Here is a 57,671-nt window from a genome sequence, read left to right on the forward strand (position 1 = left end):
CCCGGCCCAACTGGTTGGGCTCACCCACCTGCTCCCACACCGGCCGCACGATGTGCACCATCTTCCAGTGGGCCACCCACTTGCCACTGGCCCCGGCGGCCTGCTCCCGCTGCGCCCCCGCCACCGCCTTCTGCATACTGGCCTCAACGCCAGCTTCGGAGCCGACCGGAATGTTGGGTTCCATCCCGCCCTGCCATAAGGCATAATTCCCGTTGCGATCCGGCGTGTTGACCGCCCGCCGAACCCGGTCTTCGTAGTTGCGCATGTAGCCGTAGGTCATCGTAATGGCCTCGATGTTGGGATTGACGAAGCTTTTGTCCCAAGCCATCGCATCCGAGACGCTGTTGATGTAATCCCAGCGACCGGTGTTGTCGCCCACGAAATGCCGCCCCAGCACCGCCCGGATTTCCATCAGCTGGTGGGTGGCTTCCAGTTGCTCGACCAGCACGTAGACCTTAATGGTGCCGACCGGTAAACCCAGGTGGGTTTCCAGCGCCGTCAGCAGCTGATTCCAGACGCCAGCTTCCTCGGCGGTCTGGATTTTGGGTAGGTACAAGACGATGGAGGAACCGGCTTGTTGCAGGGCCTGGTAGTTGTTGACCACGTACAGGGTGGTATCGACAATGGAAGCGGCCAGGGCCACGCCGTCGGCATCGCGGATATGGCGGTCATCCAGGTGCAGTCCCCGGGCGCGAAAGATTTTGGTGGTAAAAGCCAGCTGTTGTTCCCAGTCGGTGATGATGGTCCGGCCCAGAAAACCGTCGGCCCAGCGGTTCATTTCCTGCGCCACCTGCCGGGCGGTGTTGAGAAAAACCGGGTCTTTGTGGATGGCCAGTTTGAGGTTTCGCTGGTTGTCGAGCGACATGGTGGTGATTTGTCCCAGGGCGTCTTCACCGTCGAACATCCAGCCATCGGCGCCCGAGAGCAGGGCGTAGGCCACGTTGCGAAGGCTGGATTCGAGGGGGGCGTTGGGTTTGGCGGCTGGTCCGGTACCCTGAATCCACTGGCGTTGCAGATCGGCGGGGATGGGCGATCCCTCAAAGTGGCCCTCGCGGGCATCCTGGACGCGGATGGGGGTGCCGGGAATGGTTGACTGAGGATCCAGGAACTGGATGCGGGTGTGGGTTTGCCCGCGGTGGGCGCGTCGTTTCAGACGGGCCTCCATGACGGTTTTGATGCGTTGGTTCAAGGGGGCCAGGGCAGTTAAGGCGGCCAGGGCTTGGGGCGTATACACATCCGAATAAATTTCCTGTAGGTTGTCGCGAATGACAAGGGTCATGGTTTGAAATAAATAGGTTGTGATCAAGCGTTTTAAAAAGCCGATTTAAAATCGGCTACAGAATCGGGCGGGTTTTCAAAACCCGCACAGCACACTATGCCAAAATAAACACCGTCATGGTGATCGGGCCGTGCGCCCCCAGCACCAGCGCCTGCTCGATATCCGCCGTTTTGGAAGGACCGCCGATGAAACCGCCAAAACCGTAGTCGCCGATCCCGATCCGCTCGTAGGCTTCGTGCAGGGTCGGCACCAGGTTGGCGGCTTCGACCACCACCGCCAGATGCTGGCAGATGTACGGCACGATCCGCTGCCCCATCTGCTGTTCGGGCAGCCAGACCGCGCCATTCTCGGCAACGGCCAGTTTCGTTTCGATCACGGCCAGTTCCACATCGTCGAAGCTGTGCGGATCGACCGTTTCCGACAGCCGTTCGAACGAGTCGCCCAGTACCGGTAAGGTGGTAATCACGCGTTGGGTCGCTGCAAAATTCGCCCGAATCCAGGCGGCTACTTCCGTCAGGCTTTCTACAATCAGGGCGGTTCCGCCAATGCTGTTAAAAACAGCCTGGTAGTTCGAAACGATGTTCTGGGGATTGCCCTTAAAAACCGAGATATCCGGTAACGGGCTGGCGGGCGGCTGGTTTTTCAGAACGGCGGCTAAAATACTTTCTCGGGTACTCATGCGGTTTTGGGGTTACAGGCGGTCGTTCAAACTTTTTCGGAACCGGTTTCAGACTGATTTTTGGCATACCACTCGGCGAATGATTCTTTGGGCCCTTCCGGCATGTCCCGCTGCCTGTACCAGGGGTTTAACTTGTTGTTTACCGCAAACGGAATATTGTTCAATACCCAGCGACCGGCCCGGCCCAGACGGGTATATGAATCCGGCGACGAGAGTGTCCAGGCCATGGCTTTCATCCCCAGCACTTTCGTGTTGGCCGCATAGCCTTCCCGGACAATCACCTGCCGCCACTGATACAGCTGGTCATGGATGTCGATTTTGACGGGACACACGTTGGAACAGGAACCGCAGAGCGTCGAGGCAAACGGCAGATCCGCGTGCCGTTTCATGTCCAGATTCGGGGCCAGAATCGCGCCGATGGGGCCGGTAATGGTGTTGTGGTAACTCAAACCGCCACTTTTCCGGTACACCGGGCAGGTATTCATACACGCACCGCACTTGATGCACTTCAGCGAATTCCGGAAATCCGGGCGGCCCAACTGGCGGGTTCGTCCCATATCGACCAGAATTAGGTGCATTTCCTGACCGGGGCGCGGTTTTCGGAAGTGGCTGGAATAAATCGTGATCGGCTGGCCGGTGGCACTGCGGGCCAGCAGCCGCAGGAAAACGCCGAGGTGTTTCTTTTTGGGAATGATTTTTTCGAGGCCCATGGAGGCAATCTGAACGTCCGACAAATGGGCGCCCATATCGGCATTCCCTTCGTTCGTGCAGACCACGTATTCGCCGGTTTCGGCCACCGCGAAGTTGACGCCGGTCAGAGCGGCCCGCCGGGTGATGAACGCATTGCGCAGGTGCCGCCGGGCAAACCGGGTGAGGGTGGTCGGGTCCGAAACGCCCTTCTCGGTCCCGAGGTGTTCATGAAAAATTTCCCCGATCTCCTCTTTCCGTTTGTGAATACAGGGCAGCACAATGTGGCTGGGCGGTTCGTTGTCCAGTTGCTGAATGTATTCGCCCAGATCGGAATTGATGACGTCGATGCCGCGTTCGGCCAGGTATTCGTTCAGGTGACATTCTTCGGTGAGCATCGATTTGCTCTTGATCATCTCCCTGATTTCCTTCGCTTTCAGGATGGAATAGACAATGCGGTTGTGTTCTTCCGCATCCGCAGCCCAGTGGACTGTAATGCCGTTTTTGGTCAGATTGGCTTCAAACTCCAGTAAATAATCGTGCAGATTCGACAGCACGTGGTTTTTGATCTGCGAAGCCGTTTCCCGCAAATCCTCCCATTCCGGAATCTGTTTGGAGGCCAAATCGCGTTTTTGCCGAATCCACCAGAGGGCACCATCGTGCCAGTTGACGTGTTCTTCGTCTTTTTTGATAAAGGCTTCGGCGAGGGCGGCATGATCTTTCGTTGCTTTTTCCATCACAGGTTCGCGTTTAGAATTTCGGCAATGTGAACCGTTTTCACGGCGCTTTTATTCCGGTGTAAAATGCCTTCGAGGTGCATCAGGCAGGAAAGGTCCACGGAAGTGATGTATTCGGCACCGTTCTTCACGTGATCGGTTACCCGGTCTTTCCCCATTTTGACCGAAACGGCCTCTTCGGCGATGCAGAACGTCCCGCCAAAACCGCAGCATTCGTCCGGGCGGTCCAGGGCTACCAACTCCAGCCCTTCCACCTGGCTGAGCAACTGAACCGGTTTGGAATACGGCGACGCGTTGAGTTCGCTCATTTGCGCCAGATACAACCCCCGCAGGCCGTGGCAGCTCTGGTGAATCCCGACTTTGTGGGGAAACCGGGCTTTCAGGGTATCGATTTGTAGCACATCGGTCAGAAATTCGACCAACTCATACACGCGCGATCGGATGCTTTCGGCTTTGGCCGGGTCGTCGGCCGCGTGCAGGTGTTGCTTCACGTGCAGCACGCAACTGGCCGACGGGGCCACGATGTAGTCGAAACCGCTGAAATTCGCCAGAAAAAGATCGTTGCATTCCTGCGTAAGGTGCTCAAAACCGGAATTGGCCATCGGTTGTCCGCAGCAGGTTTGCCGGGGCGGATACACCACATTGACCCCAAGTTTTTGCAGCAACTGCAGGGTTGCTATGGCCGCCTGAGGGTAAAACTGGTTAACATAACAGGGGATAAAAAGTCCGACAGTCATAGGGCGGGGTTGCTTGGGCGCTTTTTTCTTCTAAAGCGTTCAGGAAGATCGATTTACTACGTGAGTGCGCGGTGTTTTTACGAATGTGCCTGAATTGATGAGCCTGGTTTTCGTGCTAAAAAATCTATAGAAAAGCCAGAAGCCGTATTTTGCCGTTTTTATTCGCCGGTCAGGTCGGTCGAATGGGCTGGGAAATTATGGGTGGAAACCGTCCGGCAATTGGTCAGCCTGAACAAAAACCGCTGACCACAGTCAATAAACCGCGGGATAGGGGGACGGGATGACCCAACGGGGAGAGACCGCCCAAAACCGGCTGCTTCGGCAGAGTTCAGACAGTAAATCGTTTCATTTTTTACTTTATGAACTAACTGGCTGGATAAAAGGCCGGTAAAGTAGTGAAGTTAGTCCTATTCCCGTAAATTGAACGATGAGCCGGGCTGGGAGCCAATACCGTTGCTGCCTGATCCAGATTTTCCTAAAACCCTTAACATGTGCATTATCCATGAAGTGGACCCAGGTTATTGATCCGTTTAACGCTATAGCCTTGTCCGTGCTGGTCGCGGCAGTGCCCATTCTGTTCATTTTCTGGGCCCTGATCATTCGGAAAATGAAAGGCTACCAGGCCAGTCTCATCGCGACGGTGATGGCCGCTTTCATTGCCCTGCTGGTGTACGGAATGCCGGTGAAACTGGCGGTTTTATCGTTCGCCCACGGGGCACTGTACGGGTTGTTTCCCATTTGCTGGCTGGTTATCATGGCCGTATTCCTCTTCAACCTGACGGTCAAAAGCGGGCAATTCGAAATCATTAAACACTTCATGGCGTCCATCACGGCCGACCGGCGGCTACAGGCGCTGTTGATTGCGTTTTCGTTTGGCTCCTTTCTGGAAGGAACCGCCGGTTTTGGAGCACCAGTCGCCATTACGGCGGCCATGCTGGTCGGGCTGGGCTTCAATCCGCTCTATGCGTCGGGGATTTGTCTGATTGCCAATACCGCCCCGGTGGCGTTTGGCTCCATCGGCATTCCGATTACGGTGGCTTCGCAGGTGTCGGGCATTCCCGAATTACCGATTTCCCAGATGGTGGGCCGCACGCTGCCCATTCTGTCGATCATCCTGCCGTTTTACCTTGTAACGATCGTGGCCGGTTTTAAAAAAGCCCGGGAGGTGTTACCGGCGGTTCTGGTGTCGGGCGTTTCGTTCGCTGTTCTGCAATGGTTTTCGTCGAATTACCTGGGGCCTGCGCTGCCCGACGTTATTGCCGGACTGGGGTCGATTATCTGCATGATGGTTTTCCTGCGGTTCTGGAAGCCCAAAACCGTCTGGCGTTTTGCCAACGAACCAGCCCCGACTTTTCAGACCGACCGTTCGTACACGGGTGGGCAGATGCTGCGGGCGTGGTCGCCGTTCCTGGTGCTGACCATCATGGTGATTGCCTGGGGAATGCCGCCGATCAAGGAGGTGCTCAATGCGGTCGGACAGGTGCAGTTTGAAGTGCCGGGCCTGCACAACGCCATTCTGAGCGAAGAAGGTGTCGCCTTACCGAAGGTGTTTAAATTCAATTTCTTATCGGCGGCCGGAACGGCTATCCTGATTGCGAACCTGGTCGTCATTCCGCTGATTGGGTTGACGTACCGCGAGGGGCTGAAAATCTTTGGTGCGACGCTGAACCAGCTTAAATTCCCGGTTCTGACCATCGCGGCCGTGCTGGGTTTTGCCTACATCGCCAACGATTCCGGGATTACGCTGACCCTGGCCGCTGCGCTGGCCAACACGGGTTTTCTATTTCCATTTTTCGCGCCGGTGCTGGGCTGGCTGGGCGTGTTCATCACCGGTTCCGATACCTCGGCCAACGCCCTGTTCAGTAAATTGCAATTCGCTACGGCTCAGTCCATTGGTGTTGATCCGGTGGTAACGGTGGCCGCTAATGTGTCCGGGGGCGTGGTAGGTAAAATGATTTCGCCCCAATCCATTGCCGTGGCCGCAGCGGCCGGCGATCTGGTCGGCAAGGAATCACAGTTGTTCCGCTTTACGGTCAAACACAGCTTCATTATGCTGGGGGTCATTTGCCTCATTACTCTGACACAAGCCTATGTTTTTCAGTGGGTTATTCCGACGTATGAACTGCTGATCGCCCAAAAAACGGCACCCGTTACGGATCTGTCGCAGGGTTATGTCTACCTGCTGGCGCTGGCGGTTTTGTTAATTGCCCTGGCCTCAACGATTCGGTTCGTTTCGAACCGGCGTGCCCAAAAGCCAACACTGGTGAATTAAGGGGTTGGCACGCGCTATTATTGCTCCAGGTGCTGAAACCGCCCGTTCGTGATAACGTGAGAAACGGTCAGGGTTTCAGTCAGTACCACCAGATTGGCTATAAAACCGGGTTGAATTTTTCCTAACGTATCGCCCGCACCGATGATTTCGGCCGGAACCGTCGACGCCATCCGGAAGGCTTCGGCCGGCGACAGACCCACGTGTCGAATGCAATTCCGAACGGCATCCAGCAACGTGATGGACGAACCGGCCAGTTTGCCTTCATGGTTTGTAAACCGGCCCTCGTTATAATAAAGGGTGAAATCCTCAAAGGCATGCGTCAGTTTGGACGGATTGGCCAGAATGGCGTCCGAAATCAGAAACAGACGTTCGCCCAGGAGTTTTCGGGCTATTCGAACGGTAGCCCAGTCGCAGTGAAAACCGTCGGCAACGATGCTGGCGCAAACCGCTGGATGGTCAAAAACCGCCCCCACCACACCCGGTTCGCGGCTTTCAAACGGCCGCATGGCGTTGTACAGATGTGTGGCTAACGTAATTCCCTGCTCAAAGGCGGAGGTTGCCTGGTGATACGTAGCGTTACTATGCCCTACTGAAAGGCGGATATGGGCTTTTGCGGAACGTTCCAGCAGGCTGGCTAGGTGTTCCGGCAAGAAAATTTCGGGCGCAATCGTCAGGAGCCGGATTATACCGTGGCCTTTATTAAGTAACTCATCCAGTTCAGCTTCAACCGGTTGCCGAAGGGAGGCCAGACTGTGAACGCCCCGTTTTTCGGGGTTGATATACGGGCCTTCCACGTGCAGGCCCAGCACCCCGTTCGGATGGGTTTGGCGGGCTTCCCGCACGGCTTCGATGGCCGTAAGAATAACATCGGGTGAGGTCGAATAGAGCGTGGGCAGGAGCGACGTTGTTCCGTTTTTCAGGTGCGTCTGGTATAAGTGATCGACGGTTTGGACCGTGGGGGATTCGTTCAGAAACGCATCAGAGCCGCCGTATACCTGCAGATCCACCAAACCGGGAAGCAGCCATTGTCCTTGTACGTCAATGGCTTCCGGCTTGTTGACGACCCCATTGGTAACTTCCTGAATCAATCCGTTCGCAATCCGGACGGAAGCACCCGGCAACACTTCGGTGCCGGTGAAAACCGTCGCGTTGGTGAGGGCGAAGTCCTGCATGGCCGGATCAGTTATGACTTTATTGATTCCAGATTTCCCAGGCTTTTTCGGCCTGCAAATGCAGCATTGGCAAACCGTTATGGGTGGCGGCTCCCTGTTCGCGGCCCTTTTGCAAAAACCGTGTTTCAGCCGGGTTGTAAACCAGATCGTACAGCAAATGCCGCCTGGTTAGCATACCGTACGGAATGGCCGGGCTGGCGTCAATGTTCGGGTACGTACCCACGGGCGAGGTGTTGATAATCAGCCGGTATTCGTCCAGAATCTCCGGCGTCAGGGCCTCGTACGACAGGGCTTCGGCGGTTTGCTGGCGGGAGATCAACCGGTACCGGATTTGTAGATCGTTCAGGGCTGCGACGACGGCCCGGGCCGCCCCGCCATTCCCAAGAACCAGGGCGTGAAGGGTTGCCGGGCCAATCTCCTGGGCGCGCAGCCAGTCTTCCAGCGACGAGCGAAAACCGTAATAATCCGTATTGTAGCCAATTTTGCGGCCATCGGGCAGAATCCGAATCGTGTTGACAGCCCCGATTCGTCCCGCCGAAGCCGGGTCGAGTTCGTCCAGAAACGGAATGATGGCCTGTTTGTGCGGAATCGTGACGTTCAGCCCCACCAGATCGGGGGTCGACGCGAGCAGTTGGGGAAAAGCCGCCGGATCGGGCAGTTCGAATAAATCGTAACGGCTATCCGGAATGCCTTCTTTTTCAAACTTTTCGGTAAAATATTTCTGGGAAAACGAGTGGGTCAGGGGAAACCCAATCAGTCCATAACGACGCATAAACGGGCTTTTATCGGTTGCCCAAAGCTACAACCAAAACCCAAAAACCGGATAAAAAGCAAGATTAAATTGCGCCGTTGACCACTACCGAAAAAATGGCATCGCGAATCCGGATGGTGTCGGGCTGCGACCGGCCGGGCGAATCGCTGTCGGGATCGATCACAAACGTTGCGTTCAGGTGCCCTTCGATTTCGCGGCTGGTGGGATTGTACGCGTCGATGGTCACTTCGTTCTTTTCCGTTGCTGCGGAGTACAGATTGTACCGGTCGCCGGTGGCATTGTCGCCGATCCGCGTATACACCCAGGCCGATAGCGGGGTGCCTTTCAGGTCATCCCAGCGGGTGGGCCGGAGGGTATAGGTGCCGGTTTTTGTGGGTAACTGATTGATACTAAGCCATTGTACTTCGCCCTGGGAGCGGAACGTGCCGCATTCTTCGACCATGATGTTGATGCTGTCCCGGTTAAAAAACGTGGCCGTTGAGGCTGCCGACCATTCCTGCTGGTTCTTTAGCGCCATGAAATTGCCGCAGTTGGGAAGTTGGGGTACGCCTATCTTTTTATTGTCACAGTTCAGCAAAAAACCAATCAAGGACAGTAAAAGGAGGTTTTTCATAAATGGTATGGGTGGGAATATTGGTCTTGTGTACTATGACCATTTAGACGCCCGAAAGGTTTAAAAGACACCGTAAAAAATTAAAATTTTTGCTAAAAGCCGGACTGTCACTTTACCGATTAAACTCGGATATTTGCAATTCGACTGTCAAACAGTGTATGCACAACCTGATTTTATTTGACGATCCGACGATCCGCACGGCCTTGTTGCCCCTGACGTTTACCCGGCCGGTGAGCGAGATCCGGACTGGCATCTGCACCATCACCGAAAAATGGGCCCGGCGGCTCAAGACCATTCCGTCGTTTCTCACGGACCCGTATCTGCAAATAAAGTATCCCTGCCGGGAAAGTCACGACAGCTTTTTCGTAAACGGTGCCGTTTGCCCGTCAAAACCGCTGATTGAGGCCTTGAACGGGTTGTCGCCCGAAACCGCCCTGGTCAGGCCGGACGGTTTTCTGCTGGCCCTGCGGACGGCAAAACCGCTCAGGGCGACGCCGACGGTAGCCGATGCTGAACGGACCCTGACCTTTGCAAAACCGCTGACGATCATCCGAAATCTGCCGGAGATCTTTGCCCACAATGCCGATCAGATTCGCGCCGATTTTGAACTCCTGACGGCGGGCCGGCTCTCGCAACCGATCACCGATCCGCACACGCGTTGTTATGCACCCGAAAATATCTTTTTGGAGGAAGGGGCCCGAATTCGCGCGGCCGTGCTCAATGCCGAAAACGGCCCGATTTATATCGGGAAAAACGCGCTGATTCAGGAGGGAACGGTGATGACAGGCCCGTTTGCCCTCTGCGACCACGCCACGGTCAACTGGGGCGGCAAAATGCGCAGCAACACCACCATCGGTCCGTACGGCAAAGTAGGCGGGGAGGTGAGCAACTCGGTTTTTCTGGGTTACAGCAACAAAGGACACGACGGTTTTCTGGGGAATTCGGTGATCGGCGAATGGTGCAACCTGGGGGCCAATACCAACAATTCCAACCTGAAAAACGACTATACGAACGTAAGCCTGTACAGTTACGCAACGGGGCGGCTCGAAAAAACCGACCGCCTGTTCTGCGGCCTGATCATGGGCGATTATACGAAAGCCGGAATCAGCACCATGTTCAATACGGCGACGGTGGTGGGGGTTAACGTCAACGTTTTTGGCGCCGGTTTTCAGCCCAAATACATTCCGTCGTTTTCGTGGGGCGGGGGCGCGGAAGGGTTCGCCGATTACCGGTTTGAAAAAGCCCTGCAGGTGATTCGCGAAACCGTCAGCCGCCGGGGACTGGTATTTAGCAAGGCCGACGAAAAGATCCTGCGGGAAGTTTATCGGATGGAGGAAAAGAATAAAGAACGATTGACGTAAACGGGTATTTAAAACGAGGGAAGTGGGAAGGAAGCCAGTATTCCGGTTTCTCTCCTGCCTTCCTCCTTCAGGTATGCAATTCAGCGAAATCATCGGACATGACGAAACAAAGCGGGCACTGATCCGGGCGGTTCAGACCAATCACCTGGCCCACGCCCAGCTTTTCGATGGCCCGCCCGGGAGTGCTAACCTGGCGCTGGCGCTGGCGTTTGCGACGTACATCAATTGCGAAAACCGGCAGGAATTGCCGGATGGGCAGGGGGATTCGTGCGGCCGGTGTCCGTCCTGTACCAAAATGCAGAAATTGGTGCACCCGGATCTGTCGATTGTTTTTCCGGTCGCGGGCAGCAAGGTAACCAGCGAAACCCTCCTGGCCGACTGGCGTAAGTTTGTGCTGGGGCATCCCTACCGGGTGCTGGACGAATGGCTGGCGGCTGCGAACCTCAAGCAGGGCAATATTCCCGTCGAGGAAGCGCGGGAACTGATGGGCAAACTGTCGCTGAAGGCCTACGAAGGCGAATACAAGATCGTGCTGATCTGGTGCGCCGAGAACCTGCATACGGCCACGGCCAATGCCCTGCTGAAACTGCTGGAAGAACCGCCCGCCCGCACGCTTTTTCTGCTGGTGACCAACCAGGCCGATAAACTGCTGATTACCATTCTGTCGCGGACGCAGCGCGTGGCGGTTCGGGCTTTTACCGACGACGAAGTAGCGATGCATCTGCGACAGCATTTGAATCTGCCCGAAAAACGGGCCCGCCAGCTGGCCTACCTGGCCGACGGGAACCTGTCGGAGGCCCTTCGGATGGCGCAGGAAGAACCGGAAAAAGCCGACGCTGAACCGGGTAACGATCGGCACGCGTGGTTTGCCGAATGGATGCGGTTTTGCTACCGGCAGGATTTGATTGCCCTCGTCAAACAGGCCGACCAGTTCGATGCGCTGGGCAAGGAAAAACAGCGCGGTTTGCTCGATTACAGCCTGAACCTCTGCCGGGATTTATTTTTGTGGAAGCATGGCGTCACGGCGTTGTTGCGACTCCCGGACGAGGAACGTACGTTTGTGGAAAACTTTGGCAAAGTGCTTGAATCCCATCACCTCGAAAACATGGTCGGCGGGTTGAACGAAGCGGTTTTTCACATTGAACGAAATGTCCGCGCCAAAATGGTGATGATGGATTTGTCGCTTACCTTCAGCAGTTTGATCCGCAACGGAAAATGAAACGCCCGACAAAGCCGGTGGCTGGCGAACCCCTCAAACAGGTAATCGGTTTTGCTGACCGGCTGGATTTTCCGGACCTGGGCTGGACCGACGTCGAGACGAAAATCGATACCGGTGCGTATACCTCGGCGCTGCATTGTACGGATGTCCGGCTGGTGCCCCACGGCGATGGCTTCCGACTGCGGTTTGCGCTGGTGACCGGGCGGGGGAAAAAGAAAAAACACTTTACAACCGATCTGTTTCAGTACAAAACCGTTAAAAATTCGTTTGGTCAATCCGAAAAGCGATTTATCATTAAAACCCGTGTCCTGATCATGGGGCGGCTTATCCGGGCCGAATTCTCGCTGGCAAACCGCGGAACGATGCGGTTTCCGGTTTTGCTGGGCCGTAAACTATTGCGCAACAAATTTGTTGTTGACGTATCACTGCAAAATGTTTCGTACCAAATGAAACAACAGAGCCCGGCTTCCTGACGTTGTCACCCATCCGGGGTTTTTCTCCCCCATTTTTCCATCAACGACTTTCTACCAAAACGTATATGCGTATTGCGATTTTGTCGACCAATCCCGAACTGTATTCCACGCGACGGTTGGTCAAGGCAGCCCAGGAGCACGGCCACGAACCCCTGGTGATCGACCACCTGCGGTGTCAGGTTATGATCGAAGGCGGCAAACCGGAAGTGCTTTATAAAGGGCAGCCGCTGGAGCAAATCGACGCCATTGTGCCCCGGATTGGCGCTTCCGTCACCGATTACGGCTGTGCCGTGGTCCGGCAGTTTGAAATGAAAAAGGTATTTACAACGGCTCGTTCTCAGGCTATTACGCGTTCCCGGAATAAATTGCGGAGTTTGCAGGTGTTGTCGAAAGCGGGCGTGGGGTTGCCCAAAACCGTCTTTGCCAAACACCCCAAGGACGTCGATAACCTGATCACGCTGGTGGGCGGCCCCCCGGTGGTGATCAAACTGCTGGAAGGAACGCAGGGGTTGGGCGTAGTGCTGGCCGAAACGGCCAAAACCGCCAAGTCGGCAATCGAGGCTTTTTACGGACTGAAAGCAAATGTGCTGATTCAGGAGTATATTGCCGAAGCAAAAGGGGCCGATGTCCGGGCGTTCGTGGTCGGAAACCGGGTAGTCGGTGCCATGAAGCGGCAGGGTAAGGAAGGCGATTTTCGTTCGAACCTGCACCGGGGCGGCACCAGCCAGGCGGTTTTGCTGACCCCCGACGAGGAATGGACGGCGGTGAATGCTGCCAAGGCGCTGGGTTTACGGGTAGCGGGTGTCGATCTGCTGCAATCCAACCGGGGGCCGCTGGTGCTGGAAGTCAACTCATCACCCGGGCTCGAAGGCATCGAAAAAGCCACCGGCATCGACATCGCCGGCCAGATTGTCGACTATATTGAAGAAAAAATTCCGACCGACGAAATTGATACCGTCGGCGTTTAAAACACGGAATTAAGAGTGATGCATGAAGAGGGATGAGTTGGCTGACGCTTTTATCACTCATTATTCATCACTCTTAACTCACTTTTCATTTATGAAGATAAAAATTGGAACCCGGAGCAGTCGGTTGGCGCTCTGGCAGGCCTACCACATTCAGGCCTTGCTGAAAACCGCCGACGTTGATTCGGAACTGGTGCTGATTGAAACCAAAGGCGATCAGATTCTGGATCGTTCCCTGTCAAAAATTGGCAGTAAAGGGGTGTTTACGCAGGAACTGGAAGACCAGCTTCGGGCTGGCACCATCGATATTGCGGTGCATAGTGCCAAAGATTTGCAGTCGTCCCTGCCCGACGATTTATCCATCATCGCCTTCACGGAACGGGAGCGGGTCAACGATGTGCTGGTGAGCCACGACAAAAGTTTGTCGCTGACGAGTGGCCGCGAATTTGTGGTCGGAACGTCTTCCACGCGCCGGGTGGCGATGCTGAAGCATTTTTGCCCGCACATCAAAACCGTCGATATGCGGGGCAATCTCCAGACGCGCCTGCGGAAAATGGAAGAAGGCCAGTGTGATGCGCTGCTGCTGGCCTTTGCGGGTGTTCACCGGATGGAATACGACGAGCTGATTGCCGAATACCTGCCCACGCAGGATTTTACCCCCGCCGTGGGGCAGGGCAGTGTGGCCGTCGAAGCCGCCAGTACCTTATCACTGGAGAAACTGGAACTCATTCGCCGACTGACCAACCACGAGCCGACGGAGGCCTGTCTGAAAGCCGAACGCGCGTTTTTGCGTCGGCTGGAAGGCGGGTGCAGTATCCCGGTTTTTGGCCTGGCGACCTTGCAGGGCGAGGAACTGACCCTGACCGGCGGGATTGTCAGTCTGGACGGGAGTGAACTGCTGCGCGAGCAGTTTAGCGGACCGCTGGCGGAAGCCGGGGCAATCGGTCACGACCTGGCCGAAAGCATTTTAGCAAAAGGTGGGGGCGAAATTTTGCGGGCTGTGCGCCAAAACTTGTAACTTGGCCCGCGAAAGTCCCACCTGATCCCACAATGGTTAAAATTGCCCAAACGGAAGCCGACGTTCGCCGGTGCCTGCCCGCGATGGTAGCGTTACGCTCGCAGCTGACCGAAACCCAGGCGCTGGAACATATTTTGTCGTTACAGGAAACGGACCGGTATCTCATTGCCTACATTGATAATACCGTGGAGCAACCGGCGGAAACCGTGGCGCCGGCCGTGATTGGGTACCGCTACATGAATTTGCTTTTCAGCGGCAAAACCCTCTATATTGACGATTTGTCGACGCTGCCCGACCAGCGCGGCAAAGGCTATGCGGGCCGGTTGCTCGACTTTGTGATCGACGAAGCGCGCAAAGCCGGTTGTACGGCCGTGACGCTCGATTCGGGGCAGAATCCGCAGCGGTATGATGCGCACCGGTTGTACCTGAACAAGCGGTTCAACATCGTCAGCCACCATTTTGCGTTGAAGTTGTAGTTCGAACCAAAGAAAAGAGAGAAAAGACGAAAGCGACCCTCTTCCCCTATATTCCTTATGCGGCTATCCGTATTGCTTCTTACCTTGTTCCTGATTAGTCCGGCCTGGGCTAAAAAACCGCCCAAAAAGAAAGATTATCTGGTGACGATCAACACGGATTTGGGTTCGATGCGATTGATTCTGTACGATCAGACCCCGAAGCACAAGGCGAATTTTATCAAGCTGACCCAGGAAAAGTTTTACGACGGGCTGTTGTTCCACCGGATTATCCAGAATTTCATGATTCAGGGGGGAGACCCGGAATCGCGCAACGCCAAACCGGAGCAGATGCTGGGCAACGGCGACGTTGGCTACCTGATTCCGGCCGAATTTGTGCCCGAACGGTTTCATAAAAAAGGAGCGCTGGCGGCTGCCCGCAACAACAACCCCGAAAAGGCGTCGAGCGGTTGCCAGTTTTACGTGGTACAGGGCCGGGTGTGGGACGATGAGAGTTTCCGGGCCCAAACCGAGCGCATTGCCCAGTTGAAAGGTCGTCAGCCGACCGATGCGCAGAAACAGGTCTACCAAACGCTGGGCGGTACCCCGCACCTGGACGGAAACTATACGGTTTTTGGGGAGGTGATCGACGGGCTGGCCGTTGTGGACAGCATTGCCCGCCAACCCGCCAATCCGCTCAACCGGCCGTTGAAAGACCTGAAAATGACGGTTTCGGGCGAGTGGATGAAGAAGAAAAAAATTACCAAACAATACGGGTACGTTTACCAAAAATAACGAAATCCCGGTTTTAAACTTTTTATGAAAAAACGCATTCTGATTACCGGTTCCAACGGTCTGCTGGGCCAGAAACTGGTCGATTTGCTGACGAAGCAGCCTGCTGTCGAGCTGATTGCCACCGCCCGTGGGGCCAATCGCTTACCCGCTTCGGAAGGCTACACTTTTCAGTCGATGGACATTACCAACCGGGAGGAAGTGCTGGCGGTGGTTGGTCAGACCAAACCGGATGTCATTATTCATACGGCGGCCATGACCAACGTAGACCAGTGCGAATCGGAGAAAACCGCCTGCTGGGCGCAGAATGTGTCGGCGGTCGAGTACCTGATCGAAGCCTGCCGGATCCATGATGTATTTCTGGAACACGTTTCAACCGACTTCATTTTCGACGGTTCGGCGGGGCCCTACGACGAGGAAGCGGAGGCTAATCCGATCAGTTTCTACGGCTGGAGCAAATATGCCGCCGAGAAAGCCGTTATTCATTCGGGGATCCAATGGGCCATTGCCCGGACGGTTCTGGTCTACGGCATCGCGCACGATATGAGCCGGACCAACATTATCCTGTGGGTAAAAAAGTCGCTGGAAGACGGCAAAACCATCAAGGTGGTAACGGACCAGTGGCGGACGCCCACGCTGGCCGAGGACCTGGCGCTGGGCTGCTGGCTGATTGCCGACCAGAAAGCCGAAGGGATTTTCAACATTTCGGGGAAAGACTTTCTGACGCCGTATGAAATGGCCATCAAAACCGCCGATTATTTCCAGCTCGATAAGTCCCTGATTACGCAGGCCGACTCGACTACCTTTACCCAGCCGGCCCGGCGCCCACCACGCACCGGATTCATTCTGGACAAACCGCGTCGCGTCCTGGGCTACGAACCGAGAAGCTTTGAAGAAGGCATTGCGGTTTTAGCCGGACAGATTGCCTGACTGGTTTACGGTATACAGTTTACGGTTTTCGGTAGCTGACGCTCAAAGAAGAGTAGGCGTCAGTCCCGGCGGAGAACCGACCCGCAAACTGTATACCGAATACTGAAAACTGTATACCGAAAACCGTAAACCGCTATGAAATGGATTTTCTTTTTGGCACTTATCAGTGTTTCGCTTCAAAGTGTGGCCCAGTTACCGGCATCCGGCAAGAAAGTAACCGGGCCGATTACGACGAAACGGGGGATTGCTCTGAAAATCGGGGATACGGTCCGGTTTGGTGAAGGCGGTTTGGCAGACGGAAGCTATCAGCACATTTACGTGTCGTTTGACAAATTTGGTCAGAAAACCGCCCATCTGGAAGAAGGGTACGGTTACAAGTACGCCGTGATCAAGGAGTTTCGGGAAGTAGATTCGGGCAACGACAAACGATACGTCGCCCTGGTTCGGCCCAAAGGTGGTATCAGCGTGAACTTCCGCGCCGTTGATCTGGAACCGGCGATGGAATCCAAGGAAATTATTTCCGTCAACGGCACGGCGATCAGCAAGTTGATTAGCCGGAAACAGATTTAGAGTTTCGCCGAAAACCGTCGCTACTGACTGAGTTTGCTCAAAACCGTGTAGCCTTTCAGTTTTCCGTTTTTGTTGTAGGTTTCGGTTTTGATATCGAACAGCACCTGGCTGGCCCGGTAGCTGGTCGAGCGGAACGTGGCCCGAATCGGGATGCCCATCGCCCGGTTGGTCATGTTGATCTCCGAATTGATTTTGGATACGCTGAACTGTCCGGCGGGCGTGGTCAGGTTTTCCTGGCCTTCTACGGCCCGGTTGACCACCTGAAAATCCATATCCATCATTTTGGTGCCTTTGCTGTAGAGTTCAGCCGCCATGTTCCCATCGGGTAATTTACTGCCAGTGCCCAGTTCTTTGGGGTAAATCAGCTGGTTGGCTTTCACCTTCACTTCCATGTCCTTCAGGCCATCGTTAGTGGCTAGCAGCAGGCCCGATAAGTCCGCAATGAGTTCGTTGCCGTTGCAGGTATACCGAACGGCCATTTCCGGGGACGGTTTATCTTTTTCGTCGAACGATTGCATCGTGACGTCGATGAGGGTCGAACCGCCTTCACTTTTCACCTCTTTGATCGTGTACACCATCCGGCCGATGATTTTGTCTTTGGGACTGTACGATAGCATTTCGTAGCTGGAACCGGCCTTGAATTTCATACCCAGACAGTCCTGAGCCGATGTTTTAACGAGGGTGAACGCCAGGGCGAAAAAAAGAACGAGGAATTTCATACAATCGGGTTTATGGGATACGGCCCGAAAATACGCAGTTCTTCGATTCTGGCAACAAAGGATTGAGGGAACGGGTGTTAGACCCAGGCCATGCTCACCACGCCGATCAGCATGATCAGTTTGCAAAGTGAACTCAGGTAGGAGAAATCCCGCTTGGTATCGGCCCGGACCAGCCGGTAAACGAGCCAGGCAATCGGCACCAGCAAAATGACAAAAATCCAGAACAACTGCGGATTCTGGAGCGAATGGGCGATGACGAACAGGGAAACGATAAAGACCGCAATGATGCCATACAGAACCTGCTTGGTTCGGCGCAATCCCCAGATGATCGGCAGGGTGCGGCAACCGAAGCGGGCGTCGCCTTTGACGTCTTCCATGTCCTTGATGATCTCCCGGACGAGCGTGATAACGAAGGAGAAAAGGGCGTAAATGAGCAGTAAATCAACCTGTTGCCGGTAATAAACCGCCAGCACGATCAGGGCCAGGGCGGTCAGGAAAGCCACGATAAAGTTGCCGATGAACGGCTGGCGTTTGAAGGTCGAGGAGTAAAACCACAGCAGCGTGACCGACAGCACATTGACGACAAAAATCCATTTGCTGAGATAAAACCCGATGACCACGCCGAGAAAATTGAGCGCCTGATGGGCGCCCATCGCAAGCTGTCGTTTCAGATACCGCCCGATAATGACCCGTTCCGGTTTGTTGACGATATCGATCTTGACGTCAAAATAATCGTTGATGATGTACCCGGCAGCCGCAACGCAAACCGTGGAGAGTGAAAGCAAAAAGAGTTTGGTGTCGAGCAAAAGGCTGGGCCAGTTGTCGCGCGGGCCGATGAGCGTTACCCGGGCGAAGTACTGCGTACCCACAATAATGAGAAGATTCTGCACCCGAATCAGCCGCAGAAAACCCAGGACAAACACATAAAAGGGCGGATTACCCGTGCGGGCCGCTTTGCTCCGAACTTTGGGGTTCATAACCAGAAACAAAATTCAGTCAAAGATACGGTTTCCGGGCCGAATCCCCGGCGACATTAAAATCTTTCTCCATTGACGCGAATCCGTGAACACAATTAGCCGCAATTGATGTTATGGAAAGTGATTGACGATCGGATGGTATCCTTGCTTGCTTTGACATCCATTGATGCTATTGCGATCCCTCAGTCCCTCAATCACTTATCTGATTTTATGAAAATTGGCATCGTATGTTACCCGACGTTCGGGGGAAGTGGGGTTGTTGCGACTGAACTAGGCAAAGCGCTGGCAAAAGCCGGGCATAAGATTCACTTTATCACCTACCAGCAGCCGCCCCGGCTCGATTTTTTCAACGAGAACGTTTTTTACCACGAAGTTAATATACCGACTTATCCGCTGTTTCAGTTTCCGCCCTACGAATCCGCGCTTTCCAGTGCGATGGTGAACGTGGTGCAGTACGAAAACCTGGATTTGCTGCACGTGCATTACGCCATTCCGCACGCATCGGCGGCTTACATGGCCAAGATGATTCTGCGTTCGCAGGGGCGGCATATACCGTTTGTAACTACTTTGCACGGAACGGATATTACGCTGGTTGGGAAAGATGCCTCCTACGAACCGGTGGTGACGTTCGGCATCAATGAGTCGGACGGGGTAACGGCGGTTTCGAACCAGTTGCGGCAGGAAACGCTCGACCAGTTCGCGATTCGGCGCGAAATTGAGGTAATTCCGAATTTCATTGATCTGGAACGGTTCAAGCGCCAGAAAAAAGAACATTTCAAAACCGCCATTTGCCCGAACGGCGAGAAGCTCATCGTGCATACCTCAAACTTCCGGCGAGTGAAGCGCATCGACGATGTCGTCCAGGTTTTTAATAAGATTAATAAGCAGATTCCCAGTAAGTTGCTATTGTCGGGCGACGGGCCGGAACGCGTTCGGATCGAGAAGTTATGCCGCGACATGGGCATTTACGAGGATGTCCGGTTTCTGGGAAAACTCGATGCGGTGGAGGAAGTCTTGTCGGTGGCCGATCTGTTTCTGATGCCTTCGGAAAACGAGAGCTTCGGACTGGCGGCCCTGGAAGCACTGGCGTGCGAAGTACCGCTGATTACGTCCAACGCGGGCGGTTTGCCCGAACTCAACGTGCAGGGCATGACCGGTTTTCTGAGCAATGTGGGCGATGTTGACGATATGGTGAAAAACGCCCTGTACGTGCTCAATGACGATAACCTGCCGACCTTCAAGCATAACGCGCTGGAGCGGGCGAAAGAATTCGAGATTTCGCGGATTCTGCCCTTGTACGAGAACTACTACGAAAAAGTAGTGATGGAAAGCCGGGCGCTGGTTTGAAACCGCATTTTTTCAAGACTTTCTGGCCGATAAGTGTTAACTTTGTAGCTTAATCAACGAACGTATGAAATTCGGTGTAGTAGTTTTTCCCGGTTCCAATTGCGACGACGACGCGGTCCATGCCCTGCGCGACCAACTGAAGCAGGACGTTGTGAAACTCTGGCACAAAGACCACGACCTGCAGGGCTGTGATTTCATCATTTTGCCCGGCGGTTTTTCGTACGGCGATTATTTGCGTACGGGAGCCGTGGCCCGGTTTTCGCCCATCATGAATGAGGTGATCAAACACGCCGAACGGGGCGGTTACCTGATGGGTATCTGCAACGGTTTTCAGATTCTGGCCGAAGCGCGGCTGGTGCCGGGGGTGTTGCTGCGGAATACCAACCAGAAATATGTTTGCAAGAATATCTACCTGCGTCCGCAGTCGAAAAGTGTGCTGCTGACGGCGGATCTGGAAGATAAAGCCTATAAAATTCCCATTGCGCACGGCGAAGGCCGGTATTTTGTCGATGCCGATACCCTGAACGAGCTGAACGATAACGATCAGATCATTTTCCGTTATTGCGACGAAACCGGTAACATCACCGATGCGGCCAATCCGAACGGCAGTCTGGACAACATTGCGGGGGTTGCCAACGAACGCAAGAATGTGTTCGGCATGATGCCTCACCCCGAACGGGCCGCCGATCCGCTGCTGGGCAATACGGATGGCCGGTTGATTCTGGAACAATTGCTGAACGCCGTCCTGGTATAGAACAGGCGTCCCTTTTGCGAAACACAAACTCCCCGAACGATTGCCGTTCGGGGAGTTTGTGTTTTATCACTGCTCCAGTTTCTTCACCACCCATTCGCCTACTTTTAAGCCTTGATTCCGGCCGTTATCAATCGCGTCCATGAAGTGAATGCCGCCGTAAAACCGGGACAGGCCGGCTTCAATGGCGGCCTCCCGGAACGAACGGAAAGTGCGGGCTTTCAGACCGTAGCGCTCCTCGACGGTATCGGTGTAGTTGAAGTTGTCACCGAAAAAATGGGTGAGAATAACTTCCGTAGCCGACGAAACCGTGGAATGGCCGCTGAGGTACTCCGGAAACGGGGGCGTTTGCAGAAACGGTTTCCAGGACGGGTCCATCAATTGGCGAATGGCGCTTTCGGGCCGGATGCGGTCGCTCCGGTATTTTTCGTCCCAGCAGGCCAGAAAACCGTCCATCAACCCGATCGACACCGCCGTGTGGATTTTCAGCGTTTCGGCAAAGCTCTTTTTCGCCTGGGCGCAGGCAATGCCGGTAATGCCGAGCCAGTGGGCACCCGGTGAGATTTTTTTTAGCCCCACCATCAGGTGACCATTGTTTTCGAGCGCAAATGGATTGCAGTCCCAGAAAGCCGCAATCTGCCGGTGTTCGTCCGATAAGGTTGTGCTACCCGCCCTGTGATTCTCTTCGAGCAGGCGGTAAAAAGCCGATTTCCTGTCTTTGGAAAAGGCCACGGGCGGAACCGGCTTAAACTGCGCGGCCGAATCCAGCGTAAACGGCCGGACAGTGTTGAAATAGGGCTCGACCGGCGCAAAATAGCCCGGCGGTGTCGGGTACCAGTGCCCCTCTTTTTCGGAAGGGGTGTAACGCGGGTAGTTGCTGATTTTATTGTACCGGTCGGCCTTCGCGTATTTCAGAATCTGCGCGCTGATCTGGGTGGCATACGCCGTGGAGCGTTCAATGACCTCGTCTGAAAAACCGACCGTGCGGCAGGAATCCAGCAGTTGCTTTTCCAGCGTTGCCAGCCGCGAGCCCGACGGCTGCATTTTCTGGGCGGTTTTCATCATGGCTAACAAGGCGCTCAGGTCGGTGGAATACCCGCTGACATCCTGCGGTTTCGAAAGGGAAGGATAGTCGTTCAAAACCCCGTGCATACTCCGAAATGCCTGGTCGTTCTGCGCCACCACTTCGTAGCCCGCCAGACAGGCGTAGCTGAAAAACCGGGCGGCCAGGGGTGGGTTGGTTACGTCGTGGATCATCACCTCCGTCATCTCGTCGATGACCTTGCTGACCTCGCGGTGACTGAGTTCCGGGGTCTTCTTTGTCTGGCAACTGCTGAGGATGAGGAAGAATAATAAGATTTTTTTCATTGAACTGGAAGGAATTGTTACACAGAGTTGATCAGGGGAAATCAGGGGTAATCGGAGAAATACTTTGATAACGCTGATACCCTCTGATTAACTCTGTGTTATAACTTATTTAAACCGATACGCTTTGATACCTACCTGATTAATCCCGAATAAAACCGTGTTGCCGACCGGCAGCATACTCCGCACATCGCCTTTGAGCTGGAAACCGGACTGCCGCTGCGGAACGTATGCAAACTGGCCGTTGCCGTTGCCTTTCAGCAGGATGCCGTAGTTGGCGTCGGACTTGCCAAACCTAAGGCGAGCCCGGTTGACGTTGCCGCCCACCAGCAGGTCTTTCTTCCCGTCGCGGTCGTAATCAACAACCGTCAGCGCAAAAACCGGTGAGGTCTGCACCTCCATTGGCAGGGCTTTTTCCCGGAACGTCCCCGAAGCCGTGCTTTCAAAATAGGCGGTTTTCAGGTAATTGGCTTCCAGTCGCTGGGCATCTTTGCGTTCTTCTTCCGTGAAAATATCCGTCATCGTCGCATCGGCGTAACTCTTGTAATCCGGAAAGCGGGTCCGCATGATGCTGAGCTGGTCCAGCAGTTCGTCGCGGGAAACGTACGGGTAGGTTTGGCCCTGGATGTAAAAACACAGGATCGGATCGACCGAGCCGTTGTCGTCAAAATCCTTGTAAAACAGTTCGGCGGGTTCTTTTTCGCTGACTTTGCACTGCGTGTTCAGCCCCTGATTTCCCACCACCAGATCCGGTTTGCCGTCGCCATTCAGGTCGTCTACCAGCAGTTTATTCCACCAGCCCTTAAACGCCCGGTCGAAATACGTTTTTGTCTGATCGACCCATTTCCCATCGCTGTGGCCGAACACCGTTACGGGCATCCATTCGCCCACGACGATCAGTTCCGGTTTTTTGTCATTGTTCAGATCGGTCCAGGCGGCATCGCTCACTAGGCCGATTCGTTGCAGATCGGGCGCCAGCGTGGCGGTTTGGTCCCTGAAATTGCCCTTGCCATCGTTAACCAGCAAAAAGCTCTGGGGCGTTTCGGGATACCGCCCCGGAATCACCCGCCCGCCCACGAACAGGTCCGGTTTGCCGTCGCCGTTGACATCGGCCACCCGCACGCAGCTTTTGCTGACCCGCATGAGGGGTAACGCCCCGGGGCTTTTCGTAAAATTGCCTTTTCCATCGTTCAGATACAGCCGGTCTTGGAGCTTCGCGTCGTCGGGCAGGAAGTTGGCGTACCCTCCGCTGACGACGTACAGGTCCACAAAGCCGTCGCCGTTGGCGTCGAAGAAAACCGCATCGGCATCGTCGCTGGCTTTGTCGGCTTCCAGAGCCGGCTGCGGTTTGGGTGCAAATTGCTGATTGGCCTGCTGGAGATAAATCATACCGGCCTGACCATTTCCGCCACCCACAAAAACATCGTCCCGTCCGTCGCCGTTGACATCGGCCTTTGCCAGACAGGGGCCGACGAACGACTGCGGGTTGACGAGCAGCGGCTGTCGTTTGAAATCGTTGACATTGTTCCGGCTGGCCTGGTAGGCAACCGGCGATGCGGTTTCTGTAAACAGGGTAGGGGGTGCGGACCGGGAAATCGGGCCGGTTTGGGCGTCTTTTTCGGCCAGAACGAGTTTTTGGTTCGCTTTGACACCGGTCAGGAGCTGTTGTTTCCCGCTGGACCAGACCACGCGTAGCGAGTCAATGCTGGAGTCTTTTCCCAGGCCAAAATGCAAAACCGGTGACACGCTGGATTGGTAGCCCCGCGACGGCATCTGCTCCAGCAACTGCAGTTTGCCCTTTTGGTAAAGCATTACTTTCGCACCCAGCCCGAAACGGTTGGCGCCGGTTCCTTCCAGTTTGACGTTCAGGTAATGGTTTTTGAGCGTTCGGTCGGCATCATTCCGAAAGATGGACGCCGGATTGTTGAGGTTGTTGATCACCAGATCCAGGTCGCCGTCGTTGTCCAGGTCCGCGTAAGCGGCCCCGTTGCTGTTCGACGGCAGCGACATGCCCCAGGCCCGGCTCACGTCGGTGAAGGTTAGATCGCCGTTGTTTTTAAAGACATAATTGATCACATCCGACGACGGAATCTTGAACACCAGCTCCAGAATGTTCTGACGACGGACGTTGCTCTGGTTGTTCTGCAGGTAGTCGTTCATGTATTTCATGAAGTCCATGTTCGTGAAATCCCGGACAAAACCGTTGGTCACAAACAGGTCTTTCCAGCCATCGTTGTCGTAGTCGGCCAGCAGGGGTGCCCAGCTCCAGTCGGTATTGGAAAGCCCCGCCAGTTGCCCGATTTCGCTGAAGCTGCCATCACCGTTGTTGATTTGCAGCATGTTCCGCATGTACTGGTAATGAAACCCGGTTTTGAGGTTGAGGTCGAACTTCTCGTAATTGTCAGGCGCAAAGAGCAGTTTCTGCCGGCGGTTGTCCTCGGGCAGCATGTCGAGCACGAACACGTCAGGCAAGCCATCGTTGTTGACATCGGCGACGTCGTTGCCCATCGAAAAATGCGGAAAATGGCCCAGGCTGGCCTGAATTTTATCCGAAAAGAGCGGGCCGGTTTTTCGGCTGTTGTGGATGTAGAGGTAGTCGGGAATGGTGTAATCATTGGAAATGTACAAATCCGGCCAGTCATCGCCGTTAAGATCCGAAAGGGCCGCCCCCAGGCCGTAGGAGAGCGTGGTGTTGCGTAAACCGGCCGGCCGGGTAATGTCCTGGAAATACGGCTGGCCATTCTTCGGCTCGTTCCGAAAAAGCCGGAGGCCGGTTTCCGGGTCTGGTTTTTTCAATAGATCGGCGGTGCTGGCTTCATCGAGAACCGGCAGCGATTTCGGATTGTGATTCAGCAGGAACAGATCCAGATCGCCGTCTTTGTCGAAGTCGAAAAAGAAACCCTGCGTACCATTAACCGGATGGTTCAGACCGTATTCGGCGGTTTTTTCGGTGAAATGCGGCATGCCGCCGGTTTTCGTTCCTTCGTTGATAAAGAGTTGGTTGATCCGCTTTTCGGGCGATACATTTCCGGAATAACAGACGTACAGATCGAGCCAGCCGTCGCCGTTGACATCGGCCATCGTAACCCCGGTTTTCCAGGGGCCTTCCCGACCGGCCACCCCGGCGGAATCGGTAACATCCTGAAACCGCATATTACCCTGATTCAGGTAGAGTTTATTGGGAACCATGTTCCCGGTAAAATACAAATCGTCCAGCCCGTCGTTATTCAGGTCACCGACGGCCACGCCCCCGCCATTGTAGAAATACTCGTACATCAGGACGTTGGTATTCAGCCCTTCGGTCAGGTTGTTGGCAAAGGTGACCTGGGTTTCGTCGGGCGAGAGCAGGGTAAACAACGGAGGACCGGTATTTTCGACGGCGGTTTTTTCTTCCTTCGAAGACGAATCCCGGCAGCCGGTCAGCGTCAGGGCAATGATGACAGAGCTGGAAAAGAAAAGCGAAAGGGAAGGGAATTGCATAGATGAATCAAACAAGAGACGGTGTTTAGGACAATGTACTGCAAAAATGAAGCAATTTTTTAAGATCTCCTTCTTTCTTGAAATCAATCATTTCGGTTTTCAAGTAGGTTTCAATGAGCGGTTTATGTTTCGCAAAAACCTTTAAAACCGTGCTTCTGGTAAGCTTGTGAAAGCGGTTATTCTGATCGATCATGCCGTAGAGCATATCTTTTTCCAGCAACAGATCGCCTTCCTGCTCCAGTCGGGAGAGCTGGCCGCTACTTCCTATGAATGATTTGTACTGGCTGATGGAGGAAGTACCGGACGACTGGTTGTAGCCGCCGTTTTTTTCCGCTCTGATGGTTTTGAAGATGGGTTTAAACACCAGCAAAATCGGTTGAAAGTCGGCCCGGATTTCCATAAAACCGTATTTGGGGTCATACCGAAAACTGTTTTCGCCGATCTGAATGGCCCGAATGGTCGATTCATTGTCGACCGCCAGTGTGTCACCATTGGGGACGATGAATTGCATTTCGCCGATCAGAATATTGTAATTGAGCTGCCCGGTGGCCCGCTGCCCATTGCCATACGCAATGATTCCCTGGCGGAACTGCTCGTAGCGGTAGCGGTCCCGGATGGGAACGGATTGCTGCCAGTTTGGCCCTCCCTTGATGCGAAGAATGCCGAAATCCTGCGCCCGCAACAGAGTAGCGTTTAATAAACCAAGGCCCAGAATAAGGAGGCTAGTCTTCATGGGTATACCGGTCGGATGCTACCAAAAAATCTATGCCAGCTCCAATCGGGCTGGCATAGATTTGTAATGAACGTGATGAACTCTGAACGCTTAATAGCCCGGGTTTTGAACCAGTTTGTTGTTCCGGTTCATTTCATCCCGGTGGATTGGTAAGTAGTACTGTTTGTCGGCCCACGCCCGGTTTTCCTTGCCAGGGTCCCCTTCAATTACTTTGTACGTATAATCGTAGTTGGTGGGGTCATATTTATACAGGGTCACCGATTTACCCGGTTTCAGGGTTCCCGTAATGGAAATCCAGCCCACCTTGCGGCCCAGTGTCGTCGGAGCAATCATCCAGCGCCGGGCATCGTGGTAGCGGTGTTCTTCGAAGGCCAGTTCGATCCGGCGTTCGTTCCGGTAGCGTTCTTTCAGCGCAGCACCCGTTTCAGTCAGAGCCGGCATACCCGCCCGGAAGCGGATGCGGTTCAGCCACAGTTTGGCCTCGGCATCCTGGCCCAGTTCGATACAGGCTTCGGCGTAGTTCAGTGCGGCTTCCGTGTAGCGGAAGAACGGCCAGGGAATTTGCTGATAGGTGTTCTGATCGACGATAGCCGGGTTCGGATCGATGAATTTCCGCATGTAATAGCCCGTGTAGCTACCGTTCCAGTCTTCGACCGTACTCTTGCGCGTATCCAGACCCGCAATGACGGTTTTGGCACCACCCGCACCCGTGATCTCGTAGCTACCCGTCTGAATCTGGTTGGCGGGATCTTTGGCGGCTACGTCGGCCGTACGGGGTTTCCAGGGCGCACCGTCGTACAGAATGGACGCGTAGAAGCGCGGGTCGCGGTTGACGTAGGGAGAGGCTGCGTGGGCCGGGTTGGTCCAGCTGAATTTGGTGCCGTCCATCATTTCATAATCGTCGACCATCTGCGCAATCGGCGTATTACCGGCCCAGTTGTGATAGCCGTTCGGACCGTTAAACTGGCCCTGACGACCCCCGTCTTCCTGTTTTTCGTTGATGAACGAACGCGAGAAGATCATATCCCGCTCACCACCATTGCGCGACATGGCAATGCTGTTGTAGTTGGTGGAACCTTCATCCTTCGTGACCGGCGCCGTCAGGTTAAACTGATACCCGTAGGCCGTCAGATCCAGCACCGCTTTGGCGGCATCCCGTGCTTTGGTCCAGCGTTCGGCCCGGGTTCCGGCCGTGTAGCCAAGTAATTCCGGTTTGGAGTAGGCGGCATGCACCGATGATTTGGTTTTCGCCGTAGCCGCATCGTACAGATCACTGGCTGCGTACAGCAGGATGCGGGATTTGAGTGCCAGGGCAGCGGCTTCGTTGGCCCGGCCTCTCGCCATCGACACCCCCTTCAGCGCGGCAGCCGCGTCTTCGCAATCTTTCACGATGAAGTTAATACATTCTTCCATCGTGTTGCGGGTGACCAGGTAATCGGCTTCACCCAGGTCGTACGGACGATCGACGATGGGAACGCCCCCGTAATACCGCACCAGCTGGTGGTAGTAGTAGGCCCGCAGGAACTTGGCTTCTCCGATCAAACGCTCTACGATTTTATTCGTATTCGGGAAGTTCGGTTTAGCCAAATTGGCAAGGGCCAGGTTGGCCGCCCGGATGCGCAGGTACATGTTGTTCCACTCGATCGTTTCGTTGATCCAACCCGGATCCGCGGGGTTCGAGCGCCCTTCCGTAATGGTGGTGATGTTCCGGCCGGGGTGCGTAAACTGGGTTTCGTCGGTCAGCGACGCAAGTTGCTGTTCGTTAAAACCGCCCTGGCCCAGACCCGCATAGATACCCGTTACAAAGGCTTCGGCCAAGGCCGCATCCGACCAGACGGCTGTACCAGAAACCTGGTCCAGTGGCTGGGTATTCACAAAATCGTCGTTACAACCGGTTACGGCGAAGGCCGACAGGGCAACGGCTAAACTTATGGTTTTAAATTTTCGTAGCATGTTGAAAGAAAAATTAGAAACGAATCGACGCACCAAAGTTGATCACCCGAGCTTGCGGATAATATTGTCCCGTAGTACTTTCAACTTCCGGGTCAAACGAACCCAGTTTGTTGACCAGGGTAGCCAGGTTTAACGCATTAGCGTACAGCCGGAAGCTACTCATCCCAACTTTCCGAGTGACGGTTTCCGGAATGGTGTAACCGAGTTCGAGGTTTTTCAGGCGGATGTAATCGGCCGAACGCAGCCAGTAGGTGTTACCACCCGAGAAATACTGGTCGCTCCGGTTAGCAATCCGCGGGTGAACGCTGCTCGGATTTTCGACCGTCCAGCGATCCGTATAGATCTCTTTCAGGTAGTTTCCGATGTTTCCGGATTCACCGAGGCTGATGTACTGCTGAGCACCGGCTGATCCCTGGAACAGGATGGTCAGGTCGAAGTTCTTGTAGGCAGCCGTGATGTTCATACCGCCCTGGAACAGCGGCAGGTTGGTGCGTTTGTTCCGTACGCGGTCGTCGGGGGTGATTTTACCGTCGCCGTTGTAATCCTTGTACTTCATGTCACCCGGGCGCAGCGTTTTCACGATCGCGGAATAGTCCAGGGTGTTGGCATCAATCTCGGCCTGATCCTTGAACACGCCATCATATTGATAAGCAATGTACGAGTTGATCGGCATCCCCGTCGTCCGTTGCCAGGCCGGTGCCCCAGGTGCTTCATCCCAGAAGATGATTTTGTTCTGAGCATACCCACCGTTTACGCTGACCGTAAACTTCAGATCCTGTACCTGACCGTTGTAACCAATTTGACCGTCGAAACCGCTGTTGCGAACTTTTCCGATGTTTTCCGGCGGCAGTACCAGACCGGTCGTCCGCGGAATCGATGCGTTCCGGGGATACAGAATCGAGGTCCGCAGGTTGTTGAAGTAATCGAACTCAAAGTTGACTTTTCCGTTGAACAACTGACCTTCCAGACCAATGTTGGCGTTGTTGGCTACCTCCCACGTAATGGTCGGGTTCGGAATCCGGGCTTCGGTCAGGGTTTTAGCCTGCGAGTTATTGATAATGTACGTGTTGAAACCGTAGGTGGCCAGATATTGATAGGTCGCTAAATTAGTTGTCCCCGGCAGGTAGATCTGGTCGTTTCCTAACTGACCCCACGAACCGCGCAGTTTCAGATAATTGATGGCCGGAATCGAGCTTTTTAGGAAGTTTTCTTCCGAAATTACCCAGCCCGCCAGGAAGCCCGGGAAGAAACCGTACCGGGTGGCTTCCGGGAAGATGTCGGAACCATCGTACCGCCACAGGAATTCTGCCAGGTATTTCTCCTTGTAGTTGTAGGCAACCCGGCCGAAGTAGTTAATCCGGGCGCGTTCGTAGGCACCCCCGTTGTTGTTTTTCTCCAGGTCACCACCGGCAAATAGCTGGTCGATGGCCGGGGAGATGAAGTACCGACGGAAGGCTTCGAAGTTATCACCCGTAATCGTTTCGCGGTTTACCCCGGCCAGTACCGTCAGGCCGTGGTCTTCCCCAAACTTCCGCTCGTAATTCGCGATTCCACCGAGCAGGATGTTCAACTGGTTTTCGTTGTAGAGGTTCAACCGCGGTTCGGCCGGTCCCCGCCGGCTGGCGATCAGGTTCGGGTTCCCGTTGGCATCCACACCGGTTCCGCGCTCGTACAAGGTCCAGGGAGTCTGCCACAACCGGCGGCCCCGAATCCGTTTATCGATGGCGGCCGTACCCGTAAATTTCAGCCCTTCAATCCCCGGAATTTTGATATCCAACTGGCCGTTGGTCTGGAAATAATCCTGTTTGTCTTTGTCGTAACCCGTATCGTTGGTTGTGATGACCACCGGGTTTTCGCCGTTTTCGATATCCGGACCGGGACGGCCATCGGGCCAGAAGGCTGGCTGGTTGGGCTTCCCGCGCATCTGCATCCGGAAGATGGCACCCGCACCGCGGGTTGGGTAAAACCGGAATTCTTCCCGGCCCAGCAAACCCACCGCTAGATGGATGTATTTGTTGATGTTGGCGTCGAGGTTGACACGCAGGTCATACTGCTTGTAACCCGTTGCCGAGCGCTTGTAGTAGGCATCCTGGTTCTGGTAGCCCAGCGAGGCCAAGTACTTGAAATCTTCCGTTCCCCCCGTAACCTGCAGGTTGTGCTGCTGTTGCGGAGACCAGGTTTTCAGGGTAGACTTATACCAGTCAGTGTTCGGGTGACCCCAGGGGTCCGAGCCGTCGTTATACTTGGTAATATCGTCCGGTGAATACGGCGCCGTCCGAACCGTTCCGTCGGGACGGGTGTATTTACCCGTTGCCGTGTAGGCCTGTGTTGCGGCCGCCCATTCCGAAACCGGAAGTTCGTATACGTTCAGGTCATTCAGCATCTTGGCGTACTCAGCGGCATTCGCCAGTTTGGGAACAACCGTCGGCTGCGAAAAGCCCTGGTTGAATGAGTACGACAATTGCGGTTTGCCGCTTTTACCCCGTTTGGTCGTGATCAGGATAACCCCGTTGGCCGCCCGCGAACCGTAAATGGCCGCCGACGCATCTTTCAAAACCGAGATGTTTTCGATATCGGCCGGGTTGATCCGCTCCAGACCGCCGGAACGAGCCGGAACGCCATCGACAACGATCAGGGCGCTGTTGTTTCCCAGGGTGTTTGTGCCCCGAATCCGGATGGCCGAACCGTCATAACCGGGTTCTCCACTCCGGTTAACGGCGACTACACCCGGCAGCCGCCCCGCGATGGAGTTCGACAGGTTCGTCGTGGGCGATTTGATCAGGTCCGTTCCTTTCACGGAAACAACCGAACCGGTTACAGTTTCTTTCTTTTGCACCCCATAACCCACAACCACGACTTCGTTCAACTGGCTGATATCATCGAGCAGCTTGATGTCGATGGAGGAACGACTTCCAACTACTGTTTCCTGGGTGACGTAACCAATGAATGAAAAGACCAGCGTGGAGTTCCGGCTGGGAACATTAAGCGAGTAGGTACCATCGGACGCCGTCGTAGTCCCCTGCGTGGTTCCTTTGACGACAATGCTAACGCCGGGCAGCGCTTCAGCCTGGGTACTGGTCACCTTCCCCTTAATGGTAATTTGGGCCAGAACCGTATTCAGGCTGAGAAGCAATAGAGAAAGTACTAATAGATACCTGGTTTTGGGAGGTACCTGATGAGTAGACTTTTTCATAACAGATAAGAAGGATTGGTTTAATTAGGAATTAGAAAAGTACAACTGGTAATCAGGCAATACGCTTTCTGAATCAGAGAAGTGTAGTGATGAAAAGTGGGTACGTGTCAACGCAATTCCGGTTTTGTACCAAAACCGGAACAAGAATTCAAAAACGAAGAGGGAACAACTAATGCAGGGAAGAAACTCGAACGCTTAACGTAGATTTCAATCATAATAAAAATTAATAGAGATGGTTTAATGACAAATTGCAAACTGCAAAAGGAAACGTATTTCGTCCAGACGAAATCAGCCGTTAAAAGCTATCCGTGAGAAACAGTACCATGTCGTTTTCATCGAATTGGGCCAGACCCGGTAACGGTTGCCTGCTCTGCAAGCATTCCAGGGTTCAAAGGACCGGGTTACTAATTCGAAAAATTATATTTCTTATTTGCTCGCTTCCACAATTGTAACGTTAAATTAATAATAGAATATTAATTATTAAAATATTAAAACAATAATAGTTAAAAAGCAGTTAAAACCGGTTAAAAAGAAGTCACTTCTGCGCTATTTTAGTTACCTCGATTCGACCTTCTTTTCGGTCGTTAATCCGTCAGGTGGCTACGTATCCTTGTCGTCCCGGCAGCGGCATTCGGATGTTCTTCCCCAGCATTTTTTTGATTGTCCCGTAAAACCGGGCCATTCGGTACGGGCTTAACGTTTATTAACAGTTTGAAGGACAATCGTTGCGGGAATGGCCAGTACCTTTGGCGTACCTCAACCCTCTGGCAATCCTGAACCATGGTGCAGAACTACTTCAAAATCGCCTGGCGGAATTTGACCTCCAACCGGAGTTATACCTTGCTCAACATCCTGGGTTTGTCGGTCGGGCTGGCGGGCGGGGTACTGCTGTTTTTGTTTATTCGCTACCACCTGCGTACGGATCGGCACCACACCCGGTTTGACCGGATTTTCCGGGTCGTAACGGATTTGCACCTCGACGATGGCTCGGTTGAATATTATCCCGAAGCCCCGCTTCCGATGGCCCAGGTGTTGCGGAGCGAATATCCGCAGGTCGAGCAGGCGGCTTTCCTGATCATGAATCGCGCCTTGCTCGTCAGCTACCGGAAACCGGGCGAAACCGTCCTGACCCGTTTTCAGGAACACACGGGCACCGGTCTGACCGAACCGGCCTATTTTGAGATAATGGACTACCACTGGTTACGGGGCAGTCCGACAACCGCCCTGCGCGACCCGAATTCGGTGGTGCTGACCGAGGCCTGGGCGAAAAAATACTTTGGTGACGCCGACCCGATCGGGCAAATGCTGCAGCTGAATCATACCGTCAATGCGAAAGTGACGGGTGTGCTGGCCGATCCGCCCCGGACAACCGACGTGGACCTGCAACTGTTCATTTCCCTGGCAACCCTCAAGGAACTGGACCCCAACTACGATCAAACAAGCTGGTATCAACTCAACAGCAATTACCGGCTTTTCTGCACGCTGAAAAAGCCGGAATCGGTCGCTACCCTGGAAGCCGCCATGCCCGCTTTGACCAGGAAGCAGTTTGGCAAGGACGCCCGCTATTTTCGGTTTCATTTTCAACCGCTTCAGAATGTGCATTTCGACATCCGGCGCGTGGCGACGGGGGCCACGGCGATTCGTCCGTCGCTGCTCTGGTCGCTGGGATTCGTCGGGTTATTTCTGGTGCTGACGGCCTGCATCAATTTCGTTAATCTGGCCACGGCACAGGCCCTGCGACGCAGCAAGGAAGTGGGCATTCGGAAAACCCTGGGCAGTACGCGGGCGCAACTGATCCGTCAATTTCTGCTCGAAACGGCACTGATTGTGCTGGCGGCTACGACGTTCGCGCTGCTGCTGGCGGTTTTGATGGTACCGGTCTTTAACCGGTGGGTTGGCCTGCCGTTATCGCTGCATCTCGACGGCCTGACCTTCGGTTTTATCCTCCTGCTGATCGTCATTGTAATTGGCCTTGCGGGGGGCTATCCGGCTGCGGTTTTGTCGGGTTTTAGTCCGTGGGTGGCCCTGAAAGGCCGGTTTTCCGGCCGGAAGTCGGGCCGTTACAGGGTCCGGCAGTCGCTGGTGGTGGCGCAGTTTGTGGTTTGTCAGGCGCTGGTCATCGGTTCGCTGGTGGTGGCCATGCAGGTTCGTTACCTGCAACATGCCGATCTGGGGCTTGATAAAGAAAACGTCGTGGTGGTGCCGCTGCCCAGACCCGATAAATCCCTGCGGGAAACGTTAAAAAACAACCTGTTGCAATATCCCGAAATCACAACCGTTAGTGCCAGCTACCGGCCCCCCTCGGCGCAGATGATGAACGGCGGCTCGTTTAAGTTTGAGAGTGATGACTGGGCCCATTTTCCGATTCGGGAGCGACTGGCCGATGCCGATTACCTGAAAACCTACGGACTCCAGCTCGTGGCCGGGCGCAACATTTCGGAGAGTGACACGATCCGGGAGTACCTGGTCAACGAAGCGTTTCTGCGCAAAATGAATATTCGGGACCCACAACAGGTGCTGGGCCGCCGGATGCAGTACCACCTGTCGCCGGTTTTGTTACCCATTGTCGGCGTTGTCAAAGACTTTCACCAGCGTTCCCTGCACGACGAGATTGGCCCTTGCCTGATTACCAGTTATGCCAGTCAGTACAAAACCGCGGGTATCCGGATTGCTGGCCATAATCCTTCGCAAACCGTTCAGCGCATCCGGGCGGCCTGGGAAAAAATCTACCCGGATGAGGTATTTGAATATGAATTTCTGGATGATCAACTGGCCCGGTTTTACGAAACCGAAAACCTGCTTTTCCGGTTGGTCAACGCGTTTGCCGGGATTGCCATGCTGATTTGCGCCCTCGGTTTATACGGTCTGGTGTCGCTGGTGGTCGTTCAGCGGACGAAAGAAATCGGCGTCCGGAAGGTACTGGGCGCTTCGGTGGCCAGCATTGTGATGCTGCTTTCGAAAGATTTTCTCAAAGTAGTCCTGATTGCGCTGGTGATCGCTTCGCCGATTGCCGGTTATGTCATGAATCAATGGTTGCAGGATTTTGCCTACAAGATCCAGCTTGCGTGGTGGATGTTTGCCCTGGCTGGCGGGCTGGCGGTGCTGGTGGCGCTGCTGACAGTTTCGTTCCAAAGCCTCAAAGCCGCCCTCACAAACCCGGTTACCTCACTTCGTTCGGAATGATGAATGATGAGTTAAGAGTTAAGAGTTGGCTGACGCATTAACTTATAACTCATAACTCTTAACTCATTGAAAGATGCTTCGCAACTACTTCAAAATCGCCCTTCGCGGCCTCTGGCGCAACAAATTATACACCGGTTTGAACACGGGTGGGCTGGCGATTGGGCTGGCGGCCTGTCTGCTGATGGTCCTGTATGTCGGCCACGAGTTTTCGTACGATCGTTTCCACCCGAAAGCCGACCGGATTGTTCGGGTAACGACGGTTTTGAAAACGCCCGAGTCGTCCTTGGCAATTGCGTCGAGTCCGGTGCCGCTGTCGGATGCGCTCAAACGCGATTACCCGGAGGTCGAAACCGCCGTGCGTCTGCTGCCTTCCACGGCGGTGGTTCGGCTGCGGGATCAGCTCCGGAAAGAATCCGACGTCTATTATGCCGATCAGGCGGTTTTCTCGGTGTTCTCCTGGCCGCTGCTGGCCGGCAATCCGGTTTCGGCGCTGGCCAATCCCAACAGTATGGTTATTTCCGAACGGTTGGCCCGGACGTATTTTGGAACGACGGACGTGCTGGGGCAAACCCTTGAAGTCAACCGGCAACGCTGCCGGATCACCGGCGTGATGGCCGATCTGCCGAGCAATACCGATTTGCCCGTGCAGGCACTGCTGGCGAAAACGTTTGCCGGCCCCCGCTCGTGGGTGGAAGACGATTTTCCGTGTTATACGTACGTCCTCTTCCGTGAGCCGCCCAATCTGGCGGATTTTGATAAGAAGCTGACGCAACTCGCCGGGAAATATGCCAATCCCGAACTGAAAAAGATGGGCGCGGAGGGGTATACGATCCGCTTTCCGACGGAACTGCTGCAAGCGGTGCATTATCGGGAAGGCAAAATGGCCGACACGCCCAAGGGCAACCGGCAGTATGGTTATCTGTTCGCGTTTCTGTCGGTAGTTGTGCTGGCAATTGCGTTGCTGAACTATATTAACCTGTTGATGGCCAAGGCAACCGAACGGGCCAAAGAGGTTGGAATCCGGAAGGCCAACGGTGCCCGGCGCAGTCAGTTGGTCCGGCAGTTTTTGGTTGAATCGGGCCTTCTGAGCGGTTTTTCGATTGCCCTGGCTGTCGGGCTGGTGCTGGTTGCCATTCCGGGTTTCAATGCATTACTGCAAATCCGTCTGGCGCTTTCCGGGGTCGAAACCCTGCGACTGGCCGGTTTTACGTGGCTCATAACCACCTTGCTGGGCGGTTTGTACCCGGCTTTTGTGCTGTCCGGGTTCCGGCCGGTCGAGGGGCTGAAAGGGCGTGGTCCGGCGTTCCGGCTGGGCGCCTATGGCAGAAGCGCGTGGCTGCGCCAATCGGTCATCGTCTTTCAGTTTGTGCTGGCCGTTGGCATGATCGCGGGTGTTTTGGTGATCCGGCGGCAAATGAACTTCCTGCAAAAGCACGATCTGGGTTTTACGAAAGAACGCATATTGAGCCTCTATCTGCCCGACGATTCGACGGCGCGGGCGGGTGCGGTGGCCCTGGCCAACAGCCTGAAAGGGCGTAGTGAAATCGACGGAGTAACGCTGGGTTCGGGTTTGTCGTTCGACGGGTTATTGCCGATGGCTTCGACCACCCTGCGTACCAACGGACGGAAACGCGAAATTATGAGCAATTACCTATTCGTGGACGATCAGTTTGTGCCAATGCTGAACATCCCATTGAAAACCGGCCGGAATTTCTCGTCGCAATCCCGGGCCGACCAATCGGGCGGTTTTCTGGTCAACGAGGCTTTTGTCAAAATGGCGGGCTGGAAAGAGGGCGTCGGGCAGTCGCTGGCGGGTTTTAATCACAAAGGAACCGTCGTCGGCGTGGTGAAGAACTTTCACTACCGGTCGCTGCATACCGTCATTGAACCCCTGGTGCTGGTCTACCAGACCGAGCCCGCCAGTAGTGTTATGCTCAAGGTAAAACCGGATCAGCTGGCCGTCGTGCAAAAAATCTGGCAGCAGCACTACCCGCAGCATCCGTTCGATTATGCCTTTCTGGACCAGTCGGTTGAGGGCCAATACCGTAAAGATCAGGTGATGATGAAAATTTTTAACGGGTTTGCCGCATTAACAATCGTGGTTTCGTGTTTAGGTTTGTTTGGATTTGTTACCTTTACAACCGGGCAACGAACAAAAGAGATCGGCATACGCAAGATTCTGGGCGCATCCGTCGTTAACGTGTTGATATTGCTCTCCAAAGATTTTCTCAAGTTAGTTTTCATTGCCTTTTTCATCGCTGCACCGGTTGCCTGGTATGCACTGGATCGCTGGTTGCAGAATTTTGCGTACCGGGTTGGGTTGGAAGAATGGCTCTTTGTCGCAGCGGGCGGTCTGGTGATCCTGATCGCGTTGCTGACGATGTCGTTTCAGTCGATCAGTGCCGCCTTAATGAATCCAGTGAAGAGTTTGAAAAATGAATAATCTGTACCGGGAGTCCACGGATTTCAGGATTTTACATGAGATGGCTACCGTATTTTTCTAATCGTTTCTATCCCCGTTAATCCTTAAATCGGCGAAACTCCGTTCAGCCATCCGACAACAGTAAACACACATGAAAACAGCACTTACCCTCGCACTCTTAGGAATCAGCATGGTCGCCGTCGGGCAGGAACGCTCGTCCATTAGCCGGAACATCAGTGATAACGGAAAAACGTTGCGTATAAAGATCGACGTCGAACAGCCCAACCGGGAGATTCATTTCGACGAAGAATTCGACGCCACCGACATGAGCAAGGAGGAGAAAGACTATCTGGTGAGCCATATCCAGGATTCGTTGGGGGTGCACATTGTTGTGAGTCCACCGCGCCCGCCCAAAGCCCCCGCGTTTTCCCGCAACACAAAACCGCCCCGGTACGAATCGGGAGAGGGGGTGACGTCTAGCCGGACCGTCGGAAACCGGTCGAAAAACGAGGACAACCAACTTCCTAAAAACGTGATTGTGGCGCCGGACGGAACGCCCTATACGAAAACCGTCATCGAAGATCCTGAAAATAACCGCCTGAAACTCAAGTATGAATATAAGCTGGACGGCGAGGAGCACGTGTTCGAACGAACCCTGAACCTGCAGGGGAAAAGTGAAGCCGAAAAACAACGCCTGATTACCGATACCGAACATGGTCTGGGCTTGTCCAACGCCCGGAAGTAAGCGGAAAACCGGTTTTAACGGAACCGCCCCCAGAAAATCCCAACCGAAAGAACTCGCTTTCGGTTGGGATTTTCTGTTTTCAGCCAACCGAAGAAGGGAATGGATGGAAGATGAATGGCTTACAAATTCCTTGGCTACGCTGGGGTCTTTTGGCTGACCGTCTACAATAGTTTCATCGGATTGCAACGGCGGGCGATGAAAGGTGTCCTTGGAAAAAAGCCGGTCCTGAACCGGCCATGACACGTTTTAGACCTTCCTAAACCATGCTTCAAAACTACCTCAAAGTGGCGCTCCGTGGTCTCCGGCGCGATCCGGTTTATTCGGCCATTCCCTTAACCGGTTTATCCGTAGCCCTCGCCTTTGGCCTGCTGACGTACGCCTTCATACGGCATGAATACGCCTTCGACCGGTTTCATGCCGACGCCGACCGCATTTACCGGCTCGAGTCGACCGATTTGTTTGATTTTGAAGGCAAGCCAAAACGGCATCCGCTCAACCTGTCGTTTTTCCCGGCGGAAGAACACCGAAGCCTTATTTTTCCGGTGGTTTTTGGTCTCGAAATCAAAGCACAAATGCCCGAATTTCAGGCCATAATCCGTCTGTCGGGGCTGCGCGAAAGCATCGTCAAATACGGAACGAATGCGGTCTATGAGAAGGCGGTTTTGCATACGGATGCCAATTACTTCACGTTTTTTTCGCTGCCGTTAACGATCGGACGCCCGGAGCAGGTGCTGGCCGGTTTGCACCATGCCGTGATTTCGGAACGGCTTCGGCAAAAACTGTTTGCCCATGCGAATCCGATCGGGAAGACGATTCATTATGACGGTCAGCTCTACACAGTTTCGGGAGTGATGCAAAATCCGCCTTCGAATACGGCCCTGAGCGCCGAACTGGTGGTGCGGCTGGAAAGCGATGCTTCCTACGCCGGACAACTCGAACGGCGGTATACTACCAGTAATGTCTACACACTGGGCAAGCTGAGTCCAACGGCTTCGGTGTCGCAGGTATCCGCCAGACTGGCCCGGTCAGGCCCGCTGCTTTTTAAGGAATTGATCGATAACCTGCTGAAACAGGCGTCTCCGGAGCAGAAAAGCCGCCTGGCCCACCACCCGCTTCTCCTCACCATGCGTCCGTTACAGGATACGCATTTCTCGTTTTATGAACGCTGGAACCGGACGGTTTCGCCGACGAATGTGTACCTGCTGGTGTCGATCAGTGTGCTGATTCTGTTCGTTGCGGGGCTCAATTACATCATCATCGCCTTGTCGAAACTGGCGGGCCGCTTGCAGGAAGTGGGGGTTCGGAAAGTGGTGGGCGCGGCTCCGCGGCAACTGGCCGGGCAACTCTGGCTGGAAACCGTGTTGACCGTCACACTGGCAGCGGTGATTAGTCTGGTGCTGGCTCTTCTGCTGTTGCCGACGTTCAACGGCCTGACCGACCGGACGCTGACGGTTTGGGACGTGTGGCAAACCGGCAATCTGTTGGGGCTGCTGAGCATGGTGCTGGCCGTCAGCCTGATTGCCGGCGTCTATCCGGCTCTGCTGTTTGCCCGGTTTCGACCGACGTTATTGCTGGGGCAGAACCGGACCTACAAAATCAATCCGCTGGTGATTCAGGGGATGATGGGAACACAGTTCGTGCTGTCGCTCGTGCTGGTCATGGCGGCTCTCACCATGCACCGGCAGTTAAACTTTGTGCAGGAAAAAGAATTGGGGCTGACGAAAGAACTGGTATTGAAGATCAAAAACCTGGAACGGCTGGAAAAAGGCAGCGGTCCGCGGATTTACGAGCGGTTGTTGCGTTATCAGACCACGAATCCGGATGTGCTGCTGGTGGCCAGCAGTGCCGGCGGTTTCGGCGAGGATGCGTTCAACCGCAACGGGACCACCATCAATGGGCAAAAATACTGGGCGCTTCAGCAGGGCGTCGATTATAATTTCTTTCATTTGCTGGGCATCAAGCTCAAACAAGGGCGGCTTTTTTCGCCGGAATTCCGGTCGGATACCGCGAAAAGCGTGAAAGCCGTCGTGATCAATGAAACGCTGGCGAAGCTGCTGGGAGAGGAACTGGTGTTCAATAAACCGGTGGAGACGCTCAATGGCCGGACCATCATCGGTATTGTCAACGATCATAATATCGAACCGCTGACGAAAGCCATTCAGCCCGCCTACTACAAACTGGAGCTGGGTTTCCAGGGCGTCTTTTACCTGAAACTTACCCCCGGCAATCTTTCGGCGAAAGTGGAGCGGATCGCCCGCGACTGGGCGAAACTTTCCGACGGACAGCCCTTTGAATACTCGTTTCTGGACCAGGATCTGGCGGCCCGTTACCAGGAGTACCGACGCTGGATGATGCTGACCCAGCTGGCTACCGGTATGGCGTTGCTGATTGCGGCTCTGGGCCTGTTCGGCCTGGCGGGCATTCAGGCGGTGAACCGGGTTCGGGAAGTTGGCATCCGGAAAGTGATGGGGGCGACGGTGGGGCAACTGTGGCTCCTGCTTAACCGCCGGACGCTGGCGTTGGTGGCGGTGGCTTTTGCGCTGGCCATTCCGTTGTCAGGTTGGCTGCTGAACCGCTGGCTGGATGGGTTCGCCTACCGCATTCCGTTGAATTGGCCCATTTTTGCGCTCGCGGGCGGTTTGGGCTTCTTCGTGGCGCTGGCGGCTGTCAGTTACCATTCGGTCCGAACGGCGCTGATGAATCCGGTGAAGTCGCTGCGTTCCGAATAAGTGGTGGAGGGGTAAAGGCTCGGCTCTTACTCCTCTGCTCCGTTGGTTTATTTTATACCTGCTTCGGCCAGCAGCACCAGCAGAACGTTTTGTAAGCCCAACAGACCCTTGTCGTTGAGCCACCATTCGTTCAGGGCGTGCACGTTGCCGCCGATGCCTCCGCTGCCGATCGTAACGGCGGGAACACCCAGCGAAATAGGCGTATTGGCATTCGTTGACGAAACCTCCAGCCGGGGTTTGGCCCCCAGGTAGGTCGAAACCGCCATCGCCCGCTGAACGAGCGGAACCGTCGGTTCGGTTTTGCCCGAAGGCCGGTCGCCAATTTTCTTAACCTCAACGGTCAAATCCGGGCCGCTGCGTTTCAGGCTGTTTTCTTCCTTCAACGCCCGCTGAACGGCGGCTTGCAGCAACTGGTCGATGCCGTTCAGCCGCTCGGGGCTTTCGGAGCGCATATCGATTTCCATCCACGACTCAAACGGAATCGCATTAACCGACGTGCCACCCCCGATGACACTGACGCTGTAGGTGGTTTTGATGCCCTGGCGGGTAAACGGATCGGCTTCGCTGCTGAAGTAATGGATGGCTTTGCCCAGGGCGTGGTGCGGGTTCACAATGCCGAACGCACCGTACGAATGCCCGCCGGGGCCTTTGAACGTGATCCGGTAGCGATAAGAGCCCAGTCCCCGGTGAACGATGCCGCTGTAACCGGCCCCGTCAACGGAGATGCAGGCATTGATCTTCGAACCGTGCGTTTTAAAGAGGTGTTTCATCCCCCGCAAATCGCCCAATCCCTCTTCGCCGACCGTCCCGACAAACCAGACATCCGCGTCGGTTTCAATCTTCGCCTTTTCCAGCCCCCGCAAAACCGTCAGAATGGCCACCAGCCCGCGGGTGTCGTCGCCCACGCCGGGCGCGTAGAGCGTGTCGCCCTTCTGTTTCACCTTCACGTCGGTTCCTTCCGGAAAAACCGTATCCAGATGGCCTTCAACCACCACGGTTTTCTTTCCGGAGCGGCCTTTGCGTTTCGCAATCACATTCCCGATTTCGTCGATCCAGACCGAATCCGCCCCGGCTTCTTGCAGCATGGCGGCATATTTCCGGGCTTTGGCTTCTTCCTTAAACGGGGGCGCCGGGATTTCGGTGAGGGTGATCAAATCCTGCTTCGTCTGCGGCTCCAGCTCCTGGAACGTTTGAAAAACCGTTTTAACCGCCGGTCGATTCGTCAGCGCCTTGATCTCGTCGGTATAGCGTTTGTCAATCGGGACGGATTCCTGCGCGTGCAGCAACGTGGTGGAGGAACAAAGAAGGAAACAGACAAAAAGAGCGGAATTGAGCCGTTGTATCATGAATGGGTGATGAAGAAAAACCGGGATGATGGCCAAAAATAGTGATTTAAGCCTTATCCAAGGCTTTTGACCGGGTAAACTTATGCGCTCCGGAGCGTAGATTTTCGGATAGAACAGGGACTCTGGTGGGTGAGGATGATAACCTTAACTTTTTTTAACGTCCGTCCTTTTTCGGTTGTCCGTACCTTGGAACCGAAAATCAAGGCAGAAAACGATGCTACAAAATTACCTGAAAATGGCCTGGCGCAGCCTGCGGAAAAACCGGGGGTTCAGCTTCATCAATATTCTGGGCCTGGCGGTCGGGATGGCCGTGGCCACGCTGATCGGTCTCTGGGTCTGGGACGAACTGACGTTCGACCGGTTTTACGAAAACGAAGCGAACCTGTACCGGGTGATGCTGAACCGCACGGCCAACGGCGAAACCACCACCCAACCCAACGGCGCCTTGCCGCTGGGCGATGTGTTGCGAACCGAGCTACCGGAAATCAAACGGGTTGCTGAAAGTCTTCCCGCGACGATGCGGAGTGAAACCGCCCTTCAGGCTGGCGAGAAAAAAGTCCTGCGAAAAGGCCAGCACGTAGGAGAGGACTTTCTGACGATGTTCCGGTTTCCGATGCGGGCGGGCACCGGACAGTCGGCCCTGCACGATCCGAACGCAATTGTCCTGACCGAACAAACGGCCCGGTCACTTTTTGGCGATACCGACCCCGTGGGGAAAACGGTTCGGATTGATAATCAAGTTGATCTGAAAGTGAGCGGGGTGTTGAAAAAGCTGCCCGGCAACACCGCCTGGGATTTCGACTTCCTGATTCCGTTCCGGCACCTGGAGTTAACCCAGCCCTGGGTGCAGGCCAGCCGGACCAACTGGAACAACAACATGATCGAGTTTCTGATCGAACTGCATCCCAACGCCGACCGGGCCACTGTGGAGGCCAAACTGAAAGGCATCATCAAGCGGCACAATCCGGAATCAATCTTCGAAGCGTTTCTGCATCCGGTTTCGCAATGGCATTTATACGGCGAGTTTCAGAACGGAAAAAATACCGGCGGTTTCATTCGGTATGTGCGCTTATTCGGCATCGTGGCGCTGGCGGTTTTGCTGATTGCCTGTATCAATTTCATGAACCTGGCCACGGCCCGCTCCGAAAAACGGGCCCGAGAGGTCGGCGTCCGGAAGGCGGTCGGGTCGGTTCGGTCGCAGTTGGTCAGCCAGTTTCTGAGCGAGTCGCTGCTGACTGCGTTTCTGGCGTTCGGGCTGTCGCTGGGGCTGGTCGTGCTGCTGTTGCCGGTTTTTAACGAACTCACCCAGAAACAGCTTTCGTTTCCGGGATTCCTGCCTGTCTTCTGGCCGCTGGCGCTGGGCGTGACGGTTGTGACGGGCGTGCTGGCGGGCAGTTATCCGGCTTTCTACCTCTCCGGTTTTAAGGCCGTGCGGGTGCTGAAAGGCCGTGTGCACGTCGGCCGGAGCGCCAACTGGCCGCGTAAAATTCTGGTGGTGGTGCAGTTTTCGATCTGTATCGCGTTCATCATCAGTACCATGCTGGTTTATCAGCAGATTCAATATGCGAAAAACCGCCCGAGGGGCTACAATCCCGACCGGCTGCTGACGGTGTCGCTGACCAACGATCTGAACCGGAACTACGAGGCCGTGCGGAACGAGTTGCTGCGGTCGGGGGTGGTGGCGAGCGTCACCAAAGCGTCGAGTCCGGCCACGACGATAACGGGGGACACGCGGGTGGACTGGCCCGGTAAAGCCCCCGACGAAATCATGCGCCTGAACCTGATTGCGGCCACGCCGGATTATCTGCAAACGATGGGCATCAAACTGACAAGTGGCCGCAATTTCAGTCCGAGCGGAGCCGATTCCCTCTCGGTGATTCTGAACGAAGCCGCCGTGCGGGCAATGCGTTTGAAGGAGCCGCTGAATCAGGAAATGCGCCTGGTTTGGGACCCCGGCCGGACGTTGCGGGTGGTGGGCGTGGTCGAAAATTCGATCATTGAATCGCCGTACGCACCCGTCCATCCGCTCATCCTGCTGACCGGGCTTCCGTACGAAAACTACCTCATCTTCCGGCTGACGGCCGGGGTCGGCACGGCGCAGGCGCTGGCGCGGATCGAACCCGTTTTTCGGAAATTCAATCCGGCGTATCCGTTTGATTACCAGTTTGTCGATGCCGAATATAACCGTAAATTCAGACAGGAGGAATTGATCGGGAAGCTGGCGGGCGCCTTTGCCGTTCTGGCGGTTTTTATCGCCTGTCTGGGTTTGTTCGGGCTGGCGGCTTCGCTGGCCGAGCAGCGGACCAAGGAAGTCGGGATTCGGAAAGTGCTGGGAGCCAGCGTCACGAGTCTGTGGGGCTTACTGTCCCGCGAATTTGTGGGGCTGGTCATCGTGGCCTGCCTGCTGGCGTCGCCCGTGGCGGCTTATTTCCTGAACGACTGGCTGCAGCAGTTCGATTACCGCATCCGCCTGAGTGGCTGGGTGTTCGGGCTGGCCGGAGGGCTGGCGATTCTGATCGCCCTGCTGACGGTTTCGTTCCAAAGCCTCAAAGCGGCCCTCTCGAATCCGGTGAAATCCCTGCGTTCGGAGTGAAGACATAGGGCATAGGGTAGAACAAGAGCGGAAAGGGTCGTTACCAGTTCAGCCGCTCATTGCGCTCTCTATGCCCTTACGGGGCCATACCCTAAAAAAAGCATCCGCCCAGTGCGTTAATCGTTATCTTTAATCCATCGGGAATCTGATCGTTAAAGGACTATGAAGGCGCGCTGGTTGATTGGGGGAATCCTGGGAGTGCTGCTGGGGCAGACCGCAACCAGCCAGCCGAAACCGCTGACTGGAAACGGCTTGCAAGGTGATTATTACAACGGAACGAACTTCGAACAGAAAGTTTTCACCCGGACAGATCCGCAGATTAATTTTGACTGGGAGTGGGCAGGAAGTCCGGGACCGGGGCTGGGTCATTCGTATTATTCCATTCGCTGGACCGGCAAACTGTACGCCCCCAAAACCGGCGTTTACCTGTTTACGGCCAAGGTCGACGATGGCATCCGGCTTTGGGTGGGCGGCAAACGCGTCATCGATGTCTGGAGCCTCAATGATTCCAAGACCTTTATGGGCGAAATCCGGCTGGTGGCGGGTCGGTATTACGATCTGCGGGTTGATTTCTTCAACGACCGGCACGGTGGCAGCATCAGTTTATACTGGATTCCGCCCACGGAAACGCTCCCGGCCTACGTGTCGCGGCATCTGCTGTTCCGACCGGACTACAAACCGCCCAGAACCCGGGCTATGGCGGCCAGGCTGGCGGAAAAACCGGAATCCGAAAAGCCGAAGCCGCGCGTGATCGTCATTCGGGAAACCGCGTCACCCGCGCGGGCAACCCACGATTCGGCCGTCGCCAAGGCTCCTGTAAAAACCGCCGAACGGTTTGAAAACCTGAAAACCGGGGATAAACTGGTGCTGAATCAGGTGAATTTCGAACAAAGTGAATACCGCCTGCTGCCCGAATCGTACGCCGAACTGGATAAACTGGTGCGGACGATGAAACAGAACCCGAAACTGACCATCGAAATCAGCGGGCATACCGACAACGTGGGCGATCCGCGGCTGAATCTGGCGTTGTCTGAAAACCGTGCCCGCGTGATCGAGACGTATCTGGTCCGCAACGGCGTTGATCAGGAGCGGATTGAAACCAGAGGCTACGGCGGCACCCGGCCGGTCGCGGATAATGGGACGGAAGCCGGTCGCTCGAAAAACCGCCGGGTGGAGTTTGTGGTCAAATAACCTACCCGAAAACCGCCCCCGAAATCCGGATGCCGTACTTCCCGGCGACGCTGAATAACCCGCTGGCGTAAATAGCTGTAGATCAGGCTGCGAATTACCCTTCCCGTTATTGTCCGCAAATGGCCGGAAAAGCGTCCGTTTGCGGACATTTAATTTCCTCTGTAGTAAGTTAATATACTGATAGTTAGCAAGTTGGTTTTTCTGGTATACCATTTGGGAGAAAAAGAGAACGATCTACCCTTCTGCTTTACCATGCTACGAAACTACATCAAGATTGCCTGGCGGAGTCTGCTGAAAAACCGGCTTTATTCGTTTATCAACATTTTTGGTCTGGCCCTGGGCATGTCGTGCAGCCTGCTGATCGGTTTGTGGGTGAAAGACGAACTGAGCTACAACCGGTTTTTGCCGCATCTCGATGAAATCTTTTTCGTTCGGACCACCAGTGTTTACGAAGGAAAAATGGAAACAGGCACGCTGAGCCCCGGCCCGCTGGCGGGTGTTCTGAAGCGGGATGTGCCGGAAGTTCGCTACGCGACCAAGGTGCAGTTTCCGGATCAAATCCTAATTAAGGTAGGCGAAAAATCGACGAAGGAAACCGGTTTTTACGCAACAAAAGACTTCTTTCTGGTCTTCGACTACCCGGTTCTGGCAGGAAGTCCGCTGGTGGCGCATTCGCGGCTGGATCAGATCATTATCACCCGCAAAGTGGCCGAAAAGTTTTTCGGAACGGTCAACGCCGTGGGCAAGCGGTTGCAATTTAACAACACCACCTTTTATACCGTCGGGGCGGTTCTGGAAGATATGCCCCGCCAGTCGACGTTGCGGTTCGACTGGCTCATCAATTACGACGTGCAGGAAGCGGACTGGAAAAAAACCTGGGGTAACTTCTCCTTCCTGACGTACGTTCGGCTGGATTCGAATGCGGACCCGGCCAAAGCGGAGGCCAACATGAAAGACATTTACCGACGCAATACCGACTGGAAGGGCGTATCGACGCCCACGCTCCAACCGATGAAAGACGTGTATCTCTACGCGAAATACGAGAACGGCAAACCCGTTGGGGGGCGGATTGAGTACGTCCGGGTTTTTGCGCTGGTGGCCGTGTTTATGCTGCTGATTGCCTGCGTCAACTTCATGAATCTGGCGACGGCCCGTTCGGCCATGCGGGCCAAAGAAGTGGGCGTCCGGAAAGTGGTGGGTGCGCTGCGGTCGTCGCTGATCGGGCAGTTTATGAGTGAGTCGGTGCTGACGAGTCTGCTGGCGGTTTTTCTGGCGCTGGGGATGGTGAGCGTCGTCCTGCCGGTTTTTAATACGGTTTTTTCCAAACAATTAAGTCTGAACCTGGCTGATCCGGTGCTTTGGTTGGGTGTCGTGCTGTTGGTGTTAATAACTGGTTTTATATCAGGTAGTTACCCGGCGCTGTTTTTGTCGGGCCTGCAACCGATCCGCATTTTGAAAGGGACGATGAAATTTGGGGCCGGGGCCGCACTCTTCCGGCGGACGCTGGTAATTTTTCAGTTTACACTCTCTATTTTTCTGATCATCGGCATGCTGGCAGTCGGCTACCAGATGGAATACATCCGCACGAAAAACCTGGGCCTGGATCGGGAAAATGTGCTGTATATACCGCTGGAGAGCGAAACGTATAACCGGATGGAAGCGTTTCGGAAAGAACTGATCCGCAGACCCTCCATTGCTTCGGCTTCGGTCACGATGAGTTTGCCAACGGAGATTCAGGCTACTTCCGGGGATTTGACCTGGGCTGGCAAAAAACCGGAGGTCCCTTCCTGGGTTTCGACCATGTCGGTGGGCTATGATTTTCTGAAAACCATGAACATCAAGCTGGTGGATGGGCGGGATTTTTCGAGTGCCCGGAAAGCCGATTCGGCCTCGTACATCATCAACGAAGCGGCCGCCAGAATGATGGGGATGAAAAATCCGGTGGGTCAACAGGTCGGTTTCTGGATGGGCAAAGGACCCATCATTGGGGTCATGAAAGATTTTCACCTGCAATCGCTGCACAGCCCGATTACACCCCTGGTTCTGACGCTGATTCCCACCAATACGAGCTATTTGCTGGTGCGTCCCGAAAAAGGCAAAACCGCCGAAGCCATTGCCGAACTGGAGCAGGTAACCCGGACGTTCAATCCGGACTATCCGTTCGAATACCATTTTCTGGATGAAGCGTATGAGTGGATGTACCGCAGCGAACAGCAGGTGAATACGCTGATCAATTACTTCGGAACGCTGGCGATTCTGATTTCGTGCCTGGGGTTGTTTGCCCTGGCGGCTTTCACGGCGGAGCAGCGGAAGAAAGAAATCGGCGTTCGGAAGGTGCTGGGAGCATCGGTCGGTAGTCTGGTGGCCCTGACCTCCAAAGACTTTCTGAAACTGGTGCTGGTGGCGCTGGTGCTGGCGTCTCCGCTGGCGTGGTGGGCCGTTACGGAATGGCTGAAAACGTTCCAGTACCGCATCCAGCTATCGTGGAGTCTGTTCGTCATGGCGGGCGTGCTGGCCGTTCTGATTGCTTTTATAACCGTGAGTTACCAGAGCATCAAAGCCGCGCTGACGAACCCGGTGACCTCGCTGCGCTCGGAATGAAGGAATTATGAATTAAGAGTGAAGAGTTGGCTCCGCCATTTTCAGGGAACTGGGCAGCGCCAACTCTTCACTCATCACTCATCACTAAAATGCTAAGGAACTACCTCAAAATCGCCCTGCGGACGCTGCAACGGTATCGGACGTATAGCCTGCTGAACATCATTGGGTTGGCGGTGGGGCTGGGCTGCGGCATGCTGATTTTTCTGGTGATTGGCTTCCAACTTCGGTTTGATGCCTACCACCAGAAGGCCGACCGGATTTACCGTGTCGTGACGGAGCTGCACCACGAAAACCGGGGCTATAACCGGGGAACGCCGAAGGTTCTGGGGGAGGTCCTCCGGCGGGATTATCCATTGATCGAGACGACGGCCCGGATCAAACGGCTGCGGAGCTGCCTGCTGAGCATCCCGAACCCCGCGGGCGGTTTTCAAAAGAAATTTCAGGAGGACCGCAGCGTCTGTTTTGCCGAACCGCAGTTGTTTGATGCGTTCGATTTTGCGTGGAAAACCGGAAGCCCCGAAGCCGCCCTGACCACGCCGAATTCGGTGGTGTTGACGGAAAAAATGGCCCGGAAGTATTTTGGCGATGCCAACCCGATTGGGCGGCTGATCCGGCTGGATAATCAGTGGAACCTGACCGTAACGGGTGTGCTGAAAGATCATCCGATTCATACGAACCTGAGCGACGAAGCCTACATCTCCTACAACACGCTGGCGGTTTTGAGCGAAGAATCAGCCCAGTCGCTCCGGCGCTGGACCGACCTCGACAGCGAAGAAATGACCTACGTGGTGCTGCCTGAATCGACGCCGGTGGCTCAGGTAAATGCTATTTTTCCGGCCCTGATTAATCGGTATTACAACGGAAAAGAGCGGAAAATCTACCGGTTTTATTTACAGCCGCTCAGCGATGTGCATTATAATACCCGGTTTGGAGGCAAAGTACAGCGGAAACTGCTCTATGCGATGGGGGCCGTCGGGCTGTTTCTGATTCTGGCGGCCTGCATCAATTTCGTCAATATGTCGACGGCTCACGCGCTCCGGCGCTCGAAAGAGGTCGGCGTTCGCAAGGCGATGGGCAGCACGCGGGGGCAATTGTTCGGGCAGTTTATGGCCGAAACCGCCCTCATTACGCTCGTCGCGGTGGGCGTGGCGCTGGCGATTGCCCAGGCCGGGCTGCCGTTGATCAATCAGTCGATGGCGGTTTTTAACGCCAATCTGGCCTTGACGGATTTACTGGCTCCCCAACCGCTGGCGCTTTTGCTGGCCCTGGTTGGGCTGGTGATCGGTTTGTCCGGTTTTTATCCGTCCACGGTTTTGTCCGGTTTTAACCCGATTGCGGCCCTGCGCAGCCGCGTGAATGTGGAGCAGGTGGGCGGTATTTCGGTGCGTCGTGGACTGGTGGTGGTTCAGTTTTTTATTACCCAACTGTTCGTGATCGTTGTTATTGTCATCATGTCGCAACTGCGGCACATCCGGCAAACCGAACTGGGCTTTACGAAAGATCCCATTCTGACCATTCCGGTGCCGACCAGCGACCCGGTCCGGCAGCAAACCTTGCGCAACCGCCTGCTCGAACTGGGAACGGTTCAGAACGTGGCGCTGGGCAACCGCCCACCGGCCTCGAGCTCCATCAGCCAATCGTCGTTTACGTACGATAACCGGGCCGAACCAGAAAAATTCGATACCCAGACCAAGGTGGGCGATCCGCAATATATCCCGCTTTTTGGGCTGAAACTGCTCGCCGGACGGAACTTCCTGACCAACGATTCGACAAACCGGGAGGTGATTGTGAACGAAACGATGGTGAAACAACTGGGGGTTACGTCGATCCAGGCGGTTTTGGGGAAACGGCTGAATGTGTGGGATGAAGACCGGACCATTGTGGGGGTCGTCAACGACTTCCACGTCAATTCGCTCCGGATGGCCGTCGGCCCCCTGGTTCTTTTCAACCAGCCGTCGGCCAACCAGATGGCCGCCCTGAAAATCGGCACCGGCCAGGTACCCGAAACGCTGAAACAGGTGGAAGAAACCTGGAATAGCCTATTCCCGGAACACGCTTTTCATTACCAATTTACGGACGATATCCTCGACCAGTTTTACGTGGCCGAAACCATCATGCTCGGGTTTGCGCAGGTATTTTCAGGGATTGCGATCCTGATCGGCTGTCTGGGCCTGTTCGGGCTGGTGTCGTTCATGGCCGAATCCAAAACCAAGGAGATTGGCGTGCGGAAAGTGCTGGGGGCCACGGTCCCGCAGATTCTCTGGCTGTTTGGCCGGGAGTTTGGTCGGCTCATTTTGCTGGGCTTTGTGGTGGCCGCTCCGCTGGGCTGGTGGTTGATGGATGCGTGGTTACGAGATTATACATACCGGATTCAGGTGGCGTGGTGGGTTTTCGCGCTGGCACTTCTGCTAGTGACCATCATTACCGTCGTAACGGTTTCGTATCAATCCATCAAAGCGGCCTTAACCAACCCGGTTATTTCACTCCGTTCGGAATGAAGGAATTATGAATTAAGAGTGAAGAGTTGGCTCCGCCATTTTCAGGTAATTGGGCAGCGCCAACTCTTAACTCATCACTCTTAACTCATCACTCTATAATTCTTAACTCCTAAAACAACAATGCTAAAAAACTATCTCCTTACGGCCCTCCGCGCGTTTCGGCGCAACTGGAATTACTCCTTCATCAACGTCATTGGCCTGACCCTCAGCCTGGCGTGCTGCCTGCTGCTGTTTGTCGTGATTCGGTACGAACTGAGTTTCGACCGGCATCATGCCAACGCGGATCAGACGTATCGGGTGGTCCGGCATTTCACCAAACCGGAAGATGGCTATAACGTAGGGATGCCCTTGCCGGTGGTAGCCGCCATCCGCAATGATTTTCCCGAACTCAAACAGCAGGTTACGCTAATCAATGACGTCCGCAACCCGCTGATTGCGGTGGAAGATGTGGCGCGGAAAGGAGTCATGCGCCGGTTTCAGGAAGAAAGTGGCATTATGGCCTTTGCGGAACCGCAGTACTTTAATTTGTTTGATTACCAGTGGATTAGTGGTGATCCGGCCACGGCCCTGGACCGCCCCGGTACGGTGGTTATTTCTGATGAAATCGCCCGGAAATACTTTGGCGATGCCGACCCGATGGGGCGAAAAATGAAGATCGATAACAAACTGGATGTGCTCGTTACGGGGATTGTCGCCAACCCGCCCGTGACGACCAGCGTTCCGTTTAAAATGCTGGTTTCGTTTGCGTCGCTGAAGCAGTACGGCGCGAATACGAACTGGGACGACTGGGGGTCATCCTACAGCGGTTCACAGCTCTATCTGACGTTGCCAAAAACCGTTACGGCGGCTGCAATGGAAACAAAACTGGTGCCTTTTCTCCGGAAATATGTGCGGGAAGAAGACGCCCGGGATCAGAAATACGAGCTCCAGCCGTTGACGGAAATCCATTATAATACCGAGATGAATAACTATGCCGAACGGTCCATCAGCCAACGGATGATCTGGGCGATGGCGTTGGTCGGCCTGTTTCTGCTGATCACGGCCTGCGTGAACTTCGTGAATCTGGCAACGGCCCAGGCCATCCGGCGGTCGAAAGAAGTGGGTGTCCGGAAAGTACTGGGCAGTTCGCGGGTGCAACTGGTGCGGCAATTTCTGGGCGAAACCAGTTTCCTGACCGGGCTGGCGGTTTTGCTGGCGTTGGTGATTGCGCATTTCTCGGTCTCATCCGTGGCCGAACTACTGAACGTGAAAATACCGACCAACCTGTTTGCCGATCCGCTGGTATTGGTTTTTCTGATTCTGCTGGCGGTATTCACCACGGTTTTGGCGGGTTTCTATCCGGCGCTCGTCCTGTCGGGCTACCAGCCGGTGCTGGCGTTGAAAGGCAAAATGAAAGGACTGGGCAGCGGGCAGCTGGCGCTGCGCCGGAGCCTGATTGTTCTGCAATTTACCATTTCGCAGACGTTGATTATCGGTACGGTGATCGTCTATAACCAGATGGATTATTTCCGGAATGCCGATTTAGGGTTCCGCAAAGAGTCGGTGGTGATGATTCCGATTCCGGAGCGAAAACCGGGACAACTTGAATCCCTGAAGGCCAAAATAGCGGATTTACCCGGCATCGGGGCGATGAGCTTCGGCTTTTCGTCGCCTTCCGCCCGGGGGAACTGGTGGACAAGCTTCCGGTACGAAAACCGTGAAAAAGAGGAAGATTATGCCATTGTGATGCGTCCCGCCGATACATCCTACATCCATACTTACGGGGTGAAACTGCTTGCCGGACGGGGCTACCTGCCCGCCGATACCATGCGGGAAGCGGTGGTGAACGAGCGGTTTGTTACCAAACTTGGTTTCCGGCAGCCGAACGAGATTCTGAATAAAACGATTTTGGTGAACGGTCGGCGGTTGCCGATTGTGGGCGTTGTCAAAAACTTCAACACGTTTTCGATGCATCAGGAAACCGAACCCTGCGTGCTGACTACGCACCGGAATATGTACTGGAATCTGGGCATTCGGGTGACGGGTAATGCGGCTCAGGTCGGCCAGACGCTCGCGGCTGTCGAAACCGCCTGGGCGCAGACCTTCCCGGAGTTTTTGTTCAAGTACGACTATCTGGATAAAACCATCGCGAACTTCTACGCGGCTGAGGAACGACAATATGCCTTGTTTCGGCTGCTGGCGGGCATTGCCATCTTTATCGGCTGTCTGGGCCTGTACGGCGTAGTGGCGTTCATGGCCGAATCGCGGACGAAAGAGGTTGGTATCCGGAAAGTATTGGGAGCCTCCACGACGCACATTTTCGGCCTGTTCTCGTTCCAGTTCCTGAAACTGGTGTTGGTGGCCCTGGTGCTGGCGGCACCGATTGCCTGGTATTTTACCGACAAGTGGTTGCAGGACTTTGCCTACAAAATTACGGTTCAGTGGTGGATGTTTGCCGTAGCGGGTCTGATGGCCGCCGTCATCGCGCTGGTGACCGTGAGTTTCCAAAGTATCCGGGCGGCTTTGATGAACCCGGTAACCTCTCTCCGGTCGGAATGAGGAATTAAGAGTTAAGAGTTGGCTGACGCATTAACTCTTAACTCAAAGAAAGCTATTCAAATCGAGTTGGAGGATTTCGGAGAAGGAGGAGTTTTCGGTCAGGCCGCCGTCGCCTTTGCGGTAACGAAGCCATTGTTGGGTTCTGTAATCATAAATGAATCCTTCGAGAATACCGTAGAAACCGTCATCAATTAAGTGAACAACTTTATGCAAATCACCTTTTAGTCCGTTTGTATGACATACTTCGATAATGACAAGGGTCTGAGCTGTTGCATTGTCACGCAATAAGATGTCTGGAACAAGACTCGCTTTGCCTTCATCGAGCATGGTTTCGGGCAGCGGTTCCAGACGGATGGTTTTTTCGCGGTGGAAGAGGACGCCCAGACCCATTGTTAGCTTGGCAATAATCCGTTGATGATCGACAGGAGCCCAAACACCCTGATCTTCGTTAACAACTGATAAAGGATTTGTGGATGGGAAATACATTGGAGTACATTTTTAAGTAGTAAACCTAATTTGATTAAACAAACATACCCAAAAAGCGCATGCTTCGCAATTACCTCAAAACCACCTGGCGCAGCCTGATCCGCAACCGGAATTACGCGCTGATCAACCTCACGGGACTAACCCTGGGGCTGGGCGTTGCGATCGTGTTGTTCTGGATTGTGCGGTTTGAATACAGCTTCGACCGGTATCATGCGAAAGCCGACCGACTGTACCGGATTATTTCCAAGAATCGCTACGGGGAACAGAGTACGTATGTGCCGCAGGGCGCGATCAAGGCGCTGAAGGAGCAGGTTCCGGGAGTTGACGGTGCGGCCAGTGTCTACGGCACCGAGTCCAGCGGCTTGCGGGTTGGACAGGCTATTTTTAACGTGAAAAATGTCTTTTTCGCACCCCCGCAATTTCTGGAAATGATTGACGTGGCTTGGGTGGCCGGATCGGCGCGGTCGTCGCTCAGCCAGCCCGGTCAGGTAGTGCTCGACGAACCCACGGCCCGGCGGTTTTTCGGCAACGGCACAGCGATGGGGAAAACCGTCCGGTTGAATAACCAGATTGATCTGGTGGTGGCGGGGATTATCCGCAAAATGCCGGTCAATACCGAGTTTCAATTTCAGGTGGTGGCGTCCCGCGAAACCCTGAAACGAATCCGCCCCGAGTTCAGGCACGAAGACTATTGGGGTGGGGGCGACTCGATGCACCACGGCTATGTGGTTCTGGAACCGGGCGTTTCGGCGGCTGCCGTTGAAACGGCGCTCACGACGCTTGCCCGGCAACACCAGAACGACTCGGCCAGCAGCGGCTTCCGCTTGCTGCCGCTCACCGAGGTTCACCGCGACACGGAAAGCGACCCGGATCCGTTCAATTACGTGATTCCACAGTGGATGCTCAATACCCTGGCCGTTATCGGTCTGTTTCTGATTCTCATTGCCTGCATCAATTTTGTCAATCTGGCCACAGTTCAGGCCGTTCAGCGCAGCCGCGAAATTGCCGTCCGGAAAGTGCTGGGCAGCAGCCGGAAGCAACTGATGGTTCAGTTTTTCGGTGAAACCGCTTTCCTGGTGTTTGTGGCCATCGGTCTGGGCGGTTTGCTGGCTACGCAGTTGATCCCGTTCGCTGATCAGTGGTTGACTACGCAGGTGACGCAATCGGCCGTTTGGGACGGAAACACCATCGCGTTTCTGCTGGCATTGGGCGTGGTCGTCACGGTTTTGGCCGGTTTTTATCCGGCGCTGGTGTTGTCCGGTTTTCAGCCCGTGAAGGTGTTGCGGGGGCGGTTTTTGGTGGCCCGGCCTACCGGAATTTCGCTGCGGTCGTCGCTGGTGGTTGCCCAATTCGTTATTGCGCAGGTGCTCGTCATCTGTATGTTGATCGGCAATCAACAGATTCGCTATTTCTACGAAACCGACCTGGGCTTTGATAAAAAAGCCGTCGTGACGGTCGACGTGCCGGACTGGGGTAAGGGTGTTTTGCGGGAACGGTTCCGGCGGCAACTGCTCCAGCATCCGGAAATAAAAGAGGTGGCTTTTGCCCTAACCACGCCGTCGAGCAACCACAACTGGTGGTGGCGAACTGTTCACCATCCTAATCTGCCCAACGGCATGAACGAATTTCGGATGCAATACGTCGATACCAACTACTTCCATTTTTTCAAAATCCCGCTGGTGGCCGGTCGGTCATGGACGCGGGCCGATACGAATACGGTGGCGGTTATCAACGAAAAAGCCGCCCGGGATTTCGGCTATCAGAATCCGGAAAAAGCCATTGGGGAGCGGATCAATCTGGGCGATAATCAACTGTTTACGGTGATGGGCGTCGTGAAGGATTATCACTCGCAGAGCCTGCGGTCGGCGATTGTGCCGCACATTTTTTTCTACGCCGACTGGAATTTTCAGCAGGCCAGCATCCGCATCGATCCCCAACAACAGACGACGGCTTTGCAGCACATCGAACAGGACTGGAAAGCGGTTTTTCCGAACCATTATTTTGAAGCCGGTTTTCTGGATCAGGACCTTAAAGCCTTCTACGACGACGAACGCAAAATTACCAACTTCCTGACACTCTTTACCGCCGTCGGCATCCTGATCGGCTGTCTGGGCCTGTTCGGGCTGGTGTCGTTTGTGGTGACGCAGCGTACGAAGGAAATCGGTATCCGGAAAGTGCTGGGCGCAACGGTTTCCGGCATCGTTTCGCTGCTGTCGAAAGACTTTCTCAAACTCGTTTTGCTGGCCTTTGCGATTGCGGCACCGATTGGCTGGTACGCCATGAACCGGTTTTTACAAAGCTATGCGTACAAAATTGAGATCGACGGGTGGACGTTTGTGCTGGCGGGCGGTTTGGCCGGTAGCGTTGCGCTTATAACGGTTTCGGTTCAGTCTATCAAAGCTGCCCTGACCAATCCGGCTACCTCCCTGCGGTCGGAATGAAGAGTGATGAGTTATGAGTTAAGGCGTCAGCCAACTCATAACTCATCACTCTTCATTCATCACTCCTAACTCTTCACTAAAACCATCATGCTACGGAACTACCTCAAAATCGCCTGGCGCAATCTGTGGAAAAACAAGGTTTTTTCGGCTATCAACGTCATTGGTCTGGCCGTCGGGATGGCGGCCTGTATCCTGATCCTGCTGTTCGTTACGTTTGAAAACAGTTTTGATGGTATTCATAAAAAGAACATCTATCGGCTCGACGAGGTGCAGAAGTTTCCGGGTATGGTGGCCCCCCAGAATGTGGCGCTGTCCATGTTTCCGATGGGGCCGACGCTGGTCCGGGAATTCCCCGAAATTCGCAATTTCGTCCGGGTTCGGCCCAACCAGAAAGTGCCGCTGACCTACGGCGATAAAAAGATTGTGCTGCCCCAGATTCTGTGGGCCGACTCGACTTTTCTGGATCTGTTTGATTATCAACTACTCAAGGGCGATAAAAAAAGCATCCTGAAAAACCCGAACAGCGTGGTTTTGACGGAAGAACGGGCAACGGCTTTTTTTGGTAACGACGACCCGATCGGGAAAACGCTGGTGGTGTACAGTTCCGATACGACCTCGTTTAAAGTGACCGGCGTGATTGAGAATGCGCCCAAAAACTCGCACTTGCAGTTCGACGGACTGTTTTCCTTCAACACCTTTGTCAAGGCCGACGCCATGAACAACTGGGGCGGCAACTGGCTGGTCACCTACCTCGAACTGGCCGCCAATACGGATGTCGCTTCGCTGGAGAAGAAATTTCCGGCGTATCTGAAAAAACACATGAAGGAGGGGGGCTGGAAGTTTTATGAACTGTTTCTCCAGCCGTTACGGGCGGTACACGGCCACTCAACGACGATTACCCACGATTATATCAATTTCCAGAAATTCGATCAGAGTTACACCTACATTTTTTCGGTCATCGCCCTCATCGTCCTGCTGATTGCCTGCGTCAATTTTATGAACCTGAGCACGGCCAAATCCGCCGGGCGGGCGAAGGAAGTCGGTGTTCGGAAGTCGGTCGGAGCCGAACGGGCGCAGTTGTCGGTTCAGTTCATCGGCGAATCCATTCTGCTGTCGTTCATTGCGCTGCTTTTTGCGGTCTTGCTGGTCAAGCTGTTTTTGCCGTACGTGAACAACCTGAGCCAGCGGCAACTGGAATTTTCCTTCCTGACGAATCCCGGTCTGCTGCTTTTGTTCGCCGGTTTTGCGGTGCTGATCGGCCTCATATCGGGTATTTATCCCGCCTTTTTCCTCTCCGCTTTCCAGCCAACAAAAGTGCTGAAGGGGATTGTCGAAACCGGCCGTAACAAAGGTTCTCTGCGGAATATGCTGGTGGTGGGGCAATTTACCGGGGCGGTTTTTCTGATTATTGCCACGGCTTTTGTGGTCAGACAACTGCGGTATATGCAGGAGCGGGACCCCGGTTTTTCCCACGATCAGGTTGTGATTCTGCCGCTGAATTCGCTGACCAACCCCAAATTCAGCGCCATCAAACAGGAATTGCTAGCGAGTCCATTGGTGACGGCCGTGACGGGTTCGCAGCAGCGGCTGGGTAATAACCTGCACCAGACCGGCGTCCGGTTTCACGGCGACGGCCCGGTGCGCGAAATGGC

The 57,671-nt window shown here is 54.7% G+C and carries 39 protein-coding genes (1 of these 39 running past the window's edge); 23 read left to right on the forward strand and 16 right to left on the reverse strand.

Annotated features, from left to right (window positions below; genetic code table 11):
- The 4 genes from ACFPMF_RS16630 to ACFPMF_RS16645 all read right to left on the reverse strand — a co-directional run.
- A partial coding sequence (locus ACFPMF_RS16630; protein WP_379847228.1) for a malate synthase occupies positions 1-1,279 on the reverse strand: 1,279 nt, incomplete at its 3' end.
- 94 nt (positions 1,280-1,373) lie between these two features.
- Positions 1,374-1,958, reverse strand: coding sequence for a LutC/YkgG family protein (locus ACFPMF_RS16635; RefSeq protein ID WP_379847231.1), 585 nt, complete (start codon positions 1,956-1,958; stop codon positions 1,374-1,376).
- A 26-nt stretch (positions 1,959-1,984) separates the two neighbouring features.
- Positions 1,985-3,382 (reverse strand): lactate utilization protein B, encoded by a 1,398-nt coding sequence (locus ACFPMF_RS16640; RefSeq protein ID WP_379847233.1) that lies wholly within the window; start codon positions 3,380-3,382, stop codon positions 1,985-1,987.
- On the reverse strand, positions 3,382-4,119 hold the full coding sequence (locus ACFPMF_RS16645) for a (Fe-S)-binding protein (RefSeq protein ID WP_379847235.1): 738 nt from the start codon (positions 4,117-4,119) through the stop codon (positions 3,382-3,384). Before ACFPMF_RS16645 ends, ACFPMF_RS16640 begins: the two co-directional genes overlap by 1 nt.
- A 502-nt stretch (positions 4,120-4,621) precedes the next feature.
- On the opposite strand from ACFPMF_RS16645, the gene ACFPMF_RS16650 reads away from it, so the two are divergent.
- Positions 4,622-6,391, forward strand: coding sequence for an L-lactate permease (locus ACFPMF_RS16650; protein ID WP_379847237.1), 1,770 nt, complete (start codon positions 4,622-4,624; stop codon positions 6,389-6,391).
- 17 nt (positions 6,392-6,408) lie between these two features.
- On the opposite strand, the gene nagA is transcribed toward ACFPMF_RS16650, so the two are convergent.
- The 3 genes from nagA to ACFPMF_RS16665 all read right to left on the reverse strand — a co-directional run bounded on the left by nagA (position 6,409) and on the right by ACFPMF_RS16665 (position 8,948).
- Positions 6,409-7,563 (reverse strand): N-acetylglucosamine-6-phosphate deacetylase, encoded by a 1,155-nt coding sequence (gene nagA / locus ACFPMF_RS16655; RefSeq protein WP_379847239.1) that lies wholly within the window; start codon positions 7,561-7,563, stop codon positions 6,409-6,411.
- A gap of 19 nt (positions 7,564-7,582) precedes the next feature.
- Positions 7,583-8,335, reverse strand: a complete 753-nt coding sequence (locus tag ACFPMF_RS16660; RefSeq protein WP_379847242.1) for a shikimate dehydrogenase family protein — start codon at positions 8,333-8,335, stop codon at positions 7,583-7,585.
- A gap of 64 nt (positions 8,336-8,399) precedes the next feature.
- Positions 8,400-8,948 (reverse strand): hypothetical protein, encoded by a 549-nt coding sequence (locus ACFPMF_RS16665; RefSeq protein ID WP_379847245.1) that lies wholly within the window; start codon positions 8,946-8,948, stop codon positions 8,400-8,402.
- A gap of 158 nt (positions 8,949-9,106) precedes the next feature.
- Between ACFPMF_RS16665 and ACFPMF_RS16670 the strand changes: the two genes are divergently transcribed.
- The 9 genes from ACFPMF_RS16670 to ACFPMF_RS16710 all read left to right on the forward strand — a co-directional run bounded on the left by ACFPMF_RS16670 (position 9,107) and on the right by ACFPMF_RS16710 (position 16,728).
- Positions 9,107-10,309: a putative sugar nucleotidyl transferase gene (locus ACFPMF_RS16670; protein WP_379847248.1), complete on the forward strand. Its 1,203-nt coding sequence runs from the start codon at positions 9,107-9,109 to the stop codon at positions 10,307-10,309.
- Positions 10,310-10,382: 73 nt separating this feature from the next.
- Positions 10,383-11,528 (forward strand): DNA polymerase III subunit, encoded by a 1,146-nt coding sequence (locus ACFPMF_RS16675; RefSeq protein WP_379847251.1) that lies wholly within the window; start codon positions 10,383-10,385, stop codon positions 11,526-11,528.
- A complete protein-coding gene (locus ACFPMF_RS16680) occupies positions 11,525-12,001 on the forward strand; it encodes an ATP-dependent zinc protease family protein (RefSeq protein ID WP_379847254.1) in 477 nt (158 codons plus the stop codon). Before ACFPMF_RS16675 ends, ACFPMF_RS16680 begins: the two co-directional genes overlap by 4 nt.
- A gap of 65 nt (positions 12,002-12,066) precedes the next feature.
- A complete protein-coding gene (gene rimK, locus ACFPMF_RS16685) occupies positions 12,067-12,969 on the forward strand; it encodes a 30S ribosomal protein S6--L-glutamate ligase (RefSeq protein ID WP_379847257.1) in 903 nt (300 codons plus the stop codon).
- Positions 12,970-13,060: 91 nt separating this feature from the next.
- Entirely contained in the window at positions 13,061-13,984 is a 924-nt protein-coding gene (hemC, locus tag ACFPMF_RS16690; RefSeq protein WP_379847260.1) for a hydroxymethylbilane synthase, read from the forward strand.
- Between the two features lie 32 nt (positions 13,985-14,016).
- Positions 14,017-14,460, forward strand: coding sequence for a GNAT family N-acetyltransferase (locus ACFPMF_RS16695; protein ID WP_379847263.1), 444 nt, complete (start codon positions 14,017-14,019; stop codon positions 14,458-14,460).
- A gap of 57 nt (positions 14,461-14,517) precedes the next feature.
- A complete protein-coding gene (locus tag ACFPMF_RS16700) occupies positions 14,518-15,231 on the forward strand; it encodes a peptidylprolyl isomerase (protein ID WP_379847265.1) in 714 nt (237 codons plus the stop codon).
- Between the two features lie 24 nt (positions 15,232-15,255).
- Positions 15,256-16,158, forward strand: a complete 903-nt coding sequence (locus ACFPMF_RS16705) for an SDR family oxidoreductase (RefSeq protein ID WP_379847268.1) — start codon at positions 15,256-15,258, stop codon at positions 16,156-16,158.
- Between the two features lie 135 nt (positions 16,159-16,293).
- Positions 16,294-16,728 carry a hypothetical protein gene (locus ACFPMF_RS16710; protein ID WP_379847271.1) on the forward strand — a complete coding sequence of 145 codons (435 nt, stop codon included), beginning with the start codon at positions 16,294-16,296 and terminating at the stop codon, positions 16,726-16,728.
- A gap of 20 nt (positions 16,729-16,748) precedes the next feature.
- Here the strand turns inward: ACFPMF_RS16710 and ACFPMF_RS16715 are convergent, their stop codons facing one another.
- Together ACFPMF_RS16715 and ACFPMF_RS16720 are read right to left on the reverse strand one after the other, a co-directional pair.
- Positions 16,749-17,447: a TapB family protein gene (locus tag ACFPMF_RS16715; protein ID WP_379847274.1), complete on the reverse strand. Its 699-nt coding sequence runs from the start codon at positions 17,445-17,447 to the stop codon at positions 16,749-16,751.
- A gap of 77 nt (positions 17,448-17,524) precedes the next feature.
- Positions 17,525-18,424 carry a geranylgeranylglycerol-phosphate geranylgeranyltransferase gene (locus tag ACFPMF_RS16720; RefSeq protein WP_379847276.1) on the reverse strand — a complete coding sequence of 300 codons (900 nt, stop codon included), beginning with the start codon at positions 18,422-18,424 and terminating at the stop codon, positions 17,525-17,527.
- A gap of 210 nt (positions 18,425-18,634) precedes the next feature.
- Here ACFPMF_RS16720 and bshA point away from each other — a divergent pair, with 210 nt between their 5' ends.
- Complete coding sequence (gene bshA, locus ACFPMF_RS16725; RefSeq protein ID WP_379847279.1) at positions 18,635-19,771, forward strand: N-acetyl-alpha-D-glucosaminyl L-malate synthase BshA; 1,137 nt, start codon at positions 18,635-18,637, stop codon at positions 19,769-19,771.
- Positions 19,772-19,835: 64 nt separating this feature from the next.
- Complete coding sequence (purQ, locus tag ACFPMF_RS16730; RefSeq protein WP_379847282.1) at positions 19,836-20,525, forward strand: phosphoribosylformylglycinamidine synthase subunit PurQ; 690 nt, start codon at positions 19,836-19,838, stop codon at positions 20,523-20,525.
- Between the two features lie 66 nt (positions 20,526-20,591).
- Here purQ and ACFPMF_RS16735 read toward each other — a convergent pair whose 3' ends face one another.
- From ACFPMF_RS16735 to ACFPMF_RS16755, 5 genes are all read right to left on the reverse strand, one after another.
- On the reverse strand, positions 20,592-21,890 hold the full coding sequence (locus ACFPMF_RS16735) for a vanadium-dependent haloperoxidase (RefSeq protein WP_379847285.1): 1,299 nt from the start codon (positions 21,888-21,890) through the stop codon (positions 20,592-20,594).
- A 105-nt stretch (positions 21,891-21,995) separates the two neighbouring features.
- A complete protein-coding gene (locus ACFPMF_RS16740; RefSeq protein ID WP_379847288.1) occupies positions 21,996-25,367 on the reverse strand; it encodes a VCBS repeat-containing protein in 3,372 nt (1,123 codons plus the stop codon).
- Between the two features lie 25 nt (positions 25,368-25,392).
- Positions 25,393-26,100, reverse strand: coding sequence for a hypothetical protein (locus ACFPMF_RS16745; protein ID WP_379847290.1), 708 nt, complete (start codon positions 26,098-26,100; stop codon positions 25,393-25,395).
- Positions 26,101-26,190: 90 nt separating this feature from the next.
- Positions 26,191-28,053 (reverse strand): RagB/SusD family nutrient uptake outer membrane protein, encoded by a 1,863-nt coding sequence (locus ACFPMF_RS16750; protein WP_379847293.1) that lies wholly within the window; start codon positions 28,051-28,053, stop codon positions 26,191-26,193.
- A gap of 13 nt (positions 28,054-28,066) precedes the next feature.
- Positions 28,067-31,246 carry a SusC/RagA family TonB-linked outer membrane protein gene (locus tag ACFPMF_RS16755; protein WP_379847296.1) on the reverse strand — a complete coding sequence of 1,060 codons (3,180 nt, stop codon included), beginning with the start codon at positions 31,244-31,246 and terminating at the stop codon, positions 28,067-28,069.
- Between the two features lie 780 nt (positions 31,247-32,026).
- On the opposite strand from ACFPMF_RS16755, the gene ACFPMF_RS16760 reads away from it, so the two are divergent.
- The 4 genes from ACFPMF_RS16760 (at position 32,027) to ACFPMF_RS16775 (ending at position 40,325) form a co-directional block, all read left to right on the forward strand.
- A complete protein-coding gene (locus ACFPMF_RS16760) occupies positions 32,027-34,429 on the forward strand; it encodes an ABC transporter permease (protein WP_379847299.1) in 2,403 nt (800 codons plus the stop codon).
- Between the two features lie 73 nt (positions 34,430-34,502).
- Complete coding sequence (locus ACFPMF_RS16765; protein WP_379847302.1) at positions 34,503-36,872, forward strand: ABC transporter permease; 2,370 nt, start codon at positions 34,503-34,505, stop codon at positions 36,870-36,872.
- A 130-nt stretch (positions 36,873-37,002) separates the two neighbouring features.
- Complete coding sequence (locus ACFPMF_RS16770) at positions 37,003-37,596, forward strand: hypothetical protein (RefSeq protein WP_379847305.1); 594 nt, start codon at positions 37,003-37,005, stop codon at positions 37,594-37,596.
- Positions 37,597-37,859: 263 nt separating this feature from the next.
- The gene (locus ACFPMF_RS16775; protein WP_379847308.1) at positions 37,860-40,325 is read left to right on the forward strand and encodes an ABC transporter permease; all 2,466 of its coding nucleotides are present in this window, start codon (positions 37,860-37,862) and stop codon (positions 40,323-40,325) included.
- Positions 40,326-40,372: 47 nt separating this feature from the next.
- Here the strand turns inward: ACFPMF_RS16775 and ACFPMF_RS16780 are convergent, their stop codons facing one another.
- Positions 40,373-41,671: a M20/M25/M40 family metallo-hydrolase gene (locus ACFPMF_RS16780; protein WP_379847310.1), complete on the reverse strand. Its 1,299-nt coding sequence runs from the start codon at positions 41,669-41,671 to the stop codon at positions 40,373-40,375.
- Between the two features lie 214 nt (positions 41,672-41,885).
- Between ACFPMF_RS16780 and ACFPMF_RS16785 the strand changes: the two genes are divergently transcribed.
- The 5 genes from ACFPMF_RS16785 (at position 41,886) to ACFPMF_RS16805 (ending at position 53,092) form a co-directional block, all read left to right on the forward strand.
- A complete protein-coding gene (locus ACFPMF_RS16785) occupies positions 41,886-44,264 on the forward strand; it encodes an ABC transporter permease (protein WP_379847312.1) in 2,379 nt (792 codons plus the stop codon).
- Positions 44,265-44,426: 162 nt separating this feature from the next.
- Positions 44,427-45,455: a PA14 domain-containing protein gene (locus tag ACFPMF_RS16790; RefSeq protein ID WP_379847315.1), complete on the forward strand. Its 1,029-nt coding sequence runs from the start codon at positions 44,427-44,429 to the stop codon at positions 45,453-45,455.
- Positions 45,456-45,707: 252 nt separating this feature from the next.
- Positions 45,708-48,056: an ABC transporter permease gene (locus tag ACFPMF_RS16795; RefSeq protein WP_379847317.1), complete on the forward strand. Its 2,349-nt coding sequence runs from the start codon at positions 45,708-45,710 to the stop codon at positions 48,054-48,056.
- An 89-nt stretch (positions 48,057-48,145) separates the two neighbouring features.
- Complete coding sequence (locus ACFPMF_RS16800; protein WP_379847320.1) at positions 48,146-50,554, forward strand: ABC transporter permease; 2,409 nt, start codon at positions 48,146-48,148, stop codon at positions 50,552-50,554.
- Positions 50,555-50,674: 120 nt separating this feature from the next.
- Positions 50,675-53,092 (forward strand): ABC transporter permease, encoded by a 2,418-nt coding sequence (locus tag ACFPMF_RS16805; RefSeq protein WP_379847323.1) that lies wholly within the window; start codon positions 50,675-50,677, stop codon positions 53,090-53,092.
- A 42-nt stretch (positions 53,093-53,134) separates the two neighbouring features.
- On the opposite strand, the gene ACFPMF_RS16810 is transcribed toward ACFPMF_RS16805, so the two are convergent.
- Entirely contained in the window at positions 53,135-53,578 is a 444-nt protein-coding gene (locus ACFPMF_RS16810) for a hypothetical protein (RefSeq protein ID WP_379847326.1), read from the reverse strand.
- A 59-nt stretch (positions 53,579-53,637) separates the two neighbouring features.
- Here ACFPMF_RS16810 and ACFPMF_RS16815 point away from each other — a divergent pair, with 59 nt between their 5' ends.
- Both ACFPMF_RS16815 and ACFPMF_RS16820 read left to right on the forward strand, forming a co-directional pair.
- On the forward strand, positions 53,638-56,019 hold the full coding sequence (locus ACFPMF_RS16815; protein ID WP_379847329.1) for an ABC transporter permease: 2,382 nt from the start codon (positions 53,638-53,640) through the stop codon (positions 56,017-56,019).
- 87 nt (positions 56,020-56,106) lie between these two features.
- A protein-coding gene (locus ACFPMF_RS16820) for an ABC transporter permease (protein ID WP_379847332.1) crosses the window boundary here: on the forward strand, positions 56,107-57,671 show its 5' portion. 844 nt of this gene lie beyond the right edge of the window; 1,565 of the gene's 2,409 nt are visible here — the first part of the coding sequence; it begins with the start codon at positions 56,107-56,109; its stop codon lies beyond the right edge, outside the window.

It is taken from the genome of Larkinella bovis (genome assembly GCF_042655385.1).
Taxonomy (GTDB): domain Bacteria; phylum Bacteroidota; class Bacteroidia; order Cytophagales; family Spirosomataceae; genus Larkinella; species Larkinella bovis.

Coding starts and splice junctions, on each gene's coding strand:
- ACFPMF_RS16680 (WP_379847254.1), top strand. CDS start 11,525: ATGAAACGCCCGACAAAGCCGGTGGCTGGCGAACCCCTCAAACAGGTA.
- ACFPMF_RS16650 (WP_379847237.1), top strand. CDS start 4,622: ATGAAGTGGACCCAGGTTATTGATCCGTTTAACGCTATAGCCTTGTCC.
- ACFPMF_RS16710 (WP_379847271.1), top strand. CDS start 16,294: ATGAAATGGATTTTCTTTTTGGCACTTATCAGTGTTTCGCTTCAAAGT.
- ACFPMF_RS16745 (WP_379847290.1), bottom strand. CDS start 26,100: ATGAAGACTAGCCTCCTTATTCTGGGCCTTGGTTTATTAAACGCTACT.
- ACFPMF_RS16805 (WP_379847323.1), top strand. CDS start 50,675: ATGCTAAAAAACTATCTCCTTACGGCCCTCCGCGCGTTTCGGCGCAAC.
- ACFPMF_RS16815 (WP_379847329.1), top strand. CDS start 53,638: ATGCTTCGCAATTACCTCAAAACCACCTGGCGCAGCCTGATCCGCAAC.
- ACFPMF_RS16780 (WP_379847310.1), bottom strand. CDS start 41,671: ATGATACAACGGCTCAATTCCGCTCTTTTTGTCTGTTTCCTTCTTTGT.
- ACFPMF_RS16790 (WP_379847315.1), top strand. CDS start 44,427: ATGAAGGCGCGCTGGTTGATTGGGGGAATCCTGGGAGTGCTGCTGGGG.
- ACFPMF_RS16750 (WP_379847293.1), bottom strand. CDS start 28,053: ATGCTACGAAAATTTAAAACCATAAGTTTAGCCGTTGCCCTGTCGGCC.
- ACFPMF_RS16765 (WP_379847302.1), top strand. CDS start 34,503: ATGCTTCGCAACTACTTCAAAATCGCCCTTCGCGGCCTCTGGCGCAAC.
- ACFPMF_RS16720 (WP_379847276.1), bottom strand. CDS start 18,424: ATGAACCCCAAAGTTCGGAGCAAAGCGGCCCGCACGGGTAATCCGCCC.
- ACFPMF_RS16670 (WP_379847248.1), top strand. CDS start 9,107: ATGCACAACCTGATTTTATTTGACGATCCGACGATCCGCACGGCCTTG.
- ACFPMF_RS16800 (WP_379847320.1), top strand. CDS start 48,146: ATGCTAAGGAACTACCTCAAAATCGCCCTGCGGACGCTGCAACGGTAT.
- ACFPMF_RS16795 (WP_379847317.1), top strand. CDS start 45,708: ATGCTACGAAACTACATCAAGATTGCCTGGCGGAGTCTGCTGAAAAAC.
- ACFPMF_RS16695 (WP_379847263.1), top strand. CDS start 14,017: ATGGTTAAAATTGCCCAAACGGAAGCCGACGTTCGCCGGTGCCTGCCC.
- ACFPMF_RS16735 (WP_379847285.1), bottom strand. CDS start 21,890: ATGAAAAAAATCTTATTATTCTTCCTCATCCTCAGCAGTTGCCAGACA.
- ACFPMF_RS16755 (WP_379847296.1), bottom strand. CDS start 31,246: ATGAAAAAGTCTACTCATCAGGTACCTCCCAAAACCAGGTATCTATTA.
- nagA (WP_379847239.1), bottom strand. CDS start 7,563: ATGCAGGACTTCGCCCTCACCAACGCGACGGTTTTCACCGGCACCGAA.
- hemC (WP_379847260.1), top strand. CDS start 13,061: ATGAAGATAAAAATTGGAACCCGGAGCAGTCGGTTGGCGCTCTGGCAG.
- ACFPMF_RS16715 (WP_379847274.1), bottom strand. CDS start 17,447: ATGAAATTCCTCGTTCTTTTTTTCGCCCTGGCGTTCACCCTCGTTAAA.
- ACFPMF_RS16700 (WP_379847265.1), top strand. CDS start 14,518: ATGCGGCTATCCGTATTGCTTCTTACCTTGTTCCTGATTAGTCCGGCC.
- ACFPMF_RS16675 (WP_379847251.1), top strand. CDS start 10,383: ATGCAATTCAGCGAAATCATCGGACATGACGAAACAAAGCGGGCACTG.
- ACFPMF_RS16770 (WP_379847305.1), top strand. CDS start 37,003: ATGAAAACAGCACTTACCCTCGCACTCTTAGGAATCAGCATGGTCGCC.
- ACFPMF_RS16645 (WP_379847235.1), bottom strand. CDS start 4,119: ATGACTGTCGGACTTTTTATCCCCTGTTATGTTAACCAGTTTTACCCT.
- ACFPMF_RS16785 (WP_379847312.1), top strand. CDS start 41,886: ATGCTACAAAATTACCTGAAAATGGCCTGGCGCAGCCTGCGGAAAAAC.
- ACFPMF_RS16635 (WP_379847231.1), bottom strand. CDS start 1,958: ATGAGTACCCGAGAAAGTATTTTAGCCGCCGTTCTGAAAAACCAGCCG.
- ACFPMF_RS16640 (WP_379847233.1), bottom strand. CDS start 3,382: ATGGAAAAAGCAACGAAAGATCATGCCGCCCTCGCCGAAGCCTTTATC.
- ACFPMF_RS16660 (WP_379847242.1), bottom strand. CDS start 8,335: ATGCGTCGTTATGGACTGATTGGGTTTCCCCTGACCCACTCGTTTTCC.
- ACFPMF_RS16775 (WP_379847308.1), top strand. CDS start 37,860: ATGCTTCAAAACTACCTCAAAGTGGCGCTCCGTGGTCTCCGGCGCGAT.
- bshA (WP_379847279.1), top strand. CDS start 18,635: ATGAAAATTGGCATCGTATGTTACCCGACGTTCGGGGGAAGTGGGGTT.
- ACFPMF_RS16760 (WP_379847299.1), top strand. CDS start 32,027: ATGGTGCAGAACTACTTCAAAATCGCCTGGCGGAATTTGACCTCCAAC.
- ACFPMF_RS16740 (WP_379847288.1), bottom strand. CDS start 25,367: ATGCAATTCCCTTCCCTTTCGCTTTTCTTTTCCAGCTCTGTCATCATT.
- ACFPMF_RS16810 (WP_379847326.1), bottom strand. CDS start 53,578: ATGTATTTCCCATCCACAAATCCTTTATCAGTTGTTAACGAAGATCAG.
- ACFPMF_RS16705 (WP_379847268.1), top strand. CDS start 15,256: ATGAAAAAACGCATTCTGATTACCGGTTCCAACGGTCTGCTGGGCCAG.
- purQ (WP_379847282.1), top strand. CDS start 19,836: ATGAAATTCGGTGTAGTAGTTTTTCCCGGTTCCAATTGCGACGACGAC.
- ACFPMF_RS16665 (WP_379847245.1), bottom strand. CDS start 8,948: ATGAAAAACCTCCTTTTACTGTCCTTGATTGGTTTTTTGCTGAACTGT.
- rimK (WP_379847257.1), top strand. CDS start 12,067: ATGCGTATTGCGATTTTGTCGACCAATCCCGAACTGTATTCCACGCGA.